This window comes from Allobosea sp. UC22_33 (genome assembly GCF_042700715.1).
Classification (GTDB): Bacteria; Pseudomonadota; Alphaproteobacteria; order Rhizobiales; family Beijerinckiaceae; genus Allobosea.
In genome coordinates this window covers 4,825,001-4,879,025 of sequence record NZ_CP170556.1, presented here as the reverse complement: position 1 = coordinate 4,879,025, position 54,025 = coordinate 4,825,001, and the positions used below count along the sequence as shown (strand labels likewise).

At 66.9% G+C, this 54,025-nt stretch carries 57 protein-coding genes (2 of these 57 cut by a window edge); 28 read left to right on the top strand and 29 right to left on the bottom strand.

Going from position 1 to position 54,025, the window contains the following annotated elements; translation table 11 throughout:
• Both ACFJGT_RS23590 and ACFJGT_RS23585 read right to left on the bottom strand, forming a co-directional pair.
• Positions 1–180, bottom strand: the 5' portion of a protein-coding gene (locus tag ACFJGT_RS23590; RefSeq protein WP_199085751.1) for a Trm112 family protein. 18 nt of this gene lie to the left of the window's left edge; only the first 180 of its 198 coding nucleotides appear in the window; its start codon is at positions 178–180; its stop codon lies off the left edge, out of view.
• A 178-nt stretch (positions 181–358) separates the two neighbouring features.
• The gene (locus tag ACFJGT_RS23585; protein WP_377843294.1) at positions 359–5,191 is read right to left on the bottom strand and encodes an NAD-glutamate dehydrogenase; all 4,833 of its coding nucleotides are present in this window, start codon (positions 5,189–5,191) and stop codon (positions 359–361) included.
• 180 nt (positions 5,192–5,371) lie between these two features.
• Between ACFJGT_RS23585 and ACFJGT_RS23580 the strand changes: the two genes are divergently transcribed.
• The gene (locus ACFJGT_RS23580) at positions 5,372–5,920 is read left to right on the top strand and encodes a peroxidase-related enzyme (protein ID WP_377849054.1); all 549 of its coding nucleotides are present in this window, start codon (positions 5,372–5,374) and stop codon (positions 5,918–5,920) included.
• Positions 5,921–6,470: 550 nt separating this feature from the next.
• Positions 6,471–6,839 (top strand): DUF2794 domain-containing protein, encoded by a 369-nt coding sequence (locus tag ACFJGT_RS23575; protein WP_377843292.1) that lies wholly within the window; start codon positions 6,471–6,473, stop codon positions 6,837–6,839.
• Between the two features lie 82 nt (positions 6,840–6,921).
• On the opposite strand, the gene ACFJGT_RS23570 is transcribed toward ACFJGT_RS23575, so the two are convergent.
• From ACFJGT_RS23570 to ACFJGT_RS23555, 4 genes are all read right to left on the bottom strand, one after another.
• The gene (locus ACFJGT_RS23570; RefSeq protein ID WP_377843289.1) at positions 6,922–7,458 is read right to left on the bottom strand and encodes a GNAT family N-acetyltransferase; all 537 of its coding nucleotides are present in this window, start codon (positions 7,456–7,458) and stop codon (positions 6,922–6,924) included.
• A 124-nt stretch (positions 7,459–7,582) separates the two neighbouring features.
• Complete coding sequence (locus ACFJGT_RS23565) at positions 7,583–8,365, bottom strand: Bax inhibitor-1/YccA family protein (RefSeq protein ID WP_377843287.1); 783 nt, start codon at positions 8,363–8,365, stop codon at positions 7,583–7,585.
• Between the two features lie 219 nt (positions 8,366–8,584).
• On the bottom strand, positions 8,585–11,170 hold the full coding sequence (locus ACFJGT_RS23560; RefSeq protein ID WP_377843284.1) for an ABC transporter permease: 2,586 nt from the start codon (positions 11,168–11,170) through the stop codon (positions 8,585–8,587).
• 2 nt (positions 11,171–11,172) lie between these two features.
• A complete protein-coding gene (locus tag ACFJGT_RS23555) occupies positions 11,173–11,874 on the bottom strand; it encodes an ABC transporter ATP-binding protein (protein ID WP_377843281.1) in 702 nt (233 codons plus the stop codon).
• Between ACFJGT_RS23555 and ACFJGT_RS23550 the strand changes: the two genes are divergently transcribed.
• From ACFJGT_RS23550 to ACFJGT_RS23535, 4 genes are all read left to right on the top strand, one after another.
• Positions 11,830–12,663 carry an arylesterase gene (locus ACFJGT_RS23550; protein WP_377843278.1) on the top strand — a complete coding sequence of 278 codons (834 nt, stop codon included), beginning with the start codon at positions 11,830–11,832 and terminating at the stop codon, positions 12,661–12,663. The genes ACFJGT_RS23555 and ACFJGT_RS23550 overlap by 45 nt on opposite strands.
• A gap of 82 nt (positions 12,664–12,745) precedes the next feature.
• A complete protein-coding gene (locus ACFJGT_RS23545) occupies positions 12,746–13,801 on the top strand; it encodes an aldo/keto reductase (RefSeq protein WP_377843274.1) in 1,056 nt (351 codons plus the stop codon).
• 236 nt (positions 13,802–14,037) lie between these two features.
• On the top strand, positions 14,038–14,610 hold the full coding sequence (gene thpR, locus ACFJGT_RS23540) for an RNA 2',3'-cyclic phosphodiesterase (RefSeq protein ID WP_377843271.1): 573 nt from the start codon (positions 14,038–14,040) through the stop codon (positions 14,608–14,610).
• A complete protein-coding gene (locus ACFJGT_RS23535) occupies positions 14,607–14,903 on the top strand; it encodes a 4a-hydroxytetrahydrobiopterin dehydratase (protein ID WP_199085761.1) in 297 nt (98 codons plus the stop codon). Before thpR ends, ACFJGT_RS23535 begins: the two co-directional genes overlap by 4 nt.
• 150 nt (positions 14,904–15,053) lie before the next feature.
• Here the strand turns inward: ACFJGT_RS23535 and ACFJGT_RS23530 are convergent, their stop codons facing one another.
• Entirely contained in the window at positions 15,054–15,800 is a 747-nt protein-coding gene (locus ACFJGT_RS23530) for an RluA family pseudouridine synthase (RefSeq protein ID WP_377843266.1), read from the bottom strand.
• A 70-nt stretch (positions 15,801–15,870) separates the two neighbouring features.
• Between ACFJGT_RS23530 and ftsY the strand changes: the two genes are divergently transcribed.
• The 4 genes from ftsY to ACFJGT_RS23510 all read left to right on the top strand — a co-directional run bounded on the left by ftsY (position 15,871) and on the right by ACFJGT_RS23510 (position 18,964).
• Positions 15,871–17,139: a signal recognition particle-docking protein FtsY gene (gene ftsY / locus ACFJGT_RS23525; RefSeq protein WP_377843263.1), complete on the top strand. Its 1,269-nt coding sequence runs from the start codon at positions 15,871–15,873 to the stop codon at positions 17,137–17,139.
• Positions 17,136–17,771: a septation protein A gene (locus tag ACFJGT_RS23520; protein ID WP_377843259.1), complete on the top strand. Its 636-nt coding sequence runs from the start codon at positions 17,136–17,138 to the stop codon at positions 17,769–17,771. Before ftsY ends, ACFJGT_RS23520 begins: the two co-directional genes overlap by 4 nt.
• A gap of 69 nt (positions 17,772–17,840) precedes the next feature.
• Complete coding sequence (locus ACFJGT_RS23515; protein ID WP_377843255.1) at positions 17,841–18,254, top strand: antitoxin Xre-like helix-turn-helix domain-containing protein; 414 nt, start codon at positions 17,841–17,843, stop codon at positions 18,252–18,254.
• Positions 18,251–18,964 (top strand): RES family NAD+ phosphorylase, encoded by a 714-nt coding sequence (locus ACFJGT_RS23510; RefSeq protein ID WP_377843250.1) that lies wholly within the window; start codon positions 18,251–18,253, stop codon positions 18,962–18,964. The genes ACFJGT_RS23515 and ACFJGT_RS23510 overlap by 4 nt, the downstream gene beginning before the upstream one ends.
• A 3-nt stretch (positions 18,965–18,967) precedes the next feature.
• Here ACFJGT_RS23510 and ACFJGT_RS23505 read toward each other — a convergent pair whose 3' ends face one another.
• A complete protein-coding gene (locus ACFJGT_RS23505; protein WP_377843247.1) occupies positions 18,968–19,753 on the bottom strand; it encodes an SDR family NAD(P)-dependent oxidoreductase in 786 nt (261 codons plus the stop codon).
• 178 nt (positions 19,754–19,931) lie between these two features.
• Between ACFJGT_RS23505 and ACFJGT_RS23500 the strand changes: the two genes are divergently transcribed.
• The gene (locus tag ACFJGT_RS23500) at positions 19,932–20,306 is read left to right on the top strand and encodes a YkvA family protein (RefSeq protein WP_199085766.1); all 375 of its coding nucleotides are present in this window, start codon (positions 19,932–19,934) and stop codon (positions 20,304–20,306) included.
• Between the two features lie 112 nt (positions 20,307–20,418).
• Here ACFJGT_RS23500 and ACFJGT_RS23495 read toward each other — a convergent pair whose 3' ends face one another.
• Positions 20,419–21,393 (bottom strand): NADPH:quinone oxidoreductase family protein, encoded by a 975-nt coding sequence (locus ACFJGT_RS23495; protein ID WP_377843242.1) that lies wholly within the window; start codon positions 21,391–21,393, stop codon positions 20,419–20,421.
• A 185-nt stretch (positions 21,394–21,578) separates the two neighbouring features.
• Between ACFJGT_RS23495 and ACFJGT_RS23490 the strand changes: the two genes are divergently transcribed.
• The 4 genes from ACFJGT_RS23490 (at position 21,579) to ACFJGT_RS23475 (ending at position 24,432) form a co-directional block, all read left to right on the top strand.
• Complete coding sequence (locus ACFJGT_RS23490) at positions 21,579–22,184, top strand: hypothetical protein (protein WP_377843239.1); 606 nt, start codon at positions 21,579–21,581, stop codon at positions 22,182–22,184.
• Between the two features lie 13 nt (positions 22,185–22,197).
• On the top strand, positions 22,198–22,620 hold the full coding sequence (locus ACFJGT_RS23485; RefSeq protein WP_377843235.1) for a GFA family protein: 423 nt from the start codon (positions 22,198–22,200) through the stop codon (positions 22,618–22,620).
• Positions 22,621–22,722: 102 nt separating this feature from the next.
• Entirely contained in the window at positions 22,723–23,949 is a 1,227-nt protein-coding gene (gene rlmN / locus ACFJGT_RS23480) for a 23S rRNA (adenine(2503)-C(2))-methyltransferase RlmN (RefSeq protein ID WP_377843228.1), read from the top strand.
• 3 nt (positions 23,950–23,952) lie between these two features.
• Complete coding sequence (locus tag ACFJGT_RS23475) at positions 23,953–24,432, top strand: hypothetical protein (RefSeq protein WP_377843225.1); 480 nt, start codon at positions 23,953–23,955, stop codon at positions 24,430–24,432.
• A gap of 6 nt (positions 24,433–24,438) precedes the next feature.
• On the opposite strand, the gene ggt is transcribed toward ACFJGT_RS23475, so the two are convergent.
• Complete coding sequence (ggt, locus tag ACFJGT_RS23470; protein WP_377843222.1) at positions 24,439–26,175, bottom strand: gamma-glutamyltransferase; 1,737 nt, start codon at positions 26,173–26,175, stop codon at positions 24,439–24,441.
• A 124-nt stretch (positions 26,176–26,299) separates the two neighbouring features.
• Here ggt and ACFJGT_RS23465 point away from each other — a divergent pair, with 124 nt between their 5' ends.
• From ACFJGT_RS23465 to ACFJGT_RS23455, 3 genes are read left to right on the top strand one after another with little or no spacing between them, the layout of a single operon-like run.
• Positions 26,300–26,902 (top strand): LemA family protein, encoded by a 603-nt coding sequence (locus ACFJGT_RS23465; protein WP_377843219.1) that lies wholly within the window; start codon positions 26,300–26,302, stop codon positions 26,900–26,902.
• Positions 26,903–26,915: 13 nt separating this feature from the next.
• On the top strand, positions 26,916–27,761 hold the full coding sequence (locus ACFJGT_RS23460) for a TPM domain-containing protein (protein WP_377849053.1): 846 nt from the start codon (positions 26,916–26,918) through the stop codon (positions 27,759–27,761).
• A complete protein-coding gene (locus ACFJGT_RS23455; protein WP_377843214.1) occupies positions 27,761–28,366 on the top strand; it encodes a TPM domain-containing protein in 606 nt (201 codons plus the stop codon). The genes ACFJGT_RS23460 and ACFJGT_RS23455 overlap by 1 nt, the downstream gene beginning before the upstream one ends.
• Before the next feature lie 18 nt (positions 28,367–28,384).
• Here ACFJGT_RS23455 and ACFJGT_RS23450 read toward each other — a convergent pair whose 3' ends face one another.
• The 10 genes from ACFJGT_RS23450 to ACFJGT_RS23405 form a co-directional block, all read right to left on the bottom strand.
• A complete protein-coding gene (locus tag ACFJGT_RS23450) occupies positions 28,385–29,158 on the bottom strand; it encodes a DUF1223 domain-containing protein (protein ID WP_377843209.1) in 774 nt (257 codons plus the stop codon).
• A 68-nt stretch (positions 29,159–29,226) separates the two neighbouring features.
• The gene (locus tag ACFJGT_RS23445; RefSeq protein WP_377843206.1) at positions 29,227–30,207 is read right to left on the bottom strand and encodes a lipid A biosynthesis lauroyl acyltransferase; all 981 of its coding nucleotides are present in this window, start codon (positions 30,205–30,207) and stop codon (positions 29,227–29,229) included.
• 212 nt (positions 30,208–30,419) lie between these two features.
• Positions 30,420–31,442: a zinc-binding dehydrogenase gene (locus ACFJGT_RS23440; protein WP_377843203.1), complete on the bottom strand. Its 1,023-nt coding sequence runs from the start codon at positions 31,440–31,442 to the stop codon at positions 30,420–30,422.
• Positions 31,443–31,457: 15 nt separating this feature from the next.
• Positions 31,458–31,742 carry a type II toxin-antitoxin system RelE/ParE family toxin gene (locus ACFJGT_RS23435; RefSeq protein WP_377843199.1) on the bottom strand — a complete coding sequence of 95 codons (285 nt, stop codon included), beginning with the start codon at positions 31,740–31,742 and terminating at the stop codon, positions 31,458–31,460.
• The gene (locus tag ACFJGT_RS23430; RefSeq protein ID WP_377843196.1) at positions 31,739–31,987 is read right to left on the bottom strand and encodes a CopG family ribbon-helix-helix protein; all 249 of its coding nucleotides are present in this window, start codon (positions 31,985–31,987) and stop codon (positions 31,739–31,741) included. The genes ACFJGT_RS23435 and ACFJGT_RS23430 overlap by 4 nt, the downstream gene beginning before the upstream one ends.
• A gap of 55 nt (positions 31,988–32,042) precedes the next feature.
• Positions 32,043–32,789 (bottom strand): SDR family oxidoreductase, encoded by a 747-nt coding sequence (locus tag ACFJGT_RS23425; protein ID WP_377843193.1) that lies wholly within the window; start codon positions 32,787–32,789, stop codon positions 32,043–32,045.
• Entirely contained in the window at positions 32,786–34,066 is a 1,281-nt protein-coding gene (locus ACFJGT_RS23420) for a beta-ketoacyl-ACP synthase (RefSeq protein WP_377843190.1), read from the bottom strand. The genes ACFJGT_RS23425 and ACFJGT_RS23420 overlap by 4 nt, the downstream gene beginning before the upstream one ends.
• A 10-nt stretch (positions 34,067–34,076) precedes the next feature.
• Positions 34,077–35,210: a beta-ketoacyl-ACP synthase gene (locus tag ACFJGT_RS23415; protein WP_377843187.1), complete on the bottom strand. Its 1,134-nt coding sequence runs from the start codon at positions 35,208–35,210 to the stop codon at positions 34,077–34,079.
• Positions 35,207–35,671, bottom strand: a complete 465-nt coding sequence (locus tag ACFJGT_RS23410; protein WP_377843182.1) for a 3-hydroxyacyl-ACP dehydratase FabZ family protein — start codon at positions 35,669–35,671, stop codon at positions 35,207–35,209. The genes ACFJGT_RS23415 and ACFJGT_RS23410 overlap by 4 nt, the downstream gene beginning before the upstream one ends.
• Positions 35,672–35,815: 144 nt before the next feature.
• Positions 35,816–36,097 carry an acyl carrier protein gene (locus ACFJGT_RS23405; protein ID WP_047580420.1) on the bottom strand — a complete coding sequence of 94 codons (282 nt, stop codon included), beginning with the start codon at positions 36,095–36,097 and terminating at the stop codon, positions 35,816–35,818.
• 271 nt (positions 36,098–36,368) lie between these two features.
• Between ACFJGT_RS23405 and ACFJGT_RS23400 the strand changes: the two genes are divergently transcribed.
• On the top strand, positions 36,369–38,303 hold the full coding sequence (locus ACFJGT_RS23400; RefSeq protein ID WP_377843176.1) for a methyl-accepting chemotaxis protein: 1,935 nt from the start codon (positions 36,369–36,371) through the stop codon (positions 38,301–38,303).
• A 74-nt stretch (positions 38,304–38,377) separates the two neighbouring features.
• Here the strand turns inward: ACFJGT_RS23400 and acnA are convergent, their stop codons facing one another.
• Positions 38,378–41,077: an aconitate hydratase AcnA gene (acnA, locus tag ACFJGT_RS23395; RefSeq protein ID WP_377843170.1), complete on the bottom strand. Its 2,700-nt coding sequence runs from the start codon at positions 41,075–41,077 to the stop codon at positions 38,378–38,380.
• Positions 41,078–41,296: 219 nt separating this feature from the next.
• Between acnA and ccmA the strand changes: the two genes are divergently transcribed.
• Positions 41,297–41,920, top strand: coding sequence for a heme ABC exporter ATP-binding protein CcmA (ccmA, locus tag ACFJGT_RS23390; protein WP_377843163.1), 624 nt, complete (start codon positions 41,297–41,299; stop codon positions 41,918–41,920).
• Positions 41,921–42,098: 178 nt separating this feature from the next.
• Complete coding sequence (gene ccmB, locus ACFJGT_RS23385; RefSeq protein WP_377843159.1) at positions 42,099–42,767, top strand: heme exporter protein CcmB; 669 nt, start codon at positions 42,099–42,101, stop codon at positions 42,765–42,767.
• A gap of 5 nt (positions 42,768–42,772) precedes the next feature.
• Here ccmB and ACFJGT_RS23380 read toward each other — a convergent pair whose 3' ends face one another.
• Positions 42,773–43,000, bottom strand: a complete 228-nt coding sequence (locus tag ACFJGT_RS23380; protein ID WP_377843156.1) for a hypothetical protein — start codon at positions 42,998–43,000, stop codon at positions 42,773–42,775.
• 201 nt (positions 43,001–43,201) lie between these two features.
• Here ACFJGT_RS23380 and ACFJGT_RS23375 point away from each other — a divergent pair, with 201 nt between their 5' ends.
• The 4 genes from ACFJGT_RS23375 to ACFJGT_RS23360 all read left to right on the top strand — a co-directional run bounded on the left by ACFJGT_RS23375 (position 43,202) and on the right by ACFJGT_RS23360 (position 45,086).
• The gene (locus ACFJGT_RS23375) at positions 43,202–43,444 is read left to right on the top strand and encodes a hypothetical protein (protein ID WP_377843153.1); all 243 of its coding nucleotides are present in this window, start codon (positions 43,202–43,204) and stop codon (positions 43,442–43,444) included.
• A 108-nt stretch (positions 43,445–43,552) separates the two neighbouring features.
• Positions 43,553–44,314, top strand: a complete 762-nt coding sequence (locus ACFJGT_RS23370) for a heme ABC transporter permease (RefSeq protein WP_377843150.1) — start codon at positions 43,553–43,555, stop codon at positions 44,312–44,314.
• Positions 44,311–44,496 carry a heme exporter protein CcmD gene (gene ccmD, locus ACFJGT_RS23365; protein WP_377843145.1) on the top strand — a complete coding sequence of 62 codons (186 nt, stop codon included), beginning with the start codon at positions 44,311–44,313 and terminating at the stop codon, positions 44,494–44,496. Before ACFJGT_RS23370 ends, ccmD begins: the two co-directional genes overlap by 4 nt.
• Positions 44,493–45,086, top strand: a complete 594-nt coding sequence (locus tag ACFJGT_RS23360) for a DsbE family thiol:disulfide interchange protein (RefSeq protein ID WP_377843140.1) — start codon at positions 44,493–44,495, stop codon at positions 45,084–45,086. The genes ccmD and ACFJGT_RS23360 overlap by 4 nt, the downstream gene beginning before the upstream one ends.
• Positions 45,087–45,195: 109 nt before the next feature.
• On the opposite strand, the gene purQ is transcribed toward ACFJGT_RS23360, so the two are convergent.
• The 4 genes from purQ to purC all read right to left on the bottom strand — a co-directional run bounded on the left by purQ (position 45,196) and on the right by purC (position 47,645).
• The gene (purQ, locus tag ACFJGT_RS23355) at positions 45,196–45,891 is read right to left on the bottom strand and encodes a phosphoribosylformylglycinamidine synthase subunit PurQ (RefSeq protein WP_377843136.1); all 696 of its coding nucleotides are present in this window, start codon (positions 45,889–45,891) and stop codon (positions 45,196–45,198) included.
• A gap of 3 nt (positions 45,892–45,894) precedes the next feature.
• Positions 45,895–46,137, bottom strand: coding sequence for a phosphoribosylformylglycinamidine synthase subunit PurS (purS, locus tag ACFJGT_RS23350; protein ID WP_199092189.1), 243 nt, complete (start codon positions 46,135–46,137; stop codon positions 45,895–45,897).
• Between the two features lie 84 nt (positions 46,138–46,221).
• Positions 46,222–46,809 (bottom strand): hypothetical protein, encoded by a 588-nt coding sequence (locus tag ACFJGT_RS23345; RefSeq protein ID WP_377843131.1) that lies wholly within the window; start codon positions 46,807–46,809, stop codon positions 46,222–46,224.
• Between the two features lie 41 nt (positions 46,810–46,850).
• Complete coding sequence (purC, locus tag ACFJGT_RS23340) at positions 46,851–47,645, bottom strand: phosphoribosylaminoimidazolesuccinocarboxamide synthase (protein WP_257735084.1); 795 nt, start codon at positions 47,643–47,645, stop codon at positions 46,851–46,853.
• A gap of 315 nt (positions 47,646–47,960) precedes the next feature.
• On the opposite strand from purC, the gene ACFJGT_RS23335 reads away from it, so the two are divergent.
• Together ACFJGT_RS23335 and ACFJGT_RS23330 are read left to right on the top strand one after the other, a co-directional pair.
• Complete coding sequence (locus ACFJGT_RS23335; protein WP_377843126.1) at positions 47,961–48,284, top strand: DUF1476 domain-containing protein; 324 nt, start codon at positions 47,961–47,963, stop codon at positions 48,282–48,284.
• Positions 48,285–48,430: 146 nt separating this feature from the next.
• Positions 48,431–49,210: an HpcH/HpaI aldolase/citrate lyase family protein gene (locus tag ACFJGT_RS23330; RefSeq protein ID WP_377843121.1), complete on the top strand. Its 780-nt coding sequence runs from the start codon at positions 48,431–48,433 to the stop codon at positions 49,208–49,210.
• A gap of 175 nt (positions 49,211–49,385) precedes the next feature.
• Here the strand turns inward: ACFJGT_RS23330 and ACFJGT_RS23325 are convergent, their stop codons facing one another.
• Complete coding sequence (locus ACFJGT_RS23325; RefSeq protein ID WP_377843118.1) at positions 49,386–50,030, bottom strand: DNA-3-methyladenine glycosylase family protein; 645 nt, start codon at positions 50,028–50,030, stop codon at positions 49,386–49,388.
• An 85-nt stretch (positions 50,031–50,115) separates the two neighbouring features.
• Here ACFJGT_RS23325 and gluQRS point away from each other — a divergent pair, with 85 nt between their 5' ends.
• Positions 50,116–51,012, top strand: a complete 897-nt coding sequence (gluQRS, locus tag ACFJGT_RS23320; protein WP_377843115.1) for a tRNA glutamyl-Q(34) synthetase GluQRS — start codon at positions 50,116–50,118, stop codon at positions 51,010–51,012.
• Between the two features lie 5 nt (positions 51,013–51,017).
• Here gluQRS and ACFJGT_RS23315 read toward each other — a convergent pair whose 3' ends face one another.
• Together ACFJGT_RS23315 and ACFJGT_RS23310 are read right to left on the bottom strand one after the other, a co-directional pair.
• Positions 51,018–51,935, bottom strand: coding sequence for an AEC family transporter (locus ACFJGT_RS23315; protein WP_377843112.1), 918 nt, complete (start codon positions 51,933–51,935; stop codon positions 51,018–51,020).
• A gap of 112 nt (positions 51,936–52,047) precedes the next feature.
• Positions 52,048–54,025: the 3' portion of a M23 family metallopeptidase gene (locus ACFJGT_RS23310; RefSeq protein ID WP_377843109.1), read on the bottom strand. Its footprint extends 47 nt past the window's final position; the window shows 1,978 of its 2,025 coding nt (coding positions 48–2,025); its start codon lies beyond the right edge, outside the window; it ends in the stop codon at positions 52,048–52,050.

Genomic DNA, 54,025 nt, shown 5'->3' with positions numbered 1-54,025 from the left:
CGCCTCTTCCGGCAGCATGATCGGGATGCCGTCGCGGATCGGGTAGGCCAGCTTGGCGGCGCGGCTGATCAGTTCCTGCTTCGCGGCATCGTATTCCAGCGTCGCCTTGGTCAGCGGGCAGACCAGGATTTCGAGCAGCTTGGGGTCGATGCGGGTGGTCGTGTCGGCTTCGCCGGTCATCGGGTTTTCCGTTCAAGGGAGCACAAGCGGGTGCCGGTCTGCATATGGAAACACCACCGCCATTCCGGACAAGCCGCGCTAGCGGCGCCGATCCGGAATCCGATCCTAGGGCTTAAACGCTCTACGATGGATCCAGGGTCAAGCCCGGGACGACGGGGTCGTCAAAACACCAAGCCTTCTAATGCTTGCGCGGCAGATCGGCCAGCATGCCGGCGGCGACCATCAGTTTCGGCAGGGTGAGGCCGGAACTCGCGATCGCGTTGACGGTGCTGCGGGCGCGCTCCGCGTCCTCGCCGCGCTCGCCGAGCCAGCTCTCCAGCGTGCCCTGACCCTTGGCGGAGGCCGAGACCTCCTGCGTCAGGTTGGACTGGGCGTCGTCGAGGGTCTCGATCGCCCGCTCGCGGGCGAGGCGCTCGTAATCGTCCGTCGCCGGCACGGCTGCGGCCGCCGCCTTCAGGCTCGACAGGCCGAACAGCGCGTCGACGCCGAAATGGATGCGGGCGACCTCGCCGATCTTGCGCTTGCTGCGCTCGGCGATGTCGACGATGTCGGTTGCCTCGGCGAGCGCCGGCAGGCTCGCGATGCGCGTGGCCAACGCCTCCGGCACACCTTCGGAGGTGAGCACGGCGATGCGCGCCAGTCTCGCCTGGGACGCGGCCTCTGGCAGGAGTGAGCCCAGTTCGCCGGCCAGCTCCTTCACGCCCTTGGCGTAGCGGGCGATGGTCTGCTCGATCGTGCCGGGCTTGGCGACGCCGCGCCGCAGGAACCAGCCCATGCGGTTGGTGACGAGTTCCTGCGCGGCACCATAGAGGCCGAGCTGGGTCTTGCCGGGGATCTTGGCATCGAGCGCGTCGATCTCGCCGTTGAGGGCGATGAGATCGAAGGAATCGCGCGCGATGGCGTAGGCGGCGGCGATGGCCGGCGCGTCCGAGCGCGTCAGCGCCGCCAGCACCGGTACGAGCGCCGGGCCGCCGCGATTGACGATGGCGTTGGCGAGCTGCGTCGCGACGATCTCGCGGCGCAGCTTGTGGCTGGCGATCGCGTCCGGATAGGCCTCGCGCAGCGCCTTCGGGAAATAGCGGACGAGTTCGGTCGCGAGATAGGGATCGTCGGGCACCGAGGATTCGAGCAGCGCGTCGTGCAGCGAGAGCTTGGCATAGGCCAGGAGCACGGCGAGCTCGGGCCGGGTCAGGCCTTCGCTGCGCTTCTCGCGCTCGGCGAGCTGGGCGTCGCTCGGCAGGAACTCGACCGTGCGGTCGAGCCGGCCATCCTGCTCCAGCGTCTGCATCAGGAAGCGCAGGCCCGGCGTTGCGGCCGCGCCTTGCGCCTCGGTCAGCGAGAGCGCCAGCGTCTGCAGGTAGTTGTTGCGCAGGACGAGATCGCCGACCTCGTCGGTCATCGCCGCCAGCAGCGCGTTGCGCTTGTCTTCCTTGAGTCGGCCGTCCTTCACCAGGTCGGCGAGCGCGATCTTGATGTTGACCTCGACGTCGGAGGTGTTGACGCCGGCCGAGTTGTCGATCGCGTCGGTATTGAGCTTCACACCCTTGCGGGCCGCCTCGATGCGACCGCGCTGGGTCATGCCGAGATTGGCGCCCTCGCCGATGACGCGCGCCCGGACATCGTTGCCGGTGATGCGGATCGGATCATTGGCGCGGTCGCCGACCTGTGCGTCCGCCTCTTCGGAAGCGCGGATATAGGTGCCGATGCCGCCGAACCAGAGCAGGTCGACACGGCTCTTAAGGATCGCCGTCATCAGCTCCGGCGGCGAGACCTCCTTCTTGTCGAGGTCGAGCAGCGCACGGACTTCCGGCGAGAGCGGGATGCTCTTGGCCTGGCGCGAGAAGACGCCGCCACCCTTCGAGATCAGGCCCTTGTCGTAATCGGCCCAGGACGAGCGCGGCAGGTTGAACAGCCGCTGGCGCTCGGCGAGCGATTTCGCCGAATCCGGATCGGGATCGAGGAAGATGTCGCGATGGTCGAAGGCCGCGACCAGCTTGATCGCCGGCGACAGCAGCATGCCGTTGCCGAAGACGTCGCCCGACATGTCGCCGACGCCGGCGACGGTGAAGGGCGTGGTCTGGATGTCGACATCGACCTCGCGGAAATGGCGCTTGACCGCTTCCCAGCCGCCGCGGGCGGTGATGCCCATGCCCTTGTGGTCATAGCCCTGCGAACCGCCGGAGGCGAAGGCGTCGCCGAGCCAGTGGTGCTTCTCCAGCGAGATCGCGTTGGCGGTGTCGGAGAAGGTCGCGGTGCCCTTGTCGGCGGCGACGACGAGATAGGGGTCGTCGCCGTCATGACGCACCGTGTCCGGCGGCGGCACGACGGTCTCGCCGTCGAGATTGTCGGTGAGCTCGAGCAGGTTGCGGATGAAGATGCGGTAGCTCTCGGTGCCCTCAGTGAGCCAGGCGGCGCGGTCGGAAGCCGGCGGGAGCTGCTTCGGGAAGAAGCCGCCCTTGGCGCCGACCGGCACGATCACCGCGTTCTTGACCTGCTGCGCCTTGACGAGGCCCAGCACCTCGGTGCGGAAATCCTGCGGCCGGTCCGACCAGCGCAGGCCGCCGCGCGCGACCTTGCCGAAGCGCATATGCACGCCTTCGACGCGCGGCGAATAGACGAAGATCTCGTAGAGCGGGCGCGGCAGCGGCAGGCCGTCGACCTTCGCGCAGTCGAACTTGAAGGTGATGGTCTGGCGCGGCTGGCCGTCCGGGCCGATCTGGAAGAAGTTCGTGCGGAGCGCAGCATCGACCAGATTGACGAGGCGGCGCAGGATGCGGTCCTCGTCGAGGCTGGTGACGGCGTCGAGCGCCTCCTCGATCTCGGCATGCTTCTGGGCCATGCGCTGCTCGCGTTCGCCCGCCGGGATGCGTGGGTCGAACTTCGCGGCGAAATAGGCGACGAGCCCGGCGGCGATGCCGGGATGGCTGGTCAGCGCATCGGCGATATAACCCTGGGCATAGGGCGCGCCGGCCTGCCTGAGATAGCGGCCGAAGGCGCGCAGCAAAGCCGCCTCGCGCCAGGCGAGGCCGGCGGCGAGCACGAGCTGGTCGAAACGGTCGGATTCCGCGAGGCCGCGGAATTGCGCCATCAGCGCCGCCTCGATGGTCGGATCGAGATGCTCGATATCGATCTCGCCGTCGTCGGCACGCTCCAGCGTCATGTCGTGCAGCCAGATGCGGACGGTGTCGCCATTGCCCTGCGGCATGACGTTGTAGGTCCGCTCGTTGACGACGCGGAAGCCCATGTTCTCCAGCACCGGCACGCGGGCCGAAAGCGAGATCGGTGCGCCCCGCGAGAACACCTTGAGATTGGCGCGCTTGGCGTCGTCGCCCTCGCGCCGGTAGAGATTGACGGCGCGCGCCCGCTCCGGCGTGAGCTGCTGGAGCATCTCGATATCGACCAGCGCGTCGGCGGCCGAGAAGCGCTCGCGATAGGCGGCACCGAAGGCCTCCGCGTAGCGCTCGGCCAGTGCCCGGGCGGCGGGGCCGGCCTTCTCCTGGTCGAGCACGTCCTTGAGCCCGTCGCCCCAAGTGCGGACGATGGCGCTGATGCCGGCTTCGAGCGTCGCGCGCTCGACGCGCGGGGTTTTGCCCTCGTCGCGGCCGATGATGTAATGGGTGCGCGAGAGCGGGCCCTCGGGATAGGCGGGATAGGCGGCCGAGAGGCGCCCGCCATAGACCCGCGCCAGGAAATCGCCGACGCGCAGGCGCACCGTGGTGTCGTAGCGGTCCTTAGGGATGAAGACGAGGATCGAGACGAAGCGGTCGAACTCGTCGACGCGGGCGAGCGCGCGGATGCGCGGCCGCTCGGTGAGCTGGAGGATGTCGAGCGCGAACTGCTCCAGCGTCGGGGTGTCGATCTGGAAGAGCTCGTCGCGCGGATAGGCGTCGAGCACGTTCATCAGGGCGCGGCCGGAATAGCTCGCCGGGTCGAAGCCGATATTCTTGGCGACGCGCGCGACCTTGAGCCGCAGATAGGGAATCGCGCGGGCCGAGCCGGTATAGGCATTCGAGGTCAGCAGGCCGAGGATGCGCAGTTCGCCGTCGAGCCGGCCGTCCGGCGTGAACAGCTTGACGCCGACATAGTCGAGATGGACGCGCCGGTGGACGCGGCTCTTGACGTTGGCCTTGGTGATGATGAGCGCCTGGGGCTTGGCCAGGAAGGAGCGCAGCTCCGGCGTGACCGTGACCAGCTCGCGGCCCTTGCGCAGGACCTTGACGGTGGGATCGCGCAGGATGCCGAGGCCCGAGCCCTCGATCGGGTCGGCCGCGACGTCGCCGCCGGGGAAGCGATAGGCGCGGATGCCGAGCAGGGTGAAATTGTCGCCGGCGATCCATTCGAGGAACTGCAGCGCCTCGTTGATCTCGTCCTCCGGCAGCGGCGGCGGGTTGGCGCGATAGGCCTGGATCACCTCGGTGATGCGGCCGCGCATCGCGGCCCAATCGTCGACGGCGAGCGCGACATCGGCATAGACGTGGTCGAGCCCGGCGCGCAGCTTCTCCCGCGCTTCCGGCGTGTCGATCCGCGGCACGTGGATATGGAGCAGGCTCTCGCGGCGCGTGCCCTCGGGCGCGCGGCCGGCGGCCTCGCCGGCGAGCGAGGTGAACTTGCCCTTGGCATCGCGGGCGACGGCCAGGATCGGATGGGCGACGAGACGCGGCTCATGGCCCTGCTCCTGCAATTCGGCGAGCGTCGAATCGAGCAGGAATGGCTTGTTGTCGTTGACGACCTCGAGAACGGTGAGCTGGTGCTTGCGCTCGCCCTCGCCGAATTCCTCGTCGCGGAAGCGCAGGTTGATCGTGTCGGGCTTGCGCGGCTGGGCGAGGTGCTCGAAGGCCGCCGTGGCGGTGCGGGCGAGCATCTCGGCCGGAACGGCCTCGAGATCCTCTGCGACGGAGCGGCCAAAGAGCAGGCGGGGGAACTCGGCGGGCATCGAACTCTTCAGTCCGGTGGCTGCGGCCTCGATCGCTGCGATCGCACCCGCGGTCGCGTTCGTCACCCGTTTGCCCATGTCCCGACCCCAGTTATTTTGCCGCAGCGATGACATAGGCTGCAGCGCCTTTCAACTTGCGTGCCCGAAAAAGCGGCAAACTGACGCTTCCCCGACTCGACAGGACACACCATGGCAACAAAGCATGACAAACCCAAGGTGGGAGAAGAGCCGGCGAGGCAGGATTCGCCACCTGCCGTCATGGCGCTGGACCTGAAGCCGGGGGCGCTGTCGCCGGAGAACCAGGCCTATTTCGCGAAATGCCAGGAAAAGCTCGGTTTCGTGCCGAATGTCCTGACCTCCTACGCCCATGACGACGCCAAGCTCACCGCCTTCGCCGCCTTCTACAACGACCTGATGCTGGCGCCGTCCGGCCTGTCGAAGCTGGAGCGGGAGATGATCGCGGTCGCCGTCTCCTGCGTGAACGGTTGCTATTACTGCCTCACCGCCCATGGCGCGGCGGTGCGCCAGCTTTCGGGCGACCCCGTGCTCGGTGAGCTCATGGTGATGAATTATCGGGCGGCGGACCTGTCGGCGCGGCACCGGGCCATGCTCGACTTCTCGGTCAAGCTGACGGAGACGCCGCATCTGATCGGCGAGGACGATCGCGAGGCGCTGCGCAAGGCCGGGCTCAGTGAGCGCGACATCTGGGATATCGGCGCCGTCGCGTCCTTCTACAACATGTCGAACCGGATGGCCTCGGCCGTCGATATGCGGCCGAATGCCGAGTACCACGGGCAGGCGCGATAGGATTCTATCGGCAGTTGCTGGAAATGTAGGTGGTGGAACTCCGCCGTCATTCCGGGGCAGGCCGCAGGCCTGAGCCCGGAACCCAGAACCGATGCCGTAATGCATTTCGAGCGATGGCCGACCGCGCTTTTCTAAGAATGGGCGTCGGTTCTGGTTTCCGGGCTCTTCGCTGACGCGAAGCCCCGGAATGACGGTATAGCTAAGGCCGGAAACATCGCCCAAAAAAGAAAAACGGCCGGCGCAATGCCAGCCGCTAGTTGGCCCCGACTCGGTGGCCCGGCTCCGCCCGAACTCCGGGGGGCTGGGGGGCTGACAAACCGGCGATCAGCGAAACCGGGCCGTCGAGGCAACGAAGGGAGTTGAACGTCGCAACTTGGCGCTCGCTTGGCGCGTTCGCGGCGAAAATGGGGCATTCGCTGACAATGCCGACCCAGAGTGCGAGAGCCGTCTCTCGCCCCGCGCTCCCTTGCCGGCGCAGTCCCTTGCCAGCGCAGGACCGCGGGGGCATCATCCGCGGATGATTTGGTGAGGCCCCGTCCAGGGAGGCGCCATGAGCGAGAGCGAAACGCCACAATCGCAAGCCGCCGGCGCGGTCGTGAATTTTCCGGCACCGGCGCGATCCACGACCGTGACCTTCGACCGGCGCGAACTCAGCGAGTTGCTCAATCTCTATGGCCGGATGGTCGCGGCCGGCGAATGGCGCGACTACGCCATCGATTTCCTGAAGGACAAGGCGCAGTTCTCGGTCTTCCGGCGCTCGTCGGAGATGCCGCTCTACCGGATCGTCAAGGACCCGGCGCTGGCGCGGCGGCAGGGCGCCTATTCGGTCGTCGCGGCGACCGGGTTGATCCTGAAGCGCGGTTCGGAGCTCTCGCGCGTGCTCAAGGTTCTCGACAACAAGCTCAGCGTGGTGAGCTGAGGCGCCGAGGCAGGCTTTTTATTCGAGCCCTCATCCTGAGGAGCGCCGCAGGCGCGTCTCGAAGGGTGAGGGCTTCTGAGGTCTATGGAGCAGGCGGCGTGCTGCCGCCCTCGCCCAGTTCCTTCTGCATCAGCATCTGGTCGAGCCAGCGGCCGTGCTTGAAGCCGACCTTCTCGGCGACGCCGATCAGGCGGAACCCGGCCCGTTCATGCAGGCGGCGCGAGCCGACAGAGGCGCCGGTGCCATCGCCGATCACCGCGATCATCTGCCGGAAGCCGCGCTCGGTGCAGGCTTGCATCAGGGCGTCGAGGAGGAGGCCGCCGATGCCGAGCCCCTGCGCTGCCGGCGCGATATAGATCGAGTTCTCGACGGTCGCGCGATAGGCCGGGCGGGGCCGATAGGCGCCGGCATAGGCATAGCCGAGAAGTTCTCCGTCCCGCTCCGCGACGAGATAGGGGTAGCCGCCCGCCAGGATCGCCTCATAGCGCTGTTGCATCTCGACTTCGCCCGGCGGCTCCAGTTCCCAGGAGGCGGTGCCGTGCAGCACCGCATCGGCGTAGATCGCCGCGATGGCGGGAATGTCGGCCGGAAGGCCCGGGCGGATCGCAGGCGTGGTCATGCCCAAAGCATGAGCAATGTGCGTGCCAGATGGAAAGACCTAACTTGAGGGAAGATATGGCCCAAAGAAAAGCCCCGGCCGTGAGGCCGGGGCTCGTGCGCTCCCGTTCAGGAGCTTGTCGTTCTCACTCGCGGTTGCCGATCAGCGAGAGCAGGAACTGGAACATGTTGATGAAGTTCAGGTAGAGCGACAGCGCGCCGTTTACCGAGAGCTTCGCAGCTTCCTCCGGGCCAAGCTCGGAGTAGAGATACATTTCCTTCAGGCGCTGGGTATCCCAGGCGGTCAGGCCGGCGAAGATCAGCAGGCCGATCGCCGAGATGGCGAAAGCCAGCGCGCCCGATCCGAGGAAGATGTTCACGATCGAGGCCAGGATCAGGCCGATCAGGCCCATGACCAGGAACGAGCCCATGCCGGAAAGCGACTTCGAGGTGGTGTAGCCGTAAAGGCTGAGACCACCGAAGGCCGCCGCGGTGATGAAGAAGACCTGCACCACCGACGCGCCGGTATAGCGGATCAGAATCGTCGAGAGCGAGACGCCCATCACCGCCGCGAAGGCGAAGAACATCGTCCGGGCGGACGATGCGGACATCTTGTCGGCGCGGAACGAGAAGAAGAAGATGAAGGCCAGCGGCGCCAGCGCGACCACCCACATCAGCGGCGTGCCATAAAGCAGCTGGCCGAAGGAGGTCAGATAGGTGTTGCCGATCTTGGCGACGGCGTTGGCCTGATCGGTCACGGCCATCTTGTTGATGCCCAGCGCGAACAGCGCCGAGATCGCCAGGCCGATCACCATGTTGTTGTAGACGCCGAGCATGAACGAGCGCAGGCCCTGATCCATCTCGACGGCGCTGGTCTGCTGTGCGCGGCCGGCACCCCAGACTGGAGCATTGCGGTCGAAGTTGCTCATTAAGAGAGTTTCCCCTGACGGTGTTTCGGACGACGGAAGGCACACAGGCGCCAGCCGTCCTCGCGATCGATCGTCGCGATGACGGGAATATGAGGGGCTTTCGTCTTCCTTACAAGACCCCGCCATGGTTAAGGACGGCCGCCCGATAGAAGTTCGGTGCCACAACCATGCAGAATTACAGGATTTTAATGTCTATCGGGACTGCCATCCAGATAGTCATCATAAATTCCTGAGATGAGAAGCCGGCGCTTTCGTCAGTATTTTTATCGTCCCGACGAGCCCGAACAGGACAGTAACCGCGACGGCGGCAGTCGCAGCCAGTATAGCTCCCCTGGGATCACTGACGAATTCGATCCGCATCACTTGCGTGACGACCCCCCAGCCCGCCGCTGTACCCGCGAGAACGCCGAACACGGCCGCGACGAGGCCGATGGCGGCGTATTCAAGGGCGTACGACGAAAGTATGAAGCGGCGGGTCGCGCCGAGCGTCTTGAGGATCATCGCGTCATAGAGCCGCGCCCGCTGTCCGGCTGCGAGCGCGCCGCCCAGAACCAGCAGGCTGGCGGCGATGGCGAGGCCGGAGGCGCCGCGGATCGCCATGGCGAGCTGGGCGACGATGGTGTTGACCGCTTCGAGCGCATCCTTGACCCGCACCGCCGTGACCGCCGGGAAGTCGAGCGCGAGGCGGCGCATCAGCACGGCGTCGGTCGCGCCCTTGCCGTCCGGGCTCGTCGCGACGGTGGCGAGATTGGTGTGCGGCGCCCCGGCGAAGGTGTTGGGCGAGAACACCATCACGAAATTGATGCCGAAGGAGCGCCAGTCGACCGTGCGGAAATTGGCGACGCGGGCGGTGATGTTGCGGCCGAGCACGTTGACGGTGAGCCTGTCGCCGACCTTCAGGCCGATGCCGGCGGCGTTCTGGGCGTCGAAGGAGACCAGCGGCTCGCCGCGATAATCCGCCGGCCACCAATCGCCGGCCGCGACGCGGGATCCTTCCGGCAAAGCGGCGGCGTAGGTGATGCCGCGATCGCCGTCGAGCACCCAGGCGGATTGCTCGCTCGCCTTGATGTCTTCGGCGCGGGTCTCGTTCACCGAGACGATGCGGCCGCGCATCATCGGCACGCGCTCGGTCTTCGCGCCCGGCCGCTCCGCCGCAAGGAAGGCGTCGAAACGCTCGGAATCGCGGCTGGGTACGTCCAAGAAGAAGAAGCTCGGCGCCTTGTCGGGCAGGGCGCCGGTGAGCTGCCGGGTCAGGCTGACATCGATGAAGGAGAGCGCCGAGAGCAGTGCGACGCCCAGGCCGAGCGAGAGCACCAGCGCCGGCGTCAGCGCGCCCGGCCGGTGGCTGTTGGCGAGGGCCATGCGCAAGGCCGGCCGGCGCGGACGCGGGATGCGGCGGGCGAGCGCCATCAGGCTGAGCGAGACGGCGCGCAGCAGCAGGAAGACGCAAAACATCACGCCGATATAGATCAGCGCGATCCGGCGATCATAGGCGAAACCGATGGCGACACCGACGAGACCAGCGAGCGCCAGCGCACAGAGCACGAGATAGATCGCGCGCGGGCGGCGCGGATCGGGCTCGACCTTGTCGCGGAACAGGGCTGACACGGAAATGTCGTGAGCGCGCCCCAGTGGAATGATCGCGAAGACGAAGGCGGTCAGCAGGCCGTAGAGCGCGGCGATGGCAAGCTCGCCCGGCGCCAGCGTCGGCTCGAACGGCACGGGCAGGATGCTCTGGACGATCGCGCCGAGGCCGAAGGGCGCGGCGGCGCCGAGCACGAGGCCGATGGCGGTGCCGATCGCAGCGACGAGCATGACCTCGGTCAGGTGGATCGCGACGACGCGCCCGCCGGTGGCGCCGACCGCTTTCATGGTCGCAAAATCGAGCTTCTTGGCCTCGACGAAGCGGCGCACGGCATTGGCGACGCCGACGCCGCCGACGAGCAGGGCGGTGAGGCCGACCAGCGTCAGGAACTGGGTGAAGCGTTCGAGATTGCGCTGGAAGCTCGGGGCGGCATTGGCGCGGGAGCGGATTTCCCAGCCGGCGTCGCGCTGCTGCGTGCCGGCATCGGCGATGACCTTCTCAAGCTCGGCGTCGCTGGTCGCGGTCTGCGGGAGCTGGAGGCGATAGGTCCAGCGAATCAGGCTGCCGGGCTGGATCAGGCCGGTCGCCTTCAGCGCCTCCTGCGACATGAGGAGGCGCGGGCCGAAGCCGACGCCGGCCGCGATCTTGTCGGGCTCGGAGACGAGATTGGCGCGCAACTGGATTTTTGCGCCACCGACCGTAACGATATCGCCGGGCTTGAGGTCGAGCCGGCCGAACAGGACGGGGTCGGCGACCGCGCCGTAGGCTCCGTCGCGTTGGTCGAGCAGGCCGGGCAGCGGGGTCTGCGGATCGGTCTCGACCGTGCCGATGCTCGGATAGGCCGCATCGACCGCCTTGATCTCGACCAGAGCCGCGCCCTGCTCGCCGGCATTGGCCATGCCGCGCATTGTGGCGATGCTGGAAACCGTGCCGCGTGCCGTCAGGAAGGACAGTTCCGCAGGCGAAGCTTCGCGATGGATCAGGCTGAAGGCGGCGTCGCCGCCGAGGATGCGACGGCCTTCGCGGGCGAGGCCCTCGGTCAGGCCACGCGAGGCGGAGGCGACGGCGGCGATGGTCATCACGCCAAGCGCGAGGCAGGCGATGAAGATGCCGAAGCCGCGCAAGCCCGCACGCAGGTCGCGGATGGCGAGGCGCAGCACGAGGCCGATGCCGGGAGAACGAAAGGCGGGAGTTTGAGGCGGCTTGACGGGGGCGTGCATCGTCAGGCGACCGCCGTCTCGGGCTCGGGCTCGATCACGCCGGAGCGCAGCCGGACCGTGCGTTCGCAGAGCGCGGCGAGCGAAAGATCGTGGGTGACGAGCACCAGCGTGGCGCCGCGCTCGCGCTTCAAGGCGAAGATCAGGTCGACGATCGAGCGGCCGGTCGATTCGTCGAGATTGCCGGTGGGCTCGTCGGCGACGAGGATCGCCGGGTCCGGCGCGACGGCGCGGGCGATGGCGACGCGCTGCTGCTCGCCGCCGGAAAGCTGCGCCGGGTAGTGGTCCATGCGATGGCTTAAGCCAACGTTGCGCAGCTCGGCCTCGGCGCGGGTGAAAGCGTCGGGGTGGCCAGCGAGCTCCAGCGGCAGCGCCACGTTCTCGCGCGCCGTCATGGTCGGCACGAGATGGAAGGACTGGAAGACGATGCCGATATGCCGGCCACGGAAGATCGCGAGCCCGTCCTCGTCGAGGGCGCCGAGATCCTGGCCGGCGACCTTGACCAGGCCGGAATCGGGGCGCTCCAAACCGGCCATGGTCATCAGCAAGGTCGACTTGCCGGAGCCGGAGGGGCCGACGAGGCCGGTCGCCTCGCCATCCGCCAGCGACACCGAGACGCCCTTGAGGATATGGACGCGGGCGGCGCCACGCCCCAAACTCAGGTGGACATCCTGCAACTCGATTGCCGAAGCGGCCTGCTCGCTCATCACGCCATGATCCCGATTTACGCTTCCATCGCCGCCTTCGCTCGCACCCGATCACGCCCCGAGCGGGGCCGAACCAAGGCGCAGCGTGGTCTGCGGCCATATGGGCGCGCATTCCTGCTTGTCCAATCGCTTGCGACGTTTTTCGTCGCTGCCCTGCTGCTTTTCATCGGGTTCACAGACATGGCCGGCGCCCAGACCTCTTCCTCCGGTCCGAGTGCCGGGCGTTCCCTGAAGCTCGTCGCCTTCGGCGATTCGCTGTCGGCGGGCTACAACCTCGCAGCCAGTGCTGCCTTTCCGGCGGTTCTGGAGCAGGCTTTGCGCCAGAAGGGCCTCGCTGTCGAAATCGTGAACGCCGGCGTCTCCGGCGACACGACGCAAGGGGGGCTCGAACGGCTCGACTGGTCGGTGCCTGACGGGACCGACGGCGTCGTCCTCGAGCTCGGCGCCAATGATGCGCTGCGCGGCGTCGATCCGTCCGTGACCCGGAAAAACCTGGAAGCGATCGTCGCGCGCCTGACCGAGCGGAAAATCCCGGTGCTGCTGGCGGGCATGTATGCGCCGCGCAATCTCGGCGAGGACTACGCGAAACGCTTCGATGCGATCTATCCGGAGCTTGCGAAACAATACGGGCTGGTGCTTTACCCGTTCTTCCTGGAAGGCATCGCGGGCGACCGCGCCCTGAACCAGGCGGATGGGCTCCACCCCACGGCCGACGGCGTCAAAGTCATCGTCCGGACCATCCTGCCGACGGTCGAGCGCTTCATCGCCACCCTGCCGTCCAGGTCCTGATCCGCCCGCGGGTTCTCCGCGCGGCGTATCCCCGTTTCTTGCATTGCCGCCTGCCGGCCCCTGCTTCCGGAGTTGCTTCGCCATGGAATACCGCCGCCTCGGACGCACCGATCTCAAGGTCTCGGTGATCTGCCTGGGAACCATGACCTGGGGAGAGCAGAACACCGAAGCCGAGGGCCATGCCCAGATGGATTATGCCGTCGAGCAAGGCATCAATTTCTTCGATACGGCCGAGCTCTATGCGATCCCGCCGAAGCCGGAGACGCAAGGCTCGACCGAGCGGATCATCGGTAGCTGGTTCAAGGCGCGGAAGAACCGCGACAAGGTCATCCTGGCGTCGAAGGTCTGCGGGCGCGGCGGCAATACCTGGTTCCGCGACGACAAGAGCCCGACACGGGTGACACGCAAGCAGATCTTCGAGGCCGTCGACAAGAGCCTGCAGCGCCTGCAGACGGACTATATCGACCTCTACCAGATCCATTTCCCCGAAAGGCCGATGCCCTGGGGCTCGAATCCGACGCGCTTTGCCAAAGAGGCCTATGCCTCGGCGGCCGACGAGACCCCGATCGCCGAGCAGCTCGACGCCTTCGCTGAGGTGATCAAGGCCGGCAAGATCCGCCATCTCGGTCTCTCAAACGAGAGCGCCTGGGGCACGATGCGCTTCGTGGCTGATTCGGAAGCGCGTGGCACACCGCGCGTCCAGTCGATCCAGAACGCCTACAACCTGCTGAACCGCACCTTCGAGACGGCTTTGGCCGAGGTCGCCTTGCATGAGGATGTCGGCCTGCTCGCCTATTCGCCGCTGGCGCAGGGCTTCCTTACCGGCAAGTACCTGGACGGCGCCCGTCCGGCGGGAGCGCGCACGACGCTGTTCGATCGTGGCCAGCGCTACCAGACGGAAGGCACTGAGGCGGCGATCAAGCGCTATATCGCGCTCGCCCGCGAGGCTGGGCTCGACCCGGCGCAGATGGCGCTCGCCTTCGTCAACAGCCGCTCCTTCGTGACCGCCAATATTATCGGCGCGACCTCGATGGAGCAGCTCAGGACCGATATCGCCTCGATCGACGTGAAGCTTTCGCCCGAGGTCGAGGCCGGGATCGACGCGATCCACCAGCTCGTCGGCAATCCCTGCCCGTAAGTTCTCGTTTCCAACCCAAACGCAGTCATCCCGGGCGACCGAAGGGAGACCCGGGATCCATGCCGGAACCTTTATCGGGAGCGTTCCGGAATGGATCCCGGATCGGCGCGACTGCGTCGCTTGTCCGGGATGACGCGCGGGAATGGGTGGAGCAACAGTGCAAAAACAATTCCCTTGAGCCGGCTTCCTGATCTACCGTCTCGCCAGAGTCACAATCGCTTGGCAGGGATTCGCTCATGCCGAGGCTATTCATCGCTCTGGAAATCCCCGCCGAGGTCGCGACCGGGCTGACATTGCATCGCGGCGGGTTGTCGGGTGCCCGCTGGATCGAGCCGGCAGACTATCACATCACCCTGCGCTTCCTGGGCGATGTCGACCGGCGGATGGCGAACGACATCGACTACATGCTCTCCGACCTCACGGCCTATCCGTTCGAGGTCACGCTCGACGCGCTCGGCAGCTTCGGCGGCGACAAGCCGCGCGCCGTCTTCGCGCGGGCGCAGCCGGGCAAGGCGCTGACCGATCTCCAGGCCGATCTCGAACGGCAGATGCGCCGGCTCGGCCTGCCGGCCGAAGCGCGCAAATTCGTGCCGCATGTCACGCTGGCACGGCTGCGCGACACGACTCCCGTCGAACTCGCGCATTTCCTCAGCCTGCATCCGATCGTCCGCCCGTTCACCTTCACGGCCCGCCGGGTGGCGCTGATGTCCTCGCGCGATTCGATCGGCGGCGGGCCCTATGTGCTGGAGGCGGCCTATCCGCTGGGCCCCTCCTATCCGAATCGCCTGTCGCGGGAGATGCGCCGATGACGCGACCGAAGCGGCTCTCCCCCGAAGCGCAGGCCGAGGCGCTGGCGACGCTGACCGGCTGGAAGCTGGTGCAGGGCCGCGAGGCCATCGCCAAGCGCTTCGTCTTCCGCGATTTCAGCGAGGCCTTCGGCTGGATGACGCGCGTTGCGCTCCTGGCCGAGGCGATGAACCATCATCCGGAATGGTCGAATGTCTACCGCACCGTGGATATCACGCTGGCGACCCATGATGCCGGGGGCCTGACCGAGCTCGACGTCAAGCTCGCCAAGGCGATCGACGCGCTGGGGCATTGAAGCCCTACCTCTCCGCGAGTCATCCCGGACAAGCAGCGAAGCTGCGCCGATCCGGGATCCATTCCGGAGCATTCCCGTAGAAGGTTCCGGCATGGATCCCGGGTCTACGCTTCGCTTCGCCCGGGATGACCCGCACCGGGGCGTCAGCCTTTATCCGCTCCACCCGCAAGCCCTGAGCGCCGCCAGCATATGCGGCGGCGGCGGCGCCTGGACCGTGATCGGATCGCGCTTCTTGTAGAGCGGGATCGTGATCGCCCGCGCATGAAGCTGGAGGCCGGGGCCGCCCTCGCGCGGGGCATCGCCATAGATCTCGTCGCCGAGCATCGGCCAGCCGGAGGCCTGGCAATGGACGCGCAATTGGTGGGTGCGGCCGGTCAACGGCTCCATCGCGAGCCAGGCGAGCGGGCCGTGCTCGCTCTCGCCCCGGCCGAGCACGCAATAGCGGGTCTGCGAAGGCAGGCCGGCGGGATCGACCTTCATCCACCAGCCGCGCTCGGGCGAGCGCTTGGCCAGGGGGAGGTCGATCAATCCTTCGTCTTCCGCAGGGCTGCCCTGCACGATCGCCCAATACGTCTTGTCGATGCGCCCGTCGCGAAACATCTGGTTGAGCTCGGCCATGGCGCGGGGGTGGCGGCCGAGCACGAGGCAGCCAGAGGTGTCCTTGTCGAGCCGATGCGCGGCTTCCGGCTTGCGCGGCAGGCCGAAGCGCAATGCGTCGAGATAATCGGTCAGGACCGGGATGATGCGGCGTTTGGCCTGCGGGCCGCGATGCGAGGGCAATCCGGCGGGCTTGTCGATGACGAGCATCATTGCGTCGCGATAGAGCAGCGGCACCGGCAGCTCTTCCTCGATCTGCCCGAGGGATTGCGAATTTTCTGGTCGGTCCGGCGCTGCCATGGCATTGCGCTACCCAACCCGGCCCGGCGGCGCAACCGAAGATGCCCGCCGAACCGAAGACAGGATGACGATGAGCGAGACCGAACCGAAGAAACGCGGCTTCTTTTCGAGGCTGTTCGGACGCGATGAGGAACCGGCCAAGCCCGCGCCCGCGCCGGAGACGGTGATCGAGCAGGCTGTCGAGCCGGTCGAGGAGACGAAGCCGGACGTCGAGGAGCTTGCTCCTCCGCCGGTCGCCGCAGCGGAAGCGCCTGTCATCGAGGTGTCGGTTCCGGAACCTGTCGCGCCGCCTGTTCCGGTCGAGGAGATCGCATCTCCGGCCCCGCCAGAGCCGGAACCTGAGGCTGTGATCGCCCTGCAGCCCGAGCCCGCTGCCGCTCCCGAACCTGCACCTGCCCCGGCGCCGCAGCCGAAGCGGAGCTGGTGGCGGCGGTTGACCGAGGGGCTGTCGCGGACCTCCTCGGCGCTGACGACGGGAATCACCGACCTCTTCACCAAGCGCAAGCTCGATGCCGGCACGCTGGAGGACCTCGAAGACATCCTGATCCAGGCCGATCTCGGGCTCGCGACCTCGGCGAAGATCGCCAAAGCAGTCGGCGACGGGCGCTACGACAAGCAGATCGAACCTTCCGAAGTGAAGGCGATCCTGGCGCGCGAGGTCGAGACGATCCTTGTACCGGTCGCGCAGCCGCTGGTGATCGACGCCACGAAAAAGCCGTTCGTTCTGCTGATGGTCGGGGTCAATGGCTCCGGCAAGACCACGACGATCGGCAAGCTCGCCGCGAAATTCCGCGCTGAGGGCAAATCGGTGATGCTCGCGGCCGGCGATACCTTCCGCGCCGCGGCGATCGAGCAATTGCGGGTCTGGGGCGAGCGCACCGGGGCCGAGGTCGTCCATGGCCAGCAGGGCGCCGATGCGGCTGGCCTCGCCTTCGAGGCGCTGCAGAAGGCCAAGGCAGACAATACCGACGTGCTGCTGATCGACACGGCCGGCCGCTTGCAGAACAAGCAGGGGCTGATGGACGAACTCGCCAAGGTCGTGCGCGTCATCCGCAAGCAGGACCCGAGCGCGCCGCATGCGGCCTTGCTCGTGCTCGACGCCACCGTCGGGCAGAACGCGATTTCGCAGGTCGAGGCCTTCCGCGAGACGGCGGGCGTGACCGGGCTCGTCATGACCAAGCTCGACGGCACGGCGCGCGGCGGCATTCTGGTGGCGCTGGCGGCGCAGTTCGGCCTGCCCGTGCATTTCATCGGTGTCGGCGAGAGCGTCGAGGATCTGGAGCCGTTCTCGGCGCGGGATTTTGCGCGTGCCGTTGCAGGATTGGGAGAGGCGGCGTGAGCGAAACGGTGCAGCAACCGGCCGGGGCGGCGGGCAAGGGCAAGGCGGTCAATCCGCTGCTCAAGCTCGCGCTCGAATTCGGGCCGCTGGCGATCTTCTTCTTCGCCAATTCCTATGGCGACCGGCTGTTCGGCGTGACCGAGGACCGGCGCATCTTCGTCGCGACCGGCATCTTCATCGCGGCCTCGCTGATCGCGCTGGCGCTGTCGCGGGCGCTGCTCGGCTATCTGCCGCGCATGGCGATCGTCAACGCCATCGTCGTCACCGTCTTCGGCGGGCTGACGCTGGCGCTGGACGACGCCTTCTTCATCAAGGTCAAGCCGACCATCGTGAACGCCCTGTTCGGCTGCGTCCTGCTCGGCGGGCTGTTCTTCGGGCGATCGCTGCTCTCGCTGGTCCTGGAGACGGTGCTGCAGCTCGACGAGGAGGGCTGGCGCAAGCTGACCTTCCGCTGGGGCCTGTTCTTCTTCGTGCTGGCGGCCATCAACGAGGTGGTCTGGCGCACGCAGACCCAGGACTTCTGGGTCGCCTTCAAGGTCTGGGGCGTGATGCCGCTGACCATGGCTTTCGCGCTGGCGCAGACGCCGCTCATCCTGAAGCACGAGATCAAGCCGGCGAAGACCGAGGAATAGATCGAAAATCACGGCCACTTGCCATTTGGCAAGGTAACCTCCATTTTATGCCAAATGGAGAGCGATGCCATGACCGGCCTGCTGCGTATCGAGACGGCCCAGCGCGATTTCGTCCCCGATCCGATCACGGATGACGAGGCCGCTGCGATGTTCCGCGCTGCGGTTAACCTGTTCCGGCTCTGGCGGATCACCGACGAGGAAGCGGCGGTGCTGGTCGATTTGCCGGTCAGGAGCTACCGGCGCTGGAAGGCCGGCGAGATCGGCCGCATCTCGCGCGACGGCAAAGCCCGGCTCTCCAATCTGATGGGGATCCACAAGGCGCTCAGGCTGATCTTCACCGAGCCGCAGCGCGGCTATGACTGGATCAAGCGGCCCAATGCCGATTTCGGCGGCAAGTCGGCTGTTGATGTCATGCTCGGCGGCGAACTCACCGATCTGATGCGGGTGCGTCGCCTGCTCGATGCCGAGCGAGGCGGCTGGTGATCGATCCGGCGAGCCTGCCGGTCGCGGAGATCGCATGGCGCGGGGCGGTCCGGATCATCCGCAGCATCTTCCCGCCGATCGACCTGTTCGAGGATATCGCCGACCCCGCGGACTGGCCGCTCCTGATCGCGGCCGAGCAGAAAACCAATCCGCGGCTGATGGAGACGATCGGCAATCTCGATCTCGTGCCGGCCGAGCGGCGCGTCTCCGGGCCGGGCGCGAGCTGGCTGATGGCGCCGTTCACCCATGTCAGCCCGGACCGGCCGAGCCGTTTCAGTGATGGCAGTTTCGGCGTGCTCTATGTCGGCGACCGTTTCGAGGTGGCCCTGCTGGAGACAATCCACCACCACGCCCGCTTCATGCTGGCCACAGCGCAGCCTCCGGGCTGGACCTCGCAATTCCGCGAGATCGTGCTGGAGGTCGATGCGGAGCTTCACGATATCCGGCCGCTCGGCACTGAGGCTGCGCCGGTGCTCGACCCTGCGGACTACACCGCGAGCCAAGCGCTCGGCATCGGCTTGCGGGGGCTGGGTTCGGCCGGCATCGCCTATCCCAGCGTACGCTGTCCCGGCGGCGAATGTGCCGGGCTGTTCTATCCCGATGGTGCGAGCCATCCGGTTCAGGGGCGGCATCTCGACTACCACTGGAACGGCGAGCGCGTGGACCTCTACCGAGACCGCAGCGCCGGCGAGGTTTTCCGGATCGTCTGAAGCCTATTTCGGCGCGAGGCGGATCGCGCCGTCCAGGCGAATCGCGGTGCCGTTCAGCATGTCGTTCTCGATGATGCTGCGGGCGAGCGCGGCATATTCCGCCGGGCGGCCGAGGCGCGAGGGATGCGGCACGGAGACGGCGAGCGAGGCCTTGGCATCGTCGGGGAGCCCGGCGAACATCGGCGTCTCGAACAGGCCGGGCATGATCGTGACGATGCGGATGCCGACGCCGGCGAGATCGCGCGCGACCGGCAGGGTCAGGCCGACGACGCCGGCCTTGGAGGCGGCATAGGCCGCCTGGCCGATCTGGCCGTCCTCGGCCGCGACGGAAGCCGTGCAGATGATGACGCCGCGACCGCCATCCTCGGTGACCGGGTCGAGCCCGGCGAGCGCGACCGCCGATTTGGCGATGATGCGGAAGGTGCCGGTCAGGTTGATCGCGACCGCCTTTTCGAAGGTGGCGAGGTCATGGGCGACAAGCTCGCCGGTGTCGCGCTTCTTCGAGACGACGCGGCGGCCCGGCGCGATGCCGGCGCAGTTGACGATGATGCGGGCGATGCCATGGGCGGCACGGGCCTTGGCCAGCGCTTCATCGACCGATGCCTCGCTGGTGACGTCGCAGAGGGCAAAGACGCCGCCGATCTCTTTGGCGACGGCCTCACCGCGCTCGGCATTGAGATCGAGCAGCGCGACCTTGACGCCCTGGCCGGCCAGCATGCGCGCGGTCGCCTCGCCGAGGCCGGAGGCGCCGCCGGTGACGATGGCGGCAAGGGAAGAATCGAGTTTCATGGCGCGTTTCCCGTCAATCTTGTTGTGGCAGCCGGTTTAGAGGGCGTTCTGCGCCGCTCCAAGCGGGTTTTGCTGAGGACCTCTTGTGCAGGTTTACGGCAGGGCCATCTTTCGACATGGCGCGCCGCTTTCAGGTGCGCGATGATCGGCATCACAGATGCCAAGGAGTAGGACAGGGATGAGCGAGGGGTTCAGCGCAAGCTTCAGCCGCGAGGAAATGGAGGCGATCCGCAAGAGCCTGCGCGACGAAGCGAAGTTCGGCGCCGATTTCATGGCCCGGCTCAAGCGCGTCGCGAAGCGGATTCCGTTTGCGGAGGATCTGCTGGCCGCGTGGTTCTGTGCGCGCGATCCGGCGACGCCGCGGCGCGTGCGACTGACGCTGCTCGCCGCGCTCGGCTATTTCGTCCTGCCGATCGATGCCATTCCCGACATCATGCCGCTGATCGGCTTCACCGACGATGCGGCGGTGATCGCGGCTGCCATCGCGGCGGTTGCCGGATCGATCACGATCGAGCATCGCGAGCGGGCGAAGCAGGCGATGGCGGAGCTCTGAATTTAGGAAGTCGTCATGCTCGGGCTTGACCCGAGCATCTCGGAAACCAGTGTCGTCTCGTCCTGAGATTCTCGGGTCGAAGCTGTGCTTCGCCCGAGAATGACGCGGAATTCTACAGCGTCAGCACGATCTTGCCCTTGGCCTTGCGGTCGGCGATCAGCGCATAGGCCTCGGTCCAGCGCTCGAGCGGGATCGTGGCATGGACATGGGCGCGGATATGGCCGCCCGCCGCCCATTCCAGCAGGCGCTCCATGTTGCGGCGGTGGCCGGCCGGATCGCGCGCGACGAACTGGCCCCAGAACACGCCGCGCAGGTCGCAACCCTTCAAGAGCAGGAGATTGAGCGGGATCTTCGGAATCTCGCCGCCGGCGAAGCCGACAACGAGATAGCGCCCTTCCCAGGCCATCGAGCGCAGAGCCGGCTCGGCCAGTTCACCGCCGACCGTGTCGTAGAGGACGTCGACGCCGCGGCCCTCGGTGAGCTTCTTCAACTCGGCGCGGATGTCGTCCCGCGCATAATCGATCTCCTCCTGTGCGCCGTGCTCGCGGGCGAGCGCCAGCTTGTCGGGCGAGGAGGCGCAGGCGATGACATGGGCGCCGAGCAGCGCCCCGATCTCGACGGCTGCCAGTCCCGCCCCGCCGGAGGCGCCGAGCACTGCGAGCCGCTCTCCGGCTTTCAGCCCGGCGCGCTGGATCAGCCCGTGCATGGCAGTGCCATAGGTGACGAAGAGGCCGGCGGCCTGGGCATCGTCGAGCCGGTCGGGAATGCGGATGATCTGATCGGCGGAGACGGCGACCTTTTCGCGCGCTGCGCCGTAGCCCAGCCAGGCCGCGACGCGCTCGCCGACCTGCCAGCCGGTCACGCCCTCGCCGACGGCGCTGATCGTGCCCGCGCATTCGGCCGAGGGCGAAAAGGGGAAGGCCGGCTTGGTCTGGTAGCGGCCCTGGATGATCAGCGTGTCGAAGAAGTTGAGCGCGGCGGCCTTCACCGCGACGACGACCTCGCCGGGGCCGGGCTCCGGATCGGGCAGGTCGCGAATCGCCAGTTCCTCGGCCGGGCCGTGGTGGTCGCAGAGCAGGGCCTTCATCGTCGATCCGCCTTCGTCGTCATCCGTTCCGATTCTGGCATGGCCGGAAGCGACACGGAACCGCCCTGCCGCCATTCGCATTTTCGCCAGGATCGTGACACTCTATGCCGCCGTCCCCGCGTGAATGCGCCTGATCAACAGGTGGTAAACGCGGTATTAAGATTTTTAGTGACTGATGGCGGTCCATGATCAGCTCGTTCCTCCCCACCCGCGACGCCGCTCTTTCCCGCTCCGCCATCGCGCTCGGCCTCGTCGCCGGCCTTTTCGGCGTGGCCACGCTGCCGGCTGAGGCCGCGCCCGCCAAGCCGAAGCCCGCCGCGGCGACCGCTGCCGCCGCCAGCCCCGGCCAGGGGCAGGCCATGCTGCTGGAAAGCGCCGGCAAATGGCAGGCCTTCTCCTCGCAGCAGGGCCGTTCCAAGGTCTGCTATGCGCTGTCCAAGGCCGAGACCCGGATCCCGACCAATCTCAAGGATGTCGAGGGCCTGCTCTTCGTTTCCAGCCGGCCGGGCGAGGGCGTGCGCAACGAGATCAGCTTCGTGATGAATTTCGACCTCAAGGAAGGGGTCGAGCATCAGGCGATCATCGGCAACGAACGCTTCGCGCTGGTCGCCAAGGGCCAGAACATGTGGCTGAAGAACCCGGCCGAGGAGCCGCGCATGCTCGACGCGCTGCGCCGCGGCTCCGGTCTGGAGATCAAGGGCACGTCCAAGCGCGGTAACCCGACCAGCGACAAGTATTCGCTCGCCGGCATCAGCCAGATCGTGAAGCGGGCCGAGGACGCCTGCAAGTAAGGCGCCTCAGGCGATGGTTTCCGACGCACCTGCTTCGGAACGCCGCCTGAAAGGCCGATGCTATTGCGGGCAGTCGCGCTTCGAGGTCGCGGATGCCTTCCGCTACGCCGCCAATTGCCATTGCTCGCAATGCCGCCGCACCACCGGATCGGCCTTCAAGCCCTTTGCGGGGATCGAGCGCAGGAAACTTGCGGTGATCGCAGGCGCGGATGGCCTGCTGATCGTCGGCGAACCCGACGCGCATGATGCGCATTGCGGCCGTTGCGGCTCTTTGCTGTTCTCGGTGGTCCGCGACGGGGCCTATGTCCATGTCGCGTTGGGGACGCTGGAAGACGCGCCAGGCATCCGCCCCAGCCATCACATCTTCGTCGGTTCGAAGGCGCCCTGGTACGAGATCACCGACGACCTGCCGCAATTCGAGGGGCATTCGCCCTAGGCGGATGGCGCCTGCGAATCACGCAATTTCCGATTTTCGCCGAATTGTGCTAGGGAGCCGCGAAATCCCGCGCCTTCCCCAATGGGCGACGACAGAGCTCCGATGACCGCATCCGTTCCCGCTACCGCCGCTCCGGCGGCCGAACCTGTTTTGCGACGCCCCTCGCTGGTCGGGCGCACCCGCGCTGGTCTGCTTGAGGCGCTGGCCGAGATCGGCGTGCCCGAGAAGGAACGGCGCATGCGCGTCGGCCAGCTCTGGAACTGGATCTACCATTACGGCGTGCGCGATTTCGACGCGATGACGACGATCGGCAAGGGGTTGCGCGGGCAGCTCGCCGAACACTTCTCGCTCGACCTGCCGAGCGTCACGGCCGAGCAGGTCTCGACCGACGGCACCCGCAAATGGCTGATGCGCATGCCCTCGACCGGTCCGCATGACCGCGGCGCCGAGATCGAATGCGTCTATATCCCCGAGGTCGATCGCGGCACGCTCTGCGTCTCCAGCCAGGTCGGTTGCACGCTGACCTGCACCTTCTGCCATACCGGCACGCAGCGCCTGGTGCGCAACCTCACCACCGAGGAGATCGTCGCCCAGGTGATGGTGGCGCGCGACCGGCTCGGCGATTTCCCGAACCGCCGGCCGCCGGAAGGCGCCTTCGTGCCGAACGATGGCGGGCGCTTCGTCTCGAACATCGTCTTCATGGGCATGGGCGAGCCGCTTTACAATTTCGACGGCGTGCGCGACGCGATCGGCGTGATCACCGACGATCAGGGCTTGTCCATCGGGCGCCGGCGCATCACCGTCTCGACCTCGGGCGTGGTGCCGCAGATCGGCCCGCTCGGCGAGGAGATGGGCACGATGCTGGCGATCTCGCTGCATGCGGTGCGCGACGAGCTGCGCAACGAGCTGGTGCCGCTCAACAAGAAATACCCGATCAAGGACCTGCTCGAGGCCTGCCGGAACTATCCGGGGCTCTCGAACGCGAAGCGCATCACATTCGAGTACGTCATGCTGAAGGGCGTGAACGATTCCGATGCCGAGGCGCGCGAGCTCGTGCGCCTGCTCAAGGGCATCCCGGCCAAGATCAACCTGATCCCGTTCAATCCCTGGCCCGGCACCAAATACGAGTGCTCGGACTGGGACCGGATCGAGCGCTTTTCCGAGATCGTCTTCCGCGCCGGTTATGCCTCGCCGGTACGCACGCCGCGCGGGCGCGACATCCTTGCCGCCTGCGGCCAGCTCAAGAGCGAGACCGAGAAGCTCTCTGCCCGCGCCCGGTTGATGCTGGACGAGGCGCAGGCTGACGCTCCGGCCGTCGCGGCGGAGTAAGCCTTGCTGCGCTGGATTCTGCTGATCCCTTTCGCCTGCCTCGTCGCGATGGGGGCGGGCGTGTTCTTCCTGGGCGCTGCGAGCGTCGCCTCGCCGGCCGTGGCCATGCTGATCGGCGGCGGCATCGAGCGGTTGATCGATATCCTGTTCGGGCTGGCCGAGAGCGGCGTCGATCCGGCGCCGGCCGCTCAGGCGGCCTTTGCCCTGATCGGCAAGCTCGGCATGGCGATCATCGTCGCGCCGGTCGTGCTGGTCGCGGTCGGCTCGGAGCTTTTTCGTTTGCGCAGCGGCCTGCTCCAGAGCGGCTTCACAGGTTTGCTGGCAGCCCTGTTGCCCCTCGCGATGCTCCGCCTGTCGCGCGCGCCGAGCCCGGTCGAGCTGCAGATCATCTCCGGCCTCTTCCTGGTCGGCGCGGCGACGGGCTTCGTCTACTGGCTGATCGCCGGACGCGGCGCTGGCGGCGAGCGCCCGGCACAGCCGTAATACCGCTCAGTCTCCGATCGCGACGCCTTCGCGGCGGCCGTCGGCACCGCCCAGAAAGCCTTCCGGCGTCTTGACGATGGCCTGCGTGCCCGAGGTCATCTCCAGCAAGCGGACCTCGTGGCCCTTGGCCTCCAGCGCGGCTTTCCAGGCTTCGGCCTCCGTGCCCTTCTCAAGCTCGGTCGGGCCGTTGCGGCTGCCGAAATTGCCGAAATCCACGGCCTGTTGCGGGTCCATCTTCCAATCGAGCAAGGCGACCAGCGTCTTGCCGACATAGCCGATGATCTGGCTGCCGCCGGGCGAGCCGACCACGGCATAGAGCCGGCCGAAGGCATCGAAGACCAGCGTCGGGGCCATCGAGGAGCGGGGGCGCTTGCCGGGCTCGACGCGGTTGGCGACGGGCTTGCCGTCTTCCTCCGGCGCGAAGTTGAAATCGGTCAATTCGTTGTTGAGCAGGAAGCCGCCCTTGGTCATCAGGCGCGAGCCGAAGCCGTCCTCGATCGTCGTGGTCATGGCGACGGCGTTGCCATCGGCGTCGACGACCGAGATATGGCTGGTGCCGTTCTCGATGCCGTCGGAGGGGGCGAGAAGCTGCGCCCGCTTGTTCGGGGGATCGCCGGGCTTGGCGCGGCCCATCGAGCGCTCGGGGCTGACGAGTCCGGCGCGCGAGCGGATATAATCGCGATCGATCAGGCCGCTCACGGGCACGCTGAGGAAGGCGGGGTCGGCGAGATAGAGCGCGCGATCGGCGAAGGCGAGCCGGCCGGCCTCGCTGAACCAGTGCGCGGCATCCGCGCCCGGTCCCATCCGGCGCAGGTCCTGGCCTTCGAGAATGCCGAGTATCTGCTGGAGGGCGACGGCGCCCGAGCTCGGCGGGCCCATGCCGCAGAGGCGCCAGGCCCGGTAGGCGCCGCAGACCGCCTCGCGCTCCTCGACCTTGTAGCCGGCGAGATCGGCGAGCGTGATATCGCCGGGATTGGTCGGGTGGCCGGTGACCGTCGCGACGATGTCCTCCGCGATCTGTCCCTTGTAGAAGGCATCCGAGCCCTGTGCTGCCACGGCCCGCAGCGTCGCCGCGAAGGCCGGGTTCTTCAGGATGGTGCCGACGGCCTTGGCCTTGCCGTCGGCTTCGTAGAAATAAGCGGCGGCGAGCGCGTTTCTGGGCAGGTCCTTCTCACCGGCGAGCAAGCCGTTGAGGCGCGGCGAGATCGCGAAGCCCTCTTCGGCCAGCTTCAGGGCGGGCGCGACGACATCGGCCCAGGGCAGCTTGCCCCAGCGGCGATGCGCCTCTTCCAGCAGCTTCAGCGTTCCGGGGACACCGACGGAGCGGCCGCCGACCACGGCCTCGCGGAAAGGCATCGGCTTGCCGTCCTTCATGAAGCGGTCGGGCTTGGCGGCGGCAGGCGCGGTCTCCCGGCCGTCCAGCGTCGTCACCTTGCGGCCGGCCTCGTCCCAATGGACGAAGAAGGCGCCGCCGCCGATGCCGGAGCTCTGCGGCTCGACGAGATTGAGGACGAGCTGGATCGCGATGGCGGCATCCGTCGCGCTGCCGCCGGCACGCAGGATGTCGCGCCCGGCCGTCGCGGCTAGGGGATTGGCGGCGGCGGCCATGAAGCGTTGGGCCGTTCCGAGTGTCTTGACGGTTCGCCCGGTTGCCGCCTCCGGGGCGGGTGCCTGTGGCTGGGCGATGGCGATCTGGGCGGCCAGGAGGGCGGGTGACAAGGTGAGAAAGAGAGACAGGCGCATGGGCGAAGCTCCGGTGAGGAGAGCAGGATAGGCCATTCGTCGCGGCGTGACAGCTTGGATCGATGGGCGCTGGCGGGTAAGGTCCGAATCGATTGTTCTGACGTTGCCAAAAGGGGTTTTCGGCATGTCGTTTGTGACCCAACTTCGCCGGCCGCTTTCCTGGCTCATTCTCGGCATGCTCGGCGTCGTGCTCGCCGGCTGCGGCTACAACAATGTGCCGACGCTGGAGGAAAAGGCCAAAGCGGCCTGGTCCGAGGTGCAGAACCAGTATCAGCGCCGCGCCGACCTGATTCCGAACCTCGTCGAGACCGTGAAGGGCTATGCCGCGCAGGAGCGCGAGGTTCTGACCGCCGTGGTCGAGGCCCGCGCCAAGGCGAGCCAGGTCAAGGTCGATGCCTCGACCATCAACGACCCCGCGAAATTCAAGGAATTCCAGGACGCGCAGAACCAGCTCACCGGCGCGCTGGGCCGATTGCTCGTTACGGTCGAGCGCTATCCTGAGCTGAAGTCCAACCAGAATTTCCTCGCGCTGCAGTCGCAGCTCGAAGGCACCGAGAACCGCGTCGCGGTGGCCCGGCGCGACTACATCCAGGCGGTACAGGCCTTCAATACCGAGATCCGCACCTTCCCGGGCGTGATCTGGGCGAAACTATTCTGGGGTGCCAAGCCGATGGAGACGTTCACGGCGACCGCCGGAGCGGAACGCCCGCCGGCGGTGAAGTTCTGAAGCTGTGACGAGGTTGCCGGAAAAGGCGCGCGGAAACCCTCTCCCGGGTGGGAGAGGGTTTCTACGTCGTGTTTCCGCATTCTTCCTTTTTCTGCTCTGCGCTCTTCCCGTATTTGCAGCCGAGCCGACCTATCCCGCCCTGACCGGGCGGGTCGTCGACGGCGCCAACCTGCTGGCACCGGATGTCCGGCAGCGGCTCGAGGACAAGCTCAAGGCGTGTGAGGACAAGACCTCGGACCAGGTCGTGGTCGCGACGGTGCCCTCGCTGCAGGATATTACCATCGAGGATTTCGCCAACGGGCTGTTCCGGCACTGGAAGCTGGGCGAGAAGGCCAAGAATAACGGCGCGCTGCTGATCGTCGCGCCGAAGGAGCGCAAGGTCCGCATCGAGGTCGGTTACGGCCTTGAAGGGGCGCTGACCGATGCCCTTTCCAAGGTCATCATCACCACGGCGATCGCGCCGAAATTCAAGACCGGCGATTTCGCCGGGGGAATCGAGGCCGGGGTCGACGCCGTCCTGACCATTCTCGCTGGTGATGCCGAGGAATGGCAGCGCAAGGCCGAGGTGCGTTCCGACGAGAGCACGCTGGGCGAGGATATCGCGGTGATCATCGCGATGATCTTCATCTTCCTGTTCATCGTCGCCTTCCTGCGCGGCCTGAGCCAGCAGGGCGGCGCGCGCCGGCACCGCCTGCGCAACGGGCAATGGGTGACGCTGCCGCAGAGCACGGGCTGGAGCACGGGTTCGGGTTCCAGCTCGGGCTGGAGCGGTGGTGGAGGCGGCTGGAGCTCGGGCGGCGGCGAGTTTTCAGGTGGCGGCGGCTCATCCGGCGGCGGCGGAGCTTCGGGAGACTGGTAATGGACTCAGCCGACAGAGATGCGATCGCGGAGGCGGTGCGGCGCGCCGAGAGCCTGACTGCAGGCGAGATCGTCGTGGTGATCGACCGGGCAGCCTCGAGCTATCGTACGATCCCGGTGATGCTGGCGTTGACGCTCGCGCTGTTCGTGCCCTGGCCGCTTTTGTGGCTGACGGTGATGAGCGCGCCGCGCATCTTCCTGATTCAGCTGATCTGTGCCGTCGGCCTGCTGGCGAGCCTGCTCTGGTACGGCCGCGGCGGGCGCTTCGTGCCCGGTTTCGTCAAGCGGCGGCGGGCGCATGACGTAGCGCTGCGGGAATTCACGGCGCGGGGCCTGACCCGGACGAAGAGGCGCACCGGCGTGCTGCTCTATATCGCGCTGCAGGAGCGCTATGCCGAGATCCTGGCCGATACCGGTATCGACGGGCTGGTCGAGAAGGATACCTGGCGCGGGATCATCGAGCCGCTGCTCGCCGCCGCGCGCGAGGGTCGCCTGACGGAAGGGCTGATCGCGGCCGTTGGCTCGGTCGGGACCGTACTGGGGCAGCATGTGCCGCCCGTGCCCGGCGATGTCGACGAGCTCTCGAACAAGGTGATCCTGCTGTAGATTGCAGCGTTGAAACGCTCAGCGCTTCGCCAGCCCCTTGGCGGCGCCGAGGATGGCACCGGGCATCATGTGGCCGTACTTGTTCGGGCGTTCGGCCTGGACGACGACGACATAGCCATCGGCCTCCGGCGCCTGGGTGGCGGAGAGCGGCGCGGTGACGGTCGTTTCCTTACCCGTCCAGTCGCCAACACGGACCATGCCGCGCACGACATTGGCATAGGATAGCGTGCGGCCCTGGTTCTCGCCGCGCGTGATCGGTACGGCCGCCTGATGCGTGGTCGGCAGGACCCAGATGCCGGCCGTGGCCGCGCTCTCGTCACCGGTCGGCGTGACCTGGATCTGAAGAGCGCCGTTCTCTTCCTTCAAGGCGATGCGAGCGGTGAAGCCGGTCGCCGCGAACTGGTTGACTGTCTTCTCGATCTCCGCGCGCTCCGAGCCGATCGCATGGGCGGCGCCGTTGATCACGACCTGCGGGGTGTAGACCTGCCCGTCGCCGCGGGCCTTGGCGTAGAATTTCTGGCGCCGGGCGAAGGAATCCTTGCCGAGCGTGTCCTTCCAGCCGAGATAGTCCCAATAGGTCACAGGCAGGGTGAGCGCGATCAGCTCGGGGTCCTTGGCCAGTTCGACGACAAGCGCATCAGCCGGCGGGCAGGAGGAGCAGCCCTGGCTGGTGAAGAGCTCGATCACCGCCTTCAGCGGCCTCGGGGGCGTTTGCGCCAATGCCTGTGCCGCAGCCATGCCGACGGCAAAAGCGGCAAATGTCGCTGCGAGATGGCGCGGGCGAGGGAACATGTTCTGGACTCTGCAGACGACTTCTTTTCCTGAGGTTACCAAAGCCTGCAATCAGCGCGCGAGGGAAATCACGTTGCCTTGAAAACCGGCACGGTCGCGCTGGCGTGATCGAAGGCCTCGCGCGCCGCAGCCGAGATCATGTTGGGCCGCCAGCGACGATGCATCCAGAGCCATTGCTCGGGATATTCCCGCACCCAGCCCTCGACCACGGCCGTCATCATCGCCATCGCGCCCTGGACGTCGATCTCGCCATTGGCGTCGCGCGGCAGGTCGAGCGGTGGGGTCAGCTCCAGCCGGAAGCGGTGGTTCGGCAGGCGGATGACGCGCACGCCATGGACCGGACATTCGAAGCGCTTGGCGAACTTGCCCATGATCGGGTTGGTCAGGGCCGGACGGCCGAAGAACGGCACAACCACGCCACGGGTGAAATGCTGGTCGATCAGCATGCCCAGATGGCCGCCATTCTCCAGCACGCCCTGCATGGCGAAGGCCGCGCCCTGTTTTGCCGCGGCGAGCCCGCCCATCGCGCCGGAGCGGATCTCGTGGACCACGGCGGCGATCGCGGGGTCGTTGGGGGCCCGGAAGACGGCGGTGGTTTCGAGATCATAAGCCTCGGCGCAGATCGCTGGCAGTTCCCAGTTGGCGAGATGCGTCGAGAAGATCAGGCCGGGCTTTTCGTCGTCCTTGAGCGCGATGAAGTGCTCGATGCCCTTGACCTCGACGCGCGATGGCTTGTCGGGATTGAGGTAGTCGTAATCGAACAGCGTTTTCAGATGGGCGTATTCGCCGGCGACGCGGCCGAGATTCTCCCAGGCGCCGCGCGCGATGCGCTTCACCTCGGCCTCGTCCTTCTCGGGGAAGGCGGCGCGGATATTGGCCAGCGCGACGCGGTTGACCGGGATCAGCGGGCTTGCGCTGCGCAACAGCCAGCCGCCGAGATCGCTGGCGCGTTCCGGGCCGAGCAGGCGCAGGAAGCCGAACAGGGCGCGGATCACGCCGATCATCACCGCGGCGCCGGCGCGCGCGGCGATAGCCTTCAATCGTCTCAAGGTCGGTCCTGCCCCAGAGCAAGTCCGCGTCGCTGCGCAACGCACACTTGCTCTGCCCATTTGTTTGGTCGCATTTTCTTCACGCGACCCGGTGCCCACTTCGCTTGAAAATGCTTCAGCTCGCCCGTGCCGAGAGCAAGACCGGGCCTTGAACGGGCGATCTGGGGCAGGAACGCCCCGGCGTCAAGTCCTTGGCGGGAAAGAGGTCCCGCTCAGAAGGCGATGACAACCTTGCCGAAGACCTTGCGGCCTTCGATCCGGGCAAGGCCCTTCTCGAACTCGGCGAGCGGGAAGACCGAGTCGATCACCGGCTTCATGCCGCCGGCCATCTTCTCCAGCGACTGCGCGATGTTCTCGATGCGGCAGCCGAAGGAGCCGGTGATCCGGTACTGTTGCTGGAAGAGCTGCATCAGGTTGATCGTCGCCGAGGGGCCGGAGGTCGCGCCGCAGGTGACGAGCCGGCCGCCGCGCTTCAGGCAGAGCAGCGAGCCGTTCCAGGTGTCGGCACCGACATGCTCGAACACGACATCGACGCCCTTGCGGCCGGTGAGCTTGCGCACGACGCCCTCGAACCGGTCCTCGCGGTAGTTGATGACGTGATCGGCACCGAGCGCCTTGGCCTTGGCGCCCTTCTCGTCGTCGCCGACCGTCGTGTAGACCGTGCAACCGATCGCCTTGGCCATCAGGATCGCGGCGGTGCCGATGCCGGAGCCGCCGGCATGGACCAGCACGGATTCGCCGGGCTCCAGCTTGGCATTGTCGAACAGCATGTGCTGGACCGTGCCGAAGCCGATCGGCGCGCAAGCGGCGTCCTCGAAGGAGACGCCCTTCGGCGCTTTGATGGTGAGGCGGGCCTGGCGGTTCAGCACTTCGCGGGCGAAGCCGTCGATATGGAAGCCCATGATCCCGGCGACGTTCTCGCAGAGATTGTCACGGCCCTCGCGGCAGGCCTTGCACTGGCCGCAAGTGTCCGCGCCATAGGCGGTGACGGTGTCGCCCGGCGCGAAGCCGGTGACGCCCTCGCCGACGCAGACGATCTCGCCGGCCGCCTCGACGCCCGCCGCCTGCGGCATCTTGCGCTTGGCGAAGGCCATGCCGCGGAAGCCCCAGAGGTCGAGATAGTTCAGGCCGACCGCCTTGATGCGGATCTGGACCTCGCCGGGAGCCGGCGGCGGCGGCGGCTCGATCTCCTCGAGACGGAGGTCACGGTCGCCATGAAGCTGGAGGGAACGCATGGGTTTCGAACGCTTTCAGAGCTGGTCCGGCCATTGCCGGGAGGTATGGAGGACCGCGAGGATTTGGACCGCATCGTCATACACGCGATAGGGCAGGATGTACGATGTCCCGGGAACGACAAGTTCGCGCGTGCCTTCGATGCGCCCGGGACGACCACTGGCTGGATGGTGGAGGAGCTGCATCGGCGCGGCGCGGATCGTGCGGATCATGGAGAGGGCGGCGAACGGATTGAACTGGGTCAGATAGCGTGCGACGTCGCGCAGATTGCGCTGGGCTCTCGGAGTCCAGACAATCCTCATTGCTGGCCGATCTTGGCCTGAATCTCGGCCTCGATCGCATCGAGATCGGCTTCGGTGACGAACTCGCCGCGGTCAGCCTCGGCCAAGCCCGCTTTGATCTGCTCGATCTGCCAAGCGTTCAGCTCGATATAGCTTTCGATCGCTTTTGCCGCGATCCAATTGCGCGAGCGGTCGGTATCGGCGGCGAGCGCGTCGAGCTTGGCCAGCATCTCGTCGTCGAGACGGATCGTGAAGGCTGCCGTCATGTCGGTTCACTCCGGTTCGGAGTGAACCGTATCACGAAAGGCTGTTTCGGTCGATTCAGCGGTGAATACCGAGCTGCGCTGTCAGGCCGCCGTCGATCGGCAGGACCGTGCCGCTGATATAGGCGGCGGGCTCGCTCATCAGGAAGGCGGCGAGGCCGGCGACCTCTTCCGGCCTGGCGAAGCGGCCGGCCGGGATCTGCGCCTGCATCTTGTCGCGATAGGCGGCGTAGGGCGCCATCATGTCGGTGTCGACGAAGCCCGGCGCGATCACGTTGACGGTGACGCCGCGCTTGCCGGTCTCGACCGCCAGCGTCTTGGCATAGGAGATCAGCGCGCCCTTGGAGGCCGCGTAAGCCGCGTTGCCGGGATTGCCGCGCAGCGCCGCGACCGAGCCGATCGCGACGATGCGCCCAGTGCGGGCGCGGATCATGGCGCGCATCAGGCTCTTGGCGAGGCGGGTGAAGGCCCAGAAATTGACCTGCATCGCGGCTTCCGCCTTGTCCTGCGCCATCATCGCGGCGAGCGAATCATAGGGCTGGCCGGCATTGTGGACGAAGCCGAAATAGTTCTCGCCCTCGCGTGCCTCGCAGAAGGCGTCGAGCGCCTCCTTGTCGGAGAGATCGAGCGGCAGTGCGACGATGCTGCGGCCCGGGTGGCTCGCGGCGATTTCTTCGGCCAGCGCCTTCGCCTGCTCGGCAGAGGAGCGGAAGGTGAAGTCGACATCGTGTCCGGCCGCGGCGAGCGCGCGCACGATCGCAGCGCCGACACCCTTGGCGCCGCCGGTGACGAGAACTTTTGTCATGCGGCCTCCGGGGGCGCCGTCAGCACGAGGCAGGTGTTCTGGCCGCCGAAGCCGAAGGAGTTGGAGATCACCGTCCTGACCTTCGCCTTGCGGGCCGTGTTCGGCACGACGTCGAGCGCGATGGCCGGATCGGGATTCACGTAGTTGATCGTCGGCGGAATCGTGCCGTTGGCGATGGTCATGAAGGAGATGACCGCTTCGACAGCGCCGGCCGCCGTCAGGGTATGGCCGATCATCGACTTGTTCGAGGAGATCGGCAGGCTCGCCATGCGCTCGCCGAAGACGGCGGCGCAGCTCATCGCCTCCATCTTGTCGTTCTCGGGCGTCGAGGTGCCGTGGGCGTTGATATAGTCGACATCGTCGGGGGTCAGGCCGGCATCGGCCAGCGCATCCTGCATGGCGAGGATGGCGGGCTTCCCGTCCGGGCTTGAACGCGTCCGGTGGAAGCCGTCGCCGCGCTCGCCGCAGCCGGCCACGATGCCCAGAATGGTCGCGCCGCGCGCCAGCGCGTGGTCGTAATCCTCCAGCACGAGGGCGCCGGCGCCTTCACCCATGACGAAGCCGTCGCGGTTCTTCGAGAACGGCTTGGCCGCAGCTTCCGGCGGATCGTTCTGGGTCGAGAGGGCCGAGAGCAGCGAGAAGCGGATCAGCGCCTCGGCATGAATCGAGCCGTCGGTGCCGATGCAGAGCGCGGCTTGCGTATCGCCGCGGCGGATCGCCTCGACGCCCATCTGGATCGCGGTAGCGCCCGACGAGCAGGCGGTCGAGAGCGAGATCGGCGAGCCCTTGGTGCCGAAACGGTCGGCGATATGGTCGGCGACGCCGCCGAAGACGAAGAGTTCGTGCATCGCCCGGAATTGGCCGGTCGCGGCAGTGCGCAGCAGGCCGTCGTAATCGGCCTCGCCCGCGGTGGCCCGGGCCATTTCCTGCTTCTGCGGCCATTCCATCTCGACCGGCGGGACGGCCATGAAGAGCTCGCCGGGGAAATCGCCTTTCGTGCCGATGCCGCTCTGGCCGACGGCTTCCTCGGCCGCGAGCGTCGCGAGCTTCTCGGAGAGCTGGGGGGCGGTGAACGGGCCGTCGAACAGGAAATCGACGGTGCCGCCGATGCTGGTCTTCAGGCCCTCGGTCGGGAAGCGATCGATGCGGTGGATGCCGGATTTTCCGGCGGTCAGAGCCTGCCAATTGGTCTCCTTGCCCTGGCCGAGCGAGGTGACGACGCCCAGCCCGGTGACGGCGACGAGCGGACGGCCCTTGGCGTCGCGATGCGTGGTCATGGCTTTACCTTCACGCTTGAACGAGATGCGCGGCGCCCTCGCCGCGCCAGTGGCCGGCGCCGGTGACGATCGCTTCCTTCGCCTGCCCGGCTGACAGGGCGATTGCCGCCAGCGCCACAGAAACCGGGAAAGCCGCCTCGACGCCATGGCCGACGAGATCGCCGGTCGCGATGCGCTTGGCGGAAGGCGCCGCGGCGGCGATGGCGGCCGCTTCCTCAGCGGTGATGCCGGCGCAGCCAGTGGCGGCGGAGATTGCAAGAGCATTGCCCGAGATCGGGCCGAAGCCGCCGAGCAGGCCGTTCAAGGCGGACTGGACCGTGCCGGCTTCGCGACGGCTTCGCGCGGCGCCGGTGTGGCTCAGCTTCGCATAGGCCCTGGCGCCACGGGCGGCGGCGCGCTCGGCCGATTCCAGCACGAGGAAGGCGCCAGCACTGCCGGTGATCAGGCCCGGTGCGCTCTCGCGCTCGAAGACCGGCTTGAAATCATCGCGATGCAGATAACCGCCGAGCTCGAAGAGCAGCAGCATGTCGCGGCGTTCGGCATTATAGGCGCCACCGACCAGCATCAGGTCGGACTGGCCGGAAGCGATGCGGGCATGGGCGGTGCGGACCGCGTCGACGCCGGCCTGCTCCTCGCCCATGAAGGTGCGGGACGGGCCGGTAACGCCGTGGACGATGGCGATATTGCCGGCGAGCAGGTTGGAGAGCTGGGCGAGGAAGAGCGTCGGCCTGAGATCGCCCATCAGGCGCTCGTTGAGGAAGGCGCCCGTATCGTTGGCGCCACGCAAGCCTTCGAGGATCGCCGCATCGACGGCATGGTCGCGCTCGCCGCCGCCGGCGGCGACGATGACCTGCAGGGCGCTCTTCGCCTCGGCGTCGTCCTTCAGCCCGGCCGAGTCGAGGGCGAGGCCGGCGGTGTAGACGCCGAGCCGCTGCCAGGGCTCCATCTGGCGCTGGTCGGATTTCTTCGGGATCTGCCGATCGAGTTCGAGCGGCTTGAGCGAATGAATCGGATAGGGCTTGAAACTCTCGGTATCGACGGCCGGAGGGCCGCCGGCTGCGAGCGCCGCGGCATGAGCCTCGACGCCTTCGCCGAGGCTGGAGGCGATGCCGATGCCGGTGATGACCACGTCGCGGCGGTTCATGGGGCAGGCTCCGGCGTCAGGCCGATAGCTGCGATGCGGCTCAGCATCAGCGCGCGCATATCGGCGGGGAAAGGCATCAGGCGGAAGCGCAGTTCGGCATCGCAGATCGGCTTGCCTTCGCTGGTCAGCTTCACCTTGGTGGCGGCGTAACCGGAACCCTCGATGATGAGTTCGGCGCTGGCTTCCAGCTCGGTGCGGGGCTCGACGAAGGTGCGGAAGCGCGCCTTGTCGACCGTCATCAGGAAGGGCATCTGCGAGAGGCCGTTGAGGCCGAGCAGGAGATAGCCCGAGGCCTGCGCCATCGTTTCGGTCAGGAGCACGCCGGGCACCAGCGGGTGGCCGGGGAAATGGCCCTCGAAGACCGGGCTCTCGGCGGGGACGGTGGAGCGCGTCACGATGCGCTTCTGCGACGGATCGAAGGTCACGACCCTGTCGATCATGTCGAAATATTCGAGGCGCATGCGATCCTTAAGCCTGCTGGGCGCCAGAACGGCGCAAGGCCGCGACACGGATCGGTCGATCCGCGCAACGGCCCCTATGCTCTATCGGGAGCCGCGCGCCGGCTCAAGTCCGGCGGCGGCGGAAGGCGATCAGGCCTGGCTGATTCAGGCCTTCTTGGCGGCGACGAGATCGTCGATGCGCTTGCAGAGATTCTCGAGCACGAAATACTGCTCGGCCGGGGCCTTGCCCTCGTTGACTTCCTGCGTCCACTGCTCCAGCGGCAGCTTGATGCCGAAGGCCTTGTCGATCGCGAAGGCGATGTCGAGGAAAGCCAGGGAATCGATGCCGAGATCTTCGATCGCGTGGCTCTGCGGCGTGATCTTCTCCCGCGGAATATCGCAGGTCTCGGAAATGATGCCGGCGACCGTCTCGAACGTAGCGGACATGCTGCGGGTGCTCCCGTCTGGTATCGGTGATGGCGGACGACATCCGAGCGCGGGATCTCCCCTGCGCCTGCCCCAAGCCTCCGCCGTGGATGACTCTAAGGCCCCCTTACACTGCAAGTCGCCGTAGGACAACTGCGGGGCATTCGGGGCCGACAGCCCTGCCATACCTTGCAAAAAGCATCGCAAAGTAAGTCACCCGGCGGTCGATTGACCCTGCGTTAACGATAACCCGCCATCCTGCTCATCTTCAATGCGGGGTCGGATAATGGCAATGTCATCGCTCAAGCATCGCTTCGCCATTCTGTGCCTGTTCTTGGCAGCCATCACCGGCACCACCGCCGTGATCGGCATCTACACCTCTCGCGAGATGGGCGCGACCATCGACGAAATCGCCAATTCCGCCACGTCGATCCGCAATCACACGATCGGCGACATGCTCCATGACGGGTTGAGAGCCGATGTCTACGCCGCCTTGATCCGATCGGCGGCCGGCGAGAGTCGGGCCGAGACGATCGCGCAGACGCAGGAACATGCCAACGCGTTCCGGGAGAAGATCGCCGCGACCAAGAGCCTCGTCCGCTCTCAGGACAGTGCCGACAGGCTGCGGACGCTGGACGAACCGCTCGACAACTATATTCGCCAGGCGCTCGATATCGTCGATCTCGCCTTCCGGGACCGCCCGGCCGCCGTTGCGGCGATGCCTCGCTTCGACGAGCGGTTCGAAGCCCTCGAGGTTTCGATGAAGACAGTCGGGGACGCGTTGGAGGCGGAGGCGCTGAAGGCGCAGACCGATGCCGGAAGCGCGCGCCAGTTCTCCAGCATCGCGTCCGTCGGCGGTCTCGTGGTGGCCATCGCCGTCGCGCTCGGCCTCTTTGCCAGCGTCCTTGTCGGCGTGGTTCGGCCCGTCGTCGGCATCGCGCAGGCGATGCGAGGGCTCGGGGCGAGCGAGGCCGAGGCGAAAATTCCCCATACTGACCGACGCGACGAGATCGGGGATATGGCGCGCGCGATCGGGACGTTCCAGAATTCGCTCAACGAGCGCGCGACGATGGACAAGCGCCGGTCGGAAGACGAACTCGCGGCTTCCGAGCAGCAACGCCAGGCCACTACGGAAACAGCCCGGCAGATTCAGATCGTGGTCGAAGCGGCCGCGCGAGGTGATTTCAGCCACCGCGTCGATTCGCGGCTGGCGCGGGGCGAGATGGAAGCGCTCGTCGTCGGCATCAATCGCATCAACGAGGCCATCGACGACGCCACCACCAAATTCGCCGCGATCCTTACCGCGATCGCCGGTGGTGACCTGACCCGGAAGGCGGCCGATGCGTATTCAGGTCACCTCGGTGACCTCAGCGAGTCGATCAACGCGATGGTCGGCAAGCTGTCGCAGACCGTCGGCGTCATCAAGCTGACGGCCGCCGATGTCCGCTTGTCGGCCAGCGAAATCCAGACGGGTGCCGAGAATCTGTCGCATCGCACCGAGGATCAGGCCTCGTCGCTGGAGGAGACGGCTGCCACGACGGAGGAACTGGCCGCCTCGGTGAAGGCATCGGCCAACGCATCGCACCAGGCGCTCGCCCTGGCGCGGGAGGCGGCGCAAATGGCGGAAAACGGCGGGACCATCGTCAGGAACGCGATCGACGCCATCGAACGGATCGAGCGGGCGAGCGGAAAGATCACCGATATCACCTCCGTCATCGACAATATCGCCTTCCAGACCAATCTGCTGGCGCTCAATGCGGCGGTCGAAGCGGCACGGGCGGGCGAGGCCGGCAAGGGCTTTGCCGTCGTCGCCTCGGAAGTCCGCACGCTCGCCCAGCAAACCTCGGAGGCGGCGAAGAGCATTTCGAGTCTGATCGGCGATTCGACGCGCGAGGTCGCGACCGGCGTCGAGCTGGTCCGCAGCGCCGGCGGTGCGCTCGGTGCGCTCGTCGATGCCTCGCAGAAGGTTGCAAGCACGGTCGCGGAAATCTCCTCGGCTTCCGGCGAGCAGGCCAACGGCATCAACGAGATGAGCCAGACTGTGGCCCATATGGACGAGATGACGCAGCAGAACGCAGCCTTAGCCGAGCAGAGCGCGGCCTCCGCCATCTTGCTGAGCCAGAAGATCGAACAGCTCGACGCGTTGGTCTCAGCCTTCCGCACGAGCGGGGAGGCCGGGGCGGGAGCATCCTTGCGCGAGCCCGCGCCGCTGCGCCGCGCGGGCTGAAACGAAAAACGCTCCCGGGGATCATCCCCGGGAGCGTCTGGATTTCGCCTGTCGCCGGACGGGCGCGGGGGCCGTCAGGCGGCCAGCCCGCGCAGCACGTAATGCAGGATGCCGGCGTTCTTGAAGTAGTCGATCTCGTCCAGCGTATCGATGCGGCAGAGGATCGGCACCTTCTTCACGGTACCATCGGCGTAGGTGATCTCGGCTTCCATCATCTGGCGCGGCTTGACGTTGGCAAGGCCGTGGATGGTGACCATCTCGTCGCCCTTCAGGTCGAGCGAGGCCCAGCTCGTGCCTTCCTGCAGGGTGAAGGGCACGACGCCCATGCCGACCAAGTTCGAGCGGTGGATGCGCTCGAAGCTCTGGGCGATGACCGCCTTGACGCCGAGCAGGTTGGTGCCCTTCGCCGCCCAGTCACGCGAGGAGCCGTTGCCGTACTCGACGCCGGCGAAGATCACCAGCGGGACCTTCTCCGCCTGATACTTCATCGCCGCGTCGTAGATCGGCAGTTCTTCCTTGCTGGGATAGTGGATGGTGTAGCCACCCTCGCGGCCGTTCGGGCCGAGCATGTGGTTGCGGATGCGGATATTGGCGAAGGTGCCCCGCATCATCACCTCATGATTGCCGCGACGCGTGCCGTACTGGTTGAAGTCGGCCACCGCGACGCCATGCTCGGTGAGATAGGAGCCGGCCGGAGAGGCCGCCTTGATCGAACCGGCCGGGGAGATGTGGTCGGTGGTGATCTTGTCGCCGAACAGGCCGAGGATGCGCGCGCCCTTGATGTCGGTGATCGCGGCCGGCTTCTGGTGCATGCCCTGGAAATAGGGCGGGTTCTGCACATAGGTCGAATCGTCGTCCCAGGCATAGGTCTCCGAGGTCGGAGCGTCGACCGCCTGCCAATGCGCGTCGCCCTTGAAGACGTCGGCATATTTCGCCTCGAAGATGGCGCGGGTGACGTTCTCGCGGATGAAGCTCTGGATCTCCTTGTTGGAGGGCCAGATGTCCTTGAGATAGACGTCCTTGCCGTCCGAGCCCTGGCCGAGCGGCTGCGTGGTCAGGTCCATCTGGATGGAGCCGGCCAGCGCATAGGCGACGACCAGCGGGGGCGAAGCCAGGTAGTTCGCCTGCACGTCCGGCGACACGCGGCCCTCGAAATTGCGGTTGCCGGAGATGACGGCACCCGCGATCAGGCCCTTCTCGTTGATCGTCTTCGAGATCGGCGCCGGCAGCGGGCCGGAATTGCCGATGCAGGTGGTGCAGCCGAAGCCGACCAGGTTGAAGCCGAGCTTGTCGAGATCGGTCTGGAGGCCGGACTTGGCGAGATACTCGGCGACGACCTGCGAGCCCGGCGCCAGCGAGGTCTTCACCCAGGGCTTGACCTTGAGGCCCTTGGCGACGGCGTTGCGGGCGAGCAGGCCCGCGGCCATCAGCACCGAGGGGTTCGAGGTGTTGGTGCAGGAGGTGATGGCGGCGATGACGACGTCACCATGGCCGAGGTCGAAATCCTCGCCCTCGACCTCAACGCGGCGCGAAATCTCGGCGCCCTTTTTGTAATCGGTGTCCATGGCGGCGGCGAAGCCGGCCTTGACGCCGGAGAGATCGACGCGGCCTTCCGGACGCTTCGGGCCGGCCATCGAGGGCTTGACCGAGGAGAGATCGAGCTCGAGCGTGTCGGTGAAGATCGGATCGGGCGTTTCCGGCGTGGCGAAGAGGCCCTGCGCCTTGCTGTAGGCCTCGACCAACGAGATGCGGTCGGCCGCACGGCCGGTGGTGGTGAGATAGTCCAGCGTCTCGGCATCGACCGGGAAGAAGCCGCAGGTCGCGCCGTATTCCGGGCCCATGTTCGCGATGGTAGCGCGGTCGGCCAGCGTCAGGTTGTAGAGGCCGGGGCCGAAGAACTCGACGAACTTGCCGACGACACCCTTCTTGCGCAGCATCTGCGTGACGGTGAGCACGAGGTCGGTGGCGGTGATACCTTCCTTGAGCGAGCCGGTCAGCTTGAAGCCGATCACTTCCGGCAGCAGCATCGACTGCGGCTGGCCGAGCATCGCGGCCTCGGCCTCGATGCCGCCGACGCCCCAGCCGAGGACGGCGAGGCCGTTGACCATCGTGGTGTGCGAGTCGGTGCCGACGACCGTGTCGGGATAGGCGACCTCGACCTCGACGCCGTCGATGGTCTCCTTGCGGGTCCAGACGGTCTGCGCGAGGTACTCAAGATTGACCTGGTGGCAGATGCCGGTGCCGGGCGGGACGACGCGGAAGTTGTCGAAGGCGCCCTGGCCCCACTTGAGGAACTTGTAGCGCTCGGCATTGCGCTCGTATTCGAGCTCGACGTTCTGGGCGAGCGCCTTGGGCGTGCCGAACTCGTCGACGATGACCGAGTGGTCGATGACGAGATCGACGGGAACGAGCGGGTTGATCTTCTGCGGGTCGCCGCCGAGCGCCTTGACGCCGTCGCGCATCGCGGCGAGGTCGACCACGGCCGGAACGCCGGTGAAGTCCTGCATCAGCACGCGGGCCGGGCGGAAGCCGATCTCCTTGCCGGCGGTGCCCTTGTCGTCGAGCCAGGCGACGAAGCCTTCGATATCGGCCTTGGTGACGGAGCGGCCGTCCTCGAACTGCAGGAGGTTCTCGAGCAGCACCTTCATCGAGAAGGGCAGCTTGGAGATGCCGGGCAGGCCATTCTTCTCGGCATCGGGCAGGGAGTAATAGGTGTAGGTCTTGCCGCCGGCGGTGAGCGTCTTGCGGGCTTTGAATGAGTCGAGCGAGGCCATTCGGGCTTGATCCTGATCAAGGGGTTGCGGTCGCGACCGGAGCGCCCTTGCGGACACTGCCGTTCGAAGGCCTAATGCGCATGACGCGCGCGCCGCCTCGGGAGTGCCCGAGCCCCGCGCCGGATCGGCGTGCGGCGTAGCCGCGGGTTCTATAGAGCAATTCCAAGAAGCGCGCTAGATGAACGAAATGAGCTCGAACGCATCTGCGGCAGCGCTGGCTTGAAACCGGCTTCCTTCCCTCCGACCAGCCTTCATGCCGAGGATCTCGCCTGCCGCCGCGGCGGGCGGTTGATCTTCGAAGGGCTGAGCTTCGTGCTTTGTCCCGGCGAAGCGATCGCGCTGACCGGCCGCAACGGCGCCGGCAAATCGAGCCTGATCGCCATGCTCTGCGGGCGCCTGCGCCCTGATGGCGGCCGGATACGGCTGGAGGGGAGCGAGGACGAGGCCGAATTGGCCGAAATCTCGCATCTGGTCGGGCATCGCGATGGGCTCAAGACGGCGCTGACGGCGCGCGAGAACCTCGCCTTCGCACGGGATGTGCTGGGGGATGCCGCTGCGACCCCCGACGAGGCGCTGGCCGTCGTCGGGCTCGGCCATGCCGCGGAATTGCCGGCGGGCTATCTCTCCGCCGGGCAGCGGCGGCGCGTGGCGCTGGCGCGGCTTCTCGTATCGCGCCGGCCCTATTGGCTGCTCGACGAGCCGCTATCGGCGCTCGATACGGCCTCGCAGGTAATGGTCGCCGGACTGATGCGCGATCATCTCGCTGAGGGCGGCGCGATCCTGGCCGCGACCCATGGCCCGCTCGGTATCGAGGGCGCGCGCGAAGTCAGGATTGGGCTGTGATGGTGCTGCGCCCGATCCTGCGTCGTCATTCCGGGGCATTGCTTAGCGATGAGCCCGGAACCCAGAACCGCAGGCGTGGAGAAGGAGGGCGGGGCCGTTGCAGGTTTCTGGAGCACGGTATCGGTTCTGGATTCCGGGCTCACCCCTGCGGGGCGCCCCGGAATGACGGAGTCAGGCCGTGAAGCGCGCTTTCATGGCGATCCTGAAGCGCGACCTTGCCGTCGCCAGCCGGGCCGGCGGCGGTGGCGAGCTCGCGCTCGTCTTCTTCCTGACGATGGTCGTGCTCGTGCCTTTCGCGCTCGGGCCCGATCTCAACCTGCTCTCGCGGATCGGGCCGGCCATCCTTTGGCTCGGCGCGCTGCTATCGGTGATGATCGGCCTCGACCGCTTGTTCCAGAGCGATGAGGAGGATGGCTCGCTCGACCTGATCCGCGCTTCGGCCCTGCCGCTGGAGCTCGCCGTGCTGGCCAAGGGGCTGGCGCATTGGCTGACGACGGGGCTGCCGCTGGCGCTGGTCTCGCCGCTGCTCGGCCTGCTGGTGGCCTTGCCGGGCGAGGGCGTGTTGCCGCTGGTCGCCACGCTTCTGGTCGGCACGCCGGCCTTGAGCTTCATCGGGGCGGGTGGGGCGGCGCTGGCGGCGAGCCTCAAGCGCGGCGGCTTGATCGTGCCGGTGCTGGTTGCGCCCTTGACGGTGCCGGTGCTGATCTTCGGCGTTGCCGCGGCCAATGCGGCCGTGGGCGGCACAGTGCCCTTCCTGACGCCGTTCCTGATCCTGTGCGCGATTTCGCTGGGGGCCGTCGTGGTCGGCACGGTGGCTGCCGCAGCGGCGCTCCGATCGGCCGAATAGGCGGTTCAGTCGTGCTGCGGTGCCTGCGGCGCGAACTCGATCGGGTAGCCGCACTGGGTCGCGAATTTCGCGACGGATACCGCGATATCCTCGAGCGCGACGTTCCGCTCGACGAAAGCGCGGCGGATTTCCTCGGCGGTGGCGTTGACGTCGAGGACGGATACCTCGTCGATTTTGCTGCGCACCTTCATCTCGACGGCGCGCTGCATGTCTTCCGACAGCTTGATCAACATGGTCGATCCTCCTGATCGCAAGCTAGCGCAAGGCATTGGCATATGCAAGTTAAAGGTCATAAAAAATCTAATATAATCAATAACTTAGCAATATTGCAAACTGCTGGCATCGCCGTCTCCGGCGGTGTTGGCGCAGGCGCTTGCGTCCCAGCGTCATGGGCTGTTATCATCACTTACTCATTTTGATGTGGTTGCAACAAAATGCCGGCCGAAGAGCGGGGCGAACGCCTCCAGATCATGCTCAGCCAGGACGAATTGCGCGCCCTGGAAAACTGGCGCTTCGACAAGCGCATGCCCAGTCGCGCGGCGGCCGTGCGGGAATTGCTGCGCCGGGGCCTGATGGCCGAGGGCTTCGACCTCGCCGGCGAAGGCATTCAATCCAAGCAGTTCGGCATCGTCGACAAGGGCGGGGCGGAGGCTTCGTCGCCGGACGAGGACGCCTAGCCGAAGCGTGATTGTCGCAGCCGCTCGGCATCCATTGCTTGGAACCCGTCGAGATTGCTAAAGCTGCGCCATGGCGCTCAAGCTCCCGCACCTGACATCGCCGGCATCATGGCCAGCCTGATCGATCTCGCCAATCCGACGCGCTTCATGCGTTTCTCGGCCGTGCTGCTGCCGTGGCTTTCGGCGATCGCGGCGCTGCTGATCGTCGTGGGCTTATATCTCGCCTGGTTCAAGGCACCTGCCGATTATCAGCAGGGCGAGACCATCCGGATCATGTTCATCCATGTGCCGGCCGCCTGGCTCGCCATGATGTTCTATTCGATGATGGCGCTTTCGGCGCTGGGCACGCTGGTCTGGCGCCATCCGCTCGCCGATGTCGCACAGAAGGCGGCGGCGCCGATCGGCGCCTGCTTCGCGCTGATCTGCCTGATCACCGGCGCGCTCTGGGGCAAGCCGATGTGGGGCACCTATTGGGTCTGGGACGCGCGGCTGACATCGATGCTGGTGCTGCTGCTGATCTATCTCGGGCTGATCGCGCTCTGGCGGGTGCTCGACGATCCCTCGCGGGCGGCGCGGGCCGTCGCGATCCTGACGCTGATCGGGTTCGTCAACGTGCCGATCATCAAGTTCTCGGTCGACTGGTGGAACACCTTGCACCAGCCGGCCTCGGTGCTGCGCATGGGCGGACCCACGATCCACCCCGCGATGCTGTGGCCGCTCCTGATCCTGGCGGTCGGATTCACGCTGATGGCGCTGTCGCTGCACATGGTCGCGATGCGCGCCGAGATCATGCGCCGGCGCGTGCGGACACTGACGATTCTCGAAGCGGAGCGGCTCGACCGGTTGGCGGCCCAGGGCGTGCCGGCATGAGCGGGCTTCTCGACGCAATCGGCCCGCATGCCGGCTTCATCCTGGCATCCTATGGCGCGGCGGCGCTTGTCCTCGCGGGGCTGACGCTGGCGATCCTGCGCGATCACGCCGCCCAGAAGCGGGCGCTCGATGCGCTGGAGCGTCGCGGCGCCGGCCGCCGTTCGAGCCGGGAGGGCGCATGAGCCAGGTCGAAACCGCGCCGCGGCGGCGCTCGCCGCTGGTTTTTCTCGCGCCATTGATCATTTTCGGGGCGCTTGCGATCGTTTTCGGCATCGGCCTGTTCAGCGGCGACAAGAGCAAGGTGCCCTCGGCCCTGATCGGGCGCGTCGCACCGACGATCGCGCTCGCGCCGCTGGAAGGATTACAGAAGGATGGCAAGCCGGTGCCGGCGTTCGGCAATGCCGATCTTGCGAAGGGGCAGGCGACGCTGGTCAATGTCTGGGCGAGCTGGTGCGCGCCCTGCCGGGTCGAGCATCCCGTGCTGATGGGCCTGGCCGAGACCGATGCGGTGAAGCAGGGCAAGGTCGCGCTCGTCGGGATGAACTACAAGGACGAGGCCGAGAATGCGCGCCGCTTCCTCGGCGCGCTCGGCAATCCGTTCTCGGCCGTGGGAACGGATCAGGCCGGGCGCGGCGCGATCGAATGGGGCGTCTACGGCGTGCCCGAGACCTTCGTCATCGGGCCTGACGGGCATATCCTGGACAAGCATGTCGGCCCCCTCGACCAGATGGCGGCGAGCAAACTGCTGCAGCGGGCGCTGAAGGGGCGGTAACACGCCGTCATGCTCGGGCCTGACCCGAGCATCTCGTACCGAGAAGGGCGCCTTATTCCGAAAGAGATTCTCGGGTCTGCGCTTCGCTTCGCCCGAGAATGACGCCTTTTCAGGCCGCCCGCTTGGCGCCGACGAGGCTCTGGAACAGGCCGCGCCCGTCGGTGCCGCCGACCAGCGAATCGATCAGGTTCTCGGGGTGCGGCATCAGGCCGAGCACGTTGAAACCCGGCGAATAGATGCCGGCGATGTTGTTGAGCGAGCCGTTCGGGTTCGCCGCCGGGGTAACGTTGCCCTGTTCATCCGCATAGCGGAAGGCGACGAGGCCTTCGCCTTCGAGACGGGCGAGCGTCTGCGCATCGGCGATGTAGTTGCCCTCGCCATGGGCGATGCAGACATCGATCGCCTGGCCCTTGGCATAGGCGCTCGCATAGGGCGTGTCGTTGCGCTCGACCTTGAGGTGTTGGCGCTTGCAGACGAATTTGAGATGGGCGTTGCGCACGAGGATACCGGGCAGGAGCCCCGCCTCGCAGGCGATCTGGAAGCCGTTGCAGATACCCAGCACATAGCCGCCGCGGGCGGCATGGGCGCGGGTGGCGTCCATGATATGGGCGCGGCCGGCGATGGCGCCGGTGCGCAGATAGTCGCCATAGGAGAAGCCGCCCGGCAGCACGACGAGGTCGGTCCCATCGGGCAGATCGGTGTCGCCGTGCCAGACATGGGTCACTTCGGCACCGGCCTGCTTCAGCGCCTTGGCGACGTCGCCGTCACGGTTGGAGCCGGGAAAGGTGATGACGGCGGCTTTCATCGCTCAGGCTCCGATCTCGACGCGATAGTTCTCGATCACGGTGTTGGCGAGGAGCTTTTCGCAGGCGGCCTTGAGGGCGGCCTCGGCGGCGGCCTTGTCCGAGCCTGAGAGCTCGATATCGAAGACCTTGCCCTGGCGCACCGACTCGACGCCGGCGATGTCGAGCGACTTCAGAGCGCCTTCGATCGCCTTGCCCTGCGGATCGAGCACGCCGGTCTTCAGGGTGACGGTGACGCGGGCTTTCATGGGGATCTCCGGACGCGGATTGTTACGGGGTGCCTTAACGGTGAATCAGGGCGGGCTCAACCGTTTCCCGCCGTTTCACGTGAATCAGCGGCTGCGCCAGGCGGCCTGCGCATCGCGGCGGGCGGCCTCGGCGGTATCGCTCACGCCGAGCGCGACGACGAGGCGATCGGCCTCACGGCCGTAGAGGATCGCGGTGACGGCCTCGCGACCGGCGGTATCGAGCGAGCGGATCGTCACGAGCACGCCCTTGGCGTCGTCCGAATCGATGCGGGCGACATCGGTCGCGCTGCGGGCTTCGGGTTTCGCGTCCGGCTTCTTCTTCAGCCGGCGCTGCGCCTTGCGGCGCTCGGTTGCCTTCGCTGCGGCGAGCTGCGCGAAAGCACGCCCGAGGCTTGCAGGACTTTCCGACAGGGCCTTTTCCATGTCGCTGGCCTGCTCGCCCTCGAGGGCGATGACGGCGGCGAAACCCTGCCGTGTGCAACTCTCGCGCGGGCAGAACACCATCGAGCGGGCTTCGAGCCCGTCATTCAGCACCCAGGAGCCGATCGGCAGGGGCTGCCAGCCCTGCGAGGCCGGAAGGTCGGCGATACCCGGCCCGAAATGATGCGAGCAGGCGCCGAGCAGGAGGCTGCTGGCGAGAGCTAGGGCCGCGACATGAAAACGGGAGCGCATGCGCTCCCGTTTCGTCGGCGATAATGGCGTCGCGATGGCGCTCACTGCACCAGGCGCGGGCCGCTCGGGCCGGGATTCTCGTTCTCGCCCAAGATGCCGAGGCGGCGGGCGACTTCCGAATAGGCTTCGATCAGGCCGCCCATGTCGCGGCGGAAGCGGTCCTTGTCCATCTTGTCCTTGGACTTGATGTCCCAGAGCCGGCAGGAATCGGGGCTGATCTCGTCGGCGACGACGATGCGCATCATCTCGCCTTCCCAGAGCCGGCCGGTTTCCATCTTGAAGTCGACCAGGCGGATGCCGGCGCCCAAGAAGAGGCCGGAGAGGAAGTCGTTGACGCGGATGGCCAGCGCCATGATGTCGTCGATCTCCTGCGGCGTCGCCCAGCCGAAGGCGGTGATGTGCTCTTCCGAGACCATCGGGTCGTTCAGCGCGTCGTTCTTGTAATAGAACTCGATGATCGAGCGCGGCAGCTGCGTGCCCTCCTCGAGCCCGAGGCGGGTCGCCAGCGAGCCGGCGGCGATGTTGCGCACGACGACTTCGAGCGGGATGATCTCGACCTCGCGGATGAGCTGCTCGCGCATGTTCAGCCGGCGGATGAAATGCGTGGGCACGCCGATATCGTTGAGATTCGAGAAGATGTGCTCGGAGATGCGGTTGTTGAGCACGCCCTTGCCGTCGATCACTTCATGCTTCTTGGCATTGAAGGCGGTGGCGTCATCCTTGAAATGCTGGATCAGCGTACCGGGCTCGGGTCCTTCGTAAAGGACCTTCGCCTTGCCTTCGTAAATGCGACGGCGGCGATTCATGGGTATGTACCGTGGCTTGAGGAAATCCAAAAGTCGGCCCTTCTCTGGACGCGATGGGGTCGCGGCGGGATCTGGCCCCTGTTCTGTTCTTGTCCGGCGCCATCGGCCAGCGGGGCTCGTCAACGACGAAGCCAGCGGCGACAATGGAGCCGGTTGCATACGGGGGCGCCAAGGGCGCACTCGCGCCTGCTATATGGAGTGTCTGCGCCGCAAACGCAACAAATCGGCGTCTGGAGGCCTGCGGAGGCTTAAAGACCGCTGAAGACCCGGAACGAGGCTGGTCCTCGCCCTGCCGGCAGCCTATATGATGGGGCTGTATCTCCCAGACAAGGACATGGACGCCGCATGACGACCTTCGACCAGCGCAAGGACGCCTACGAGAACAAGTTCGCCCATGACGAGGAGCTGCGCTTCAAGGCGACCGCCCGGCGCAACAAGCTGCTCGGGCTCTGGGCTGCCGAGAAGCTCGGCAAGAGCGGCGCTGACGCAGAAGCCTATGCCAAGTCGGTCGTCGTGGCCGATTTCGAGGAGGCCGGCGACGAGGACGTGGTGCGCAAGGTCAAGAACGACTTCGCGCTTACCGGCGTCACCGTCGCGGACACCGAGATCCGCACCGTGATGACGCAGCTCCTGATCAAGGCGGCCGACGACATCCAGGCCGGCCGCTGAGCCCACGCCGCCGGATGCATCCCGGCTGACGCAGGACGTCTCTGAAACGGGCGCATGGGCGCCCGTTTGCATTTCCGGCTCCGCACTGGTCAACCTGCATCGACCGCCGCAACGCCCCCAATGCGGCCGAACCGGATGAATGCACCATGGCCAAGCCCACCGTCCTCGCTTCCCTCGCCGATCGTTTCGCCAGGGGTGACAGCGTCGTCTCGGCCTGGTGCGGCCTGCCCGATCCGTCGGTCTCGGCGATCCTGGCGCAGGAGGATTTCGACGCGATCACGCTCGACATGCAGCACGGGCCGATCACGCTCGCCGAGGTCATCCGCGCGATTCCGCTGATCAATGCCGCCGGCAAGCCCGTGATCGCGCGCATTCCGGTGGGCGAATTCCAGAACGTCTCGAAGCTGTTCGACAGCGGCGTCTCCGGGGTCATCGCGCCGATGATCAACACGATGGAGGATGCCCGTCGTTTCGCCGCCTATGCCAAGTACCCGCCGATGGGCGAACGCAGCTGGGGCAGCTATGGCGGCCTCGGAGCGTCCGGCCTCGACCAGAACAGCTATCTCAAGACCGCCAACAGCTTCTCGATGACCTTCGCGATGATCGAGACGCGCGAGGCGATGGCGATCGTCGACGACATCCTGGCGCTGGACGGGATCGACGCGCTGTTCGTCGGGCCGTCCGACCTCTCGATCGCGCTGTCGGGCGGGGCGAAGGTCGACGCCACCGCGCGCGAGGTCGATGAAGCGCTCAAGCATGTCGTCGCCCGCGCCTCGGCGGTGAACAAGCCGGTCGCGTTCTATTGCGCGACGGCGGAGCGCGCCAAGCAGGGGCTCGAAATGGGTGCGCGCATGGTCACGGTGATGAGCGATTCCGGGATGCTGAAGGCAGCCGCTCAGGCGGCGCTGAAGATCACGCGAAGCTGATTAGGATTACGCCTCCCCGCCTCTCGCTCTTACGGGGAAACACGTTGTCATCCCGGGCTTGCCCCGGGATCCATCGGAGAGCGCAGAGCCCTACGATGGATCCCGGATCTCCGCTTCGCTGCGTCCGGGATGACCCGCGGTTTCGCGCAAAGCCAGCCTGCTGGGGCCGACGCGCTCAGGCGTTGATGCCCTCGCGACGCTTCAGCAGGGCGTAATCCGCCCAGAGCAGTCGCGCCGCGACGCCGCGCCAGGGTCGCCAGGCTTCTGCCATCGCCTCGAGCTCGGCCGGTTTCGGGCGGGCTGCCAGGCCGAAGGCGTGGCGGGCGGCTTCCTGGATGGCGAGGTCGCCGGCGGCGAAGCCGTCGCGGTGACCGAGGCAGAACAGCAGATAGACATCGGCGGTCCACGGGCCGATGCCCGAGATCGCCGTCATCAGCGCATGCACTTCCTCGGGCGAGGCGTGTTCGAGCGCCTCGAAGGCGAAGCGGCGCTCGACCAAGGCGGTTGCGAGCGCGAGCAAGGTGCGCTGCTTCGGCCGCGACAGGCCGGACAGGCGCATGTCGTCATCCGTCGCGGCGAGCACGCGCTCGGGCGTCAGCGGCACGAAGACTCCGGCGAAGCGGTTCCAGACGGCCCGCGCGCTGGCGACGGACAATTGCTGGGAGACGATGATCGCGGCAAGGCCGGTAAAGCCGCCCTCGCGCAGCCTGAGCGGGGGCAGGCCAGTGCGCGCGACGATCGGCTGCCAGTCCGGATGCAGGGCGACCAGCGCAGCCATCCCTTCCTCGAGATCGGCGTTGGAGGTGATTCTCTCGATCATGATCCCGGTATCGTTGGCAGAGGCGACGGCTTTCGTCAGCAGGGAGCGGCTTGGCGCGCGGATGTGCAATCCCTAGACAGAAGAGATGGCGTCCGCTCCACCCGATTCCAGCAAGTCGATTTTCCGCTTCGCGCCGAGCCCGAATGGCCGCCTCCATCTCGGCCATGCCTTGTCGGCCCTGACCAACGAAGCATTGGCCCGTCGTTTCGGCGGGCGCCTGCTGTTGCGGATCGAGGATATCGACCTGACGCGGTGCCGCTCGGAATTTGTCGCGGGAATCGAAACCGACTTGGAATGGCTCGGTATCCGGTTCGAGTCCGGCTTCCGCCGGCAATCCCAGCATTTTGACGACTATGCCGCCGCGCTTGCGAGCTTACGCGAGCGCGGGCTGATCTATCTCTGCTTCTGCTCCCGGCAGGAGATCCGCAATGCCGTCGTGGAGCGGGAGGTCGCGACCGGGCAACCCTGGCCGGTCGATCCCGATGGCGCGCCGCTCTATCCCGGCTCCTGCAAGGGGCTCGCTTCCGAAGAAGCGGCGCAGCGCATTGCGGCCGGTGAGGCGCATGTGCTGCGGCTGGACATGGCGGCGGCGCTCGCCGCGACGGGGCAATCGCTGGCCTATACGGTCTTCGACGCGGAAGATGCCCGGCACGTGGTTCAGGCCGCGCCGGCACGCTGGGGGGATTTCGTGCTCGCCCGCAAGGATGTGCCGACGAGCTATCATCTCGCGGTCACCGTCGACGATGCGCTGCAGGGCGTGAGCCATGTCGTGCGTGGCCGCGACCTGGAGGCAGCGACGGATGTCCATGTCCTGCTGCAGCATCTGCTCGGTTTGCCGACGCCGCTCTATCACTTCCATCGCCTGCTGCTCGCCGATGACGGGCAGAAGCTCGCCAAGAGCCGGGCTTCGCAGAGCCTCGCGGCCTTGCGAGGCGATGGCATCACCGCGGCGGAGATCCGCCGGCAGCTCGGCTTCGCCTGACTCGCTCAGCCGACGCCGAGGAAGGTCAGCCAGGCTGCCGTCGAGAACAGCGAGAGCAGGGTCGAGAGCGTGATCGCGCTCGATGCATCAGCCACGCCCTGCCGGTAGCGCTCGGCGAAGAGATAGGCGTTGATCCCGCAGGGGCAGGCCGCGAACAGCACGGCGACGCCGGACCAGTGGGCCGGCATCTCGAAGACCCGCGTCGCCAGCCAGTAGACCAGCAGGGGATGCAGGCCGAGTTTCAGCCCGCTCAGCACTGCGGGCAAAGCAAGGCCGGATTCGAGGCCGTAACGACGCATGGCGATGCCCAGGCTGATCAATGCGCAAGGCACGGCGGCTCCCGCCAGCAGATCGACCAATGTCCAGGCCGGCTCAGGGATATATGCGATGAAGGGACGCGCTGCCGATCCGAGCAGGATGCCGATGATGATCGGATGGGTGAACAGGCGCTTGATCAGTTGCGGGATCGAGGCGGAACGGCCTTCCGCCAGCAAGGTCGCCGCGGTCATCGTGACAGGCAGATGGACCGCGAGCAGCAGGCCGAGCGGCACGGCACCGGCATCGCCATAGGCCTTCAGGATCATGGGGACGCCGACGAAGACGGTGTTCGACTGGGCGGCGGCAAAGCCGGAGACGACGAGTTCAGGCCCCTTTCGCGCGAAGAACCGGGAAGCGATGAGCATCGCCAGCGCCCAGACCACAGTGAGGCCGGCGAAATAGGCGATCCAGTATCCCCAGGGCTGGGTCACGGGGATATCGGCCTTGGCGAGCGTGCGGAACAGCAGGCAGGGCACGGCGAGGACGAAGACGAAATCCGACAGGCCTTCGCCCGTGGTCTCGCGCAGGAGCTTGCTCCAGCGCGCGAGATAGCCGAGGCCGATCAGCCCGAAGACGGGCAGGACGACGAGGAGGGAAGCGACCATGGCTTCAAAACTCGCGCGAAAGAGGAACGCCGGCTTCCGCCGTGTCCGCTTGCGGGCGCGCTGTCAAGCAGCAGAAGCGTGGCGCAACGTATAGAGCGTTGCCGTCATGCGCTCAGCGCAACTGCGCGAGCGTGCCGCCGGCTTTCTCGATCAGGCCGCGGATCTCGTCGCGCTGGCGCTTGAACTCGGCGAGCGTCGGGCCTTGCAGCTCACGTCCGCGCGGCACGCGGATCTTCATCGGGTTGACGAAATTGCCGTTGACCTTGACCTCGTAGTGCAGGTGCGGGCCGGTCGACAGGCCGGTCGAGCCGAGATAGCCGATGACCTGGCCCTGCCGCACCTTGGCGCCCTTGACGATGCCGGCGGCGAAATTCGACTGGTGCGAATAGGTGGTGACGTAGCCGTTGGCGTGCTCGATCACCGTGTGCTTGCCATAGCCGGAGGACCAGCCGGCTTCCAGGACCGTTCCGTTGCCGGCGGCCAGGATCGGCGTGCCGATCCGGTTCGACCAGTCGACGCCGGTATGCATCTTCGAATAGCGCATGATCGGGTGGTAGCGCATGCCGAAGCCGGAGCGCAGCTCGCCATCGGCGATCGGCTTGCGCAGCAGGAACTTCTTCAGCGATTTGCCCTCTTCGTCGAAATACTCGATCAACCCGTCGTCCGGGGCCTGATAGCGGAAGACGCGGCGCGTCTCGCCATTGACCGTCAGGGTTGCGGACAGGATCTCGGCCCGCTCGCTCTCGTCCTCCTCGGTGAAGATCACCTCGAGATTGTCGCCGCCATGGACCCGCTGCTGGAAATCGAGGTCGTAGGAGAAGATGCGGACGAGCTCATCGACCAGAGGCCGCGGCAGATCGTGGCGGGCGCCGGTCTCGTAGAGGCTTTCGTAAAGCCGGGCGCCGCCCGAACCCTCGTCCTCGTCGCTATCCTCGGCATTGCGCCGCTGCGGCTTCTGCGCGGCGACCGCATCCTGGCGCGGCAGCTCGACCGGCACGAAAGCGCCCTTGTCGCTCATCGCGATCGTGGCGTCGGGCTGGCCATTGCTGAGCAGCGAGACGCGCATGATCTGGCGGGGATCGCCGGGCCCGGGGCCGGGTGCATAGAGCACCTGCAAGACCTGGCCGTCGGGCAGGGCCGAGGTCCGGATCCTGCCGCCGAAGGCCGTGATCATCGTGCGGAGCTGCTCGGGGGAGACGCCGGCGCCGCGCATGACCTGTTCGAAGTTCTCGCCGCGCTTGGCCATCAGCAGCTTGTCCTCGACGAGAGGCTCGCGCGAGGCCGGAATCGGCGTCTTGGGGGCGTTGGTGACGTTCTCCGGCACGACGCGGACCTCGATGCCGGAGAAGCGGGTGTCGGTCGCGGGCGCATAGGCGAGGATGTCGGTGCCCGGTGTCGCCGTGCCGGTCAGCGTGCGGCTGAGCATCAATTGCGGCGGGATCGGCAGGGCGCGCTGGCGGCCGGAATTCGCCAGGTTGGCGCGCTCTTCCTCGACTTGCGAGATCACTTCGGCGTCGCTGAGCTGCGGCTTGCCGGAGGGCAGGGTCAGGTCGCCGAGATCGCGCTTGACGATGGTGACGTCGGCATCCGGCATATCCTGAGCCGGCTCGGCATAGCGCTCCTCGGGCTGCCCGCCCTCGGCGAAGAGGCGCAGCGGATTGAAGGGCGGGATATTGGTGGCATAGACGCCGGTGGTCAGCGACAGGTTGGAGGCGAGGCGGACGAAGGGCCGGACGCGGATGACCTCGCGGTTGCCGGTGCGCTGCGACATCGGCGCCCGCAGGGTATGGCGCGCCGACATGACCGGCTGGTCGGCCACGAGCTTGTCGGCCTTGCGCGCGCCACCGCCATCGCCAGCGGCCGAGGAGGCGCGGATGGCGACCGTCTCGGGTTGCTCGGGATAGCTGGTATCGCCGCGCATCGCGACCAGGATCGCCGCGCCGAGCAGGGCCGCACCGCAGGAGCCGACGAGCGCACAGGCGAAGAGCCAGCGCAGCGAGACGCCGCGGCGGTCCAATGGCTGCTGGCGCGCGTCGCCTGGCTGGATCGGCGGCTCGATGCCGAGATCGACCAGCAGGGCCGCTGCCTCG

Excerpts from the sequence above, each read along its gene's own strand:
- ccmD (WP_377843145.1), top strand. The coding sequence starts at position 44,311 with ATGAGCGGGCTTCTCGACGCAATCGGCCCGCATGCCGGCTTCATCCTG.
- ACFJGT_RS23400 (WP_377843176.1), top strand. The coding sequence starts at position 36,369 with ATGTCATCGCTCAAGCATCGCTTCGCCATTCTGTGCCTGTTCTTGGCA.
- ACFJGT_RS23405 (WP_047580420.1), bottom strand. The coding sequence starts at position 36,097 with ATGTCCGCTACGTTCGAGACGGTCGCCGGCATCATTTCCGAGACCTGC.
- ACFJGT_RS23435 (WP_377843199.1), bottom strand. The coding sequence starts at position 31,742 with ATGAGGATTGTCTGGACTCCGAGAGCCCAGCGCAATCTGCGCGACGTC.
- ACFJGT_RS23535 (WP_199085761.1), top strand. The coding sequence starts at position 14,607 with ATGACGCGACCGAAGCGGCTCTCCCCCGAAGCGCAGGCCGAGGCGCTG.
- ACFJGT_RS23565 (WP_377843287.1), bottom strand. The coding sequence starts at position 8,365 with ATGAGCAACTTCGACCGCAATGCTCCAGTCTGGGGTGCCGGCCGCGCA.
- ACFJGT_RS23430 (WP_377843196.1), bottom strand. The coding sequence starts at position 31,987 with ATGACGGCAGCCTTCACGATCCGTCTCGACGACGAGATGCTGGCCAAG.
- ACFJGT_RS23495 (WP_377843242.1), bottom strand. The coding sequence starts at position 21,393 with ATGAAGGCCCTGCTCTGCGACCACCACGGCCCGGCCGAGGAACTGGCG.
- ACFJGT_RS23335 (WP_377843126.1), top strand. The coding sequence starts at position 47,961 with ATGACGACCTTCGACCAGCGCAAGGACGCCTACGAGAACAAGTTCGCC.
- ACFJGT_RS23375 (WP_377843153.1), top strand. The coding sequence starts at position 43,202 with ATGCCGGCCGAAGAGCGGGGCGAACGCCTCCAGATCATGCTCAGCCAG.
- rlmN (WP_377843228.1), top strand. The coding sequence starts at position 22,723 with ATGACCGCATCCGTTCCCGCTACCGCCGCTCCGGCGGCCGAACCTGTT.
- ACFJGT_RS23485 (WP_377843235.1), top strand. The coding sequence starts at position 22,198 with ATGGTTTCCGACGCACCTGCTTCGGAACGCCGCCTGAAAGGCCGATGC.
- ACFJGT_RS23515 (WP_377843255.1), top strand. The coding sequence starts at position 17,841 with ATGACCGGCCTGCTGCGTATCGAGACGGCCCAGCGCGATTTCGTCCCC.
- thpR (WP_377843271.1), top strand. The coding sequence starts at position 14,038 with ATGCCGAGGCTATTCATCGCTCTGGAAATCCCCGCCGAGGTCGCGACC.
- ACFJGT_RS23500 (WP_199085766.1), top strand. The coding sequence starts at position 19,932 with ATGAGCGAGGGGTTCAGCGCAAGCTTCAGCCGCGAGGAAATGGAGGCG.
- ACFJGT_RS23360 (WP_377843140.1), top strand. The coding sequence starts at position 44,493 with ATGAGCCAGGTCGAAACCGCGCCGCGGCGGCGCTCGCCGCTGGTTTTT.
- ACFJGT_RS23425 (WP_377843193.1), bottom strand. The coding sequence starts at position 32,789 with ATGACAAAAGTTCTCGTCACCGGCGGCGCCAAGGGTGTCGGCGCTGCG.
- gluQRS (WP_377843115.1), top strand. The coding sequence starts at position 50,116 with ATGGCGTCCGCTCCACCCGATTCCAGCAAGTCGATTTTCCGCTTCGCG.
- purQ (WP_377843136.1), bottom strand. The coding sequence starts at position 45,891 with ATGAAAGCCGCCGTCATCACCTTTCCCGGCTCCAACCGTGACGGCGAC.
- ACFJGT_RS23370 (WP_377843150.1), top strand. The coding sequence starts at position 43,553 with ATGGCCAGCCTGATCGATCTCGCCAATCCGACGCGCTTCATGCGTTTC.
- ACFJGT_RS23440 (WP_377843203.1), bottom strand. The coding sequence starts at position 31,442 with ATGCGTTCCCTCCAGCTTCATGGCGACCGTGACCTCCGTCTCGAGGAG.
- purS (WP_199092189.1), bottom strand. The coding sequence starts at position 46,137 with ATGAAAGCCCGCGTCACCGTCACCCTGAAGACCGGCGTGCTCGATCCG.
- ACFJGT_RS23555 (WP_377843281.1), bottom strand. The coding sequence starts at position 11,874 with ATGAGCGAGCAGGCCGCTTCGGCAATCGAGTTGCAGGATGTCCACCTG.
- ACFJGT_RS23410 (WP_377843182.1), bottom strand. The coding sequence starts at position 35,671 with ATGCGCCTCGAATATTTCGACATGATCGACAGGGTCGTGACCTTCGAT.
- ftsY (WP_377843263.1), top strand. The coding sequence starts at position 15,871 with ATGAGCGAGACCGAACCGAAGAAACGCGGCTTCTTTTCGAGGCTGTTC.
- ACFJGT_RS23315 (WP_377843112.1), bottom strand. The coding sequence starts at position 51,935 with ATGGTCGCTTCCCTCCTCGTCGTCCTGCCCGTCTTCGGGCTGATCGGC.
- ACFJGT_RS23560 (WP_377843284.1), bottom strand. The coding sequence starts at position 11,170 with ATGCACGCCCCCGTCAAGCCGCCTCAAACTCCCGCCTTTCGTTCTCCC.
- ACFJGT_RS23380 (WP_377843156.1), bottom strand. The coding sequence starts at position 43,000 with ATGTTGATCAAGCTGTCGGAAGACATGCAGCGCGCCGTCGAGATGAAG.
- ACFJGT_RS23455 (WP_377843214.1), top strand. The coding sequence starts at position 27,761 with ATGGACTCAGCCGACAGAGATGCGATCGCGGAGGCGGTGCGGCGCGCC.
- ggt (WP_377843222.1), bottom strand. The coding sequence starts at position 26,175 with ATGCGCCTGTCTCTCTTTCTCACCTTGTCACCCGCCCTCCTGGCCGCC.
- ACFJGT_RS23450 (WP_377843209.1), bottom strand. The coding sequence starts at position 29,158 with ATGTTCCCTCGCCCGCGCCATCTCGCAGCGACATTTGCCGCTTTTGCC.
- ACFJGT_RS23420 (WP_377843190.1), bottom strand. The coding sequence starts at position 34,066 with ATGACCACGCATCGCGACGCCAAGGGCCGTCCGCTCGTCGCCGTCACC.
- ACFJGT_RS23490 (WP_377843239.1), top strand. The coding sequence starts at position 21,579 with ATGATCAGCTCGTTCCTCCCCACCCGCGACGCCGCTCTTTCCCGCTCC.
- ACFJGT_RS23415 (WP_377843187.1), bottom strand. The coding sequence starts at position 35,210 with ATGAACCGCCGCGACGTGGTCATCACCGGCATCGGCATCGCCTCCAGC.
- ACFJGT_RS23330 (WP_377843121.1), top strand. The coding sequence starts at position 48,431 with ATGGCCAAGCCCACCGTCCTCGCTTCCCTCGCCGATCGTTTCGCCAGG.
- ACFJGT_RS23585 (WP_377843294.1), bottom strand. The coding sequence starts at position 5,191 with ATGGGCAAACGGGTGACGAACGCGACCGCGGGTGCGATCGCAGCGATC.
- ACFJGT_RS23530 (WP_377843266.1), bottom strand. The coding sequence starts at position 15,800 with ATGGCAGCGCCGGACCGACCAGAAAATTCGCAATCCCTCGGGCAGATC.
- ACFJGT_RS23465 (WP_377843219.1), top strand. The coding sequence starts at position 26,300 with ATGTCGTTTGTGACCCAACTTCGCCGGCCGCTTTCCTGGCTCATTCTC.
- acnA (WP_377843170.1), bottom strand. The coding sequence starts at position 41,077 with ATGGCCTCGCTCGACTCATTCAAAGCCCGCAAGACGCTCACCGCCGGC.
- ACFJGT_RS23545 (WP_377843274.1), top strand. The coding sequence starts at position 12,746 with ATGGAATACCGCCGCCTCGGACGCACCGATCTCAAGGTCTCGGTGATC.
- ACFJGT_RS23345 (WP_377843131.1), bottom strand. The coding sequence starts at position 46,809 with ATGCGCTCCCGTTTTCATGTCGCGGCCCTAGCTCTCGCCAGCAGCCTC.
- ACFJGT_RS23580 (WP_377849054.1), top strand. The coding sequence starts at position 5,372 with ATGGCGCTGGACCTGAAGCCGGGGGCGCTGTCGCCGGAGAACCAGGCC.
- ACFJGT_RS23570 (WP_377843289.1), bottom strand. The coding sequence starts at position 7,458 with ATGACCACGCCTGCGATCCGCCCGGGCCTTCCGGCCGACATTCCCGCC.
- ACFJGT_RS23505 (WP_377843247.1), bottom strand. The coding sequence starts at position 19,753 with ATGAAACTCGATTCTTCCCTTGCCGCCATCGTCACCGGCGGCGCCTCC.
- ACFJGT_RS23575 (WP_377843292.1), top strand. The coding sequence starts at position 6,471 with ATGAGCGAGAGCGAAACGCCACAATCGCAAGCCGCCGGCGCGGTCGTG.
- ACFJGT_RS23325 (WP_377843118.1), bottom strand. The coding sequence starts at position 50,030 with ATGATCGAGAGAATCACCTCCAACGCCGATCTCGAGGAAGGGATGGCT.